Raw genomic sequence first — 57,671 nt, forward strand, 5'->3', positions numbered from 1 at the left:
CGCAACCGACATTCGTCGATCATTGCCTGGCGTAACGGGGTCATGATGATTCTCCGGTTCTGTTGGGAACATTCCCGGAGTAAGTGTGGTTCAATAATAGGTGGTTGCTAAGGCTCCGCGCAGCGGCTTAGTTCAACGCTTATTCGACGGAAAGATCCGTATTTAAACACGGACTTTTCCATATTTGTAAATTTGATGGCTTGTACATTAACCAGAAACCCTCTTGTCGACAATATCTTATAAAAATTAATTTTTTACACAACAAGACAAATACGGATACATCCGCCTAACAAAGGGAGCTTGACTTTTTCAAAATAGCTGTATACTTAAACAGTGCCTTTTATGAGGGTTATCTTATGCCAGAGTCATCACCTTTTATGCAGTTCATTGCTGAGGAGATGTACACCCGACGCTACGCAAAACGAACCGTAGAAACTTACCTGCATTGGATTAAATTTTTTATCTTGTTTCATAAAAAGCAACACCCCAAAGATTTACAGGAGGTGCATGTAGAGCTGTTTTTAACTCATCTTGCTGTTTCGAGAAATGTTGCGGTGCAAACCCAAGCACTTGCGCTGAATGCGCTAAGTTTTTTGTATAAAGAGATTCTTAAGCGACCGCTGGCGTTAAACCTTAACTTTAATCAGGCAGTTAAACCAAGAAAGTTACCCGTTGTACTCACTAAGCCTGAGGTTAAGCAGCTTTTTACATGCATGGATCCACAATATTTACTCTTGGCGCAGCTGCTGTACGGTAGCGGCTTACGGTTAATGGAGGCTGTCAGGTTAAGGGTTAATGCTATTGCTTTTGACTATTTATCTGTAATGGTGTGGCACGGCAAAGGCGGTAAACATCGCAGAGTAACTTTAGCCCCGGAATTGATTGAGCCGTTGCGCCGGCAAATTAGTCTGGTAAAGGCATTTTATCAGCTGGATATCCGCACAGCCGAATTTGCCGGGGTCTGGTTGCCTTTTGCGTTAGCACGTAAATACCCGGCTGCGCCAAAAGAGTTGGGATGGCAGTATTTGTTTCCTTCCAGCAAACTCAGTATCGATCCTGATGCTAAGGTGTTACGCCGCCACCACCTGGATGAGTCGGGCTTACAAAAAGCCGTGCGCAGTGCTGCCCGTAAAGCTGATATTGCCAAAAATGTTACCTGCCATACCTTACGGCACTCGTTTATAAAATACATCCATGTATTTTACCCTACGGGCCAGCCTGCAGCTGTTCAAATTCATTCCCAATGAATTTGTGCGACCCATTTACTAGAGGCGGGAATGGATATTCGCACGGTACAAGAACAGCTTGGCCACACCGATGTTAAAACTACCCAGATATACACCCATGTACTAAAACAAGGCGCCAGTGGCGTAAAAAGCCCGCTGTCGATGTTGTTGTGATGCTGACATCGCTGATCCAGAACCGTTAACGCATAACTGGTCAGGCTATTGGTCACGACGGATAGACCGGCAGCACCGGCTGGTTTATAAAGTGACTGACCATCAGATTGTTATTGTGCAGTGTCACTATTAGCTTTTGTTATTCTTAACCTGCTGCCACAGTGCTTCCATTTCATCCAGGTTACTTTGCTGCGGGCTTTTGCCCTGGTCGCTCAGGGCTTGTTCTACTGCCCGAAAGCGGCGTTCAAACTTATTATTGGCAGCGCGTAGCACGGCTTCCGGGTCGAGTTTATGTTTACGTACCACATTAACCAGCGCGAACATTAAATCGCCGAGCTCTTCTGCCAGCTCCGGGCTGCCGGCTGCGGTTTGCTCTACTTCCAGGATTTCTTCTTTTACTTTGTCCCAGCAGCCTTCTACTGTCGGCCAGTCGAAACCGACTGTGGCGCAGCGTTTCTGCAGTTTATTGGCGCGGCTAAGTGCCGGCATTGCCTGAGGGATATTATCCAGCACGCTGTGCTGGCCACTGGCTTTGCGCTCGTTGCTTTTCAGCGCTTCCCAGTTTTTAAGCACCGCTTCTGCGTCTTCGCCATCTGCTGTCTGTATATCGCCAAACACATGCGGGTGGCGCCGCTCCAGCTTATCGCAAATAGCGGCGACGCAATCATCAAAGCCAAAGCGGCCTTCTTCTTTGGCCAGCTGGGCATAAAACACCACCTGAAACAGCAAGTCGCCGAGCTCGTCTTTCAGTTCAGCAAAGTCTTCGCGGGCAATGGCATCGGCCACTTCATAGGCTTCTTCCAGCGTGTACGGCACGATAGTGGCGTAGCTTTGCTTTAAATCCCATGGGCAGCCGGTTTCTGGGTCGCGTAACCGGCTCATAATCGTTAAAAGGCGCTGAATATTATCTGCCACACTGCTCTCTTTTTAGTTGTACTGACGACGGTATCACTGGAATGCTAAAACATGCTAATGATGAAACCGCTTTGCTTCGATGACTTCGTCAATCTGGCTGACTTTACTTAATAACTTATTAAGCGAGTCGAGGTTATACAGTTCCAGCGTCATATTAATCACTGCAGTTTGCTCTTTAATGTCAGAACTGCTGCTCATTTTGGTGACGTTAGCTTTTTCATTGGCCAGAATACTGGTGATATCGCGCAGCAGGCCATTGCGATCGTGGGCAACGATGCGGATATCCACTTCATAACCCGAAGCATATTTATCACCCCAGGTCGCATCGACCACCCGCTGGGGATTGCTGTCCTGCAGGGTTTTAAACTGGTCGCAGTCATCGCGGTGGATGGCGATGCCGCGGCCCTGGGTAATGTAGCCAATAATGGCATCGCCCGGCAGCGGCTGACAACAGCCAGCCATATGCGTCAGTAAATTACCGACGCCCTGCACCACCACATCGCTTTTGCTTTTGACAGCCGGCAGCGGTTTGGTTTTAAGCCTGGGGTCAATTTCCGGCTGCTCCAGCTTGCCGCTCTGGCTCTGAATAAAATGCACCACCTGGGTGACTTTAATTTCACCACCACCAATGCCGACTAACAGCTCATCCATTGAATTGACATTAAAGCGGCTGAGTACCTTGGCCGGATACTCCATGACCAGATTAAGCCGGGTCAGTTCCGTATCGAGCAGTTCTTTGCCGGCAGCCAGATTTTTATCACGGTCCTGTAGCCGGAACCAGTACTGGACTTTAGAGCGGGCGCGGCTTGATTTTAAATAACCTAAATTCGGGTTTAACCAGTCGCGGCTGGGGTTAGGTTCGCGCCCGGTTAAAATTTCCACCTGATCGCCGGTTTTCAGCTGATAGGTAAACGGCACAATGCGGCCGGAAATTTTGGCGCCAATGCAGCGATGGCCAACGTTTGAATGCACATAGTAGGCAAAATCAAGCGGGGTTGAGCCAATAGGCAAGTCGACAATGTCGCCTTTGGGGGTAAACACATACACCCGGTCTTCAATAACCTGAGTACGCAGCTCTTCGGCTAAGTCGGTACCGGCCAGATCGGTGCCATCAACCACATCTTCCTGCCATTGCAGTAATTTGCGCAGCCAGCCGATTTTCTCATCATTGGCTACCACTTTATTGCCGCCCACCGCGCCCTCTTTATAACGCCAGTGTGCGGCGACACCTAATTCAGCGTCTTCATGCATTTGCCGGGTGCGAATTTGGATTTCGACGGCCCGGCCCTGCGGCCCCAGCACTACAGTATGAATAGACTGATAGCCATTTTGCTTTGGCGTGGCGATATAATCATCGAATTCTTTGGGTAGATGACGCCAGCCGGTATGGACGATACCCAGCGCGCCATAACAGTCCTGCACCCGCTCAGTAACAATCCGCACCGCCCGGATATCAAACAGCTGATCAAAGCTCAGGTGTTTTTTCTGCATTTTTTTCCAGATACTGAAAATATGCTTTGGCCGGCCATATACTTCTACATCAAGGGTGGCATCCTGCATTTTCTGACGCACAGCAGCGACAAAATCCTGCATATACTGTTCGCGGTCCAGCCGTTTTTCTTCCAGCAGGCTGGCCACTTGTTTGTATACGCCAGGGTGCAGATAGCGAAAGGCTAAGTCTTCCAGCTCCCATTTCAGCTGACCAATACCCAGCCGGTTAGCCAGTGGCGCAAAAATCGCGTTGGTTTCTTTGGCCGCCAGCACCCGGGTTTCTTCGTCAGCGTCTTTTACTTCGCGCAGGTAACAGATTTGTGCCGCCAGTTTCAGCACCACCGCCCGCACATCCTCTACCATTGCCAGCAGCATTTTGCGCAAATTGTCGGCTTGCTGCGGGTTTACACTTTGATTTGCCCCGGTAGGTATGGTGCGGATCGCGTCCATCTGTTGTACCGAATGCAGCAAGCCCACCACGGTGGCGGTAAATTCTGCAGCCAGCTTGTCTTCAGTGAGCAAATGGGCATCAAAGGCCGGAAATAACAAGGCCGCCAGCAGCGAGTCGTGGTCCATTTTCAGATCAGCCAGAATTTCAACCATTTCCCAGCCGGTTCTGATCTGAGTGACATCGTCATCCAGGCCCTGTTGCTTTAACCATACGTCACAGTTGAGTAAGGCGTTGATTTTCTTTTCAGTCAATCCCAGCGAACACAGCCATTCCAGCGTATCGCCGCCATGATAGCCACTACTGTGCGATTGACGAACCCTGACCATGACAACTCCTTATTTTTTAGCTGGCAAACTAAATAACGCCATCAGCTCCAGATGGCTGGTATGCGGAAACATATCGACACCCGCCAGCTTGTGTAACTGATAGCCCTGCTCCAGCAATACTTTGGCATCGCGGGCAAAGGTAGCCGCGTTGCACGACACGTACAATATCTGTGCCGCTTTAAGCGTGGCCACCTGCTCTATGGCGCCCTGCGCACCGGCCCGGGCCGGATCCAGTACCACTTTAGTGTAATGCTGCTGGCGCCATGGTGCAGCGGGCCAGGGTAAATGTAAATCGGCCCGGGCAAAGCTGGCATTGCTAAGACCATTAAGTTCAGCATTGGTTGCTGCCTGTTGCACCATTTTGGCCACGCCCTCTATCCCCTGCACTGTTTTGGCGTATCTGGCCAGTGCCAGGCTGAAATTGCCGATACCGGCATATAAATCCAGAATAGTATCGTCGGCATTAACCTGCAGCCATGCCAGTGCCTGACTGACCATCTGCTGGTTAACTGCTTCATTTACTTGAATAAAGTCGCCCGGCTGAAACTGCAGTTTAATATCCTGCTCTGTCAGGGTATAGGCCGGAACCGGGGTAGCGGCCTGCCAGGCTTGCAGCTGTTCAGTACCGTCGTCCCCCAAAAAATACGCCTGGGGCCAGCTGTCAATAAACGCCTGCTGCTGGGCGGCGGTTAACGGTTTAACATGGCGTACCACCACATAGGGCTGCCCGCCGGCAGTAAATAGCTCTAAATGGGTAATTATTGCCGGATCAGGCAACGCCTTGATCGCCGCTGGCAACAAGTTCAGCGCCGGGGTTAACAGCGGGCTTAACATGCTGCATTCATCAATCGCGGTAATGGTTTTACTACCCTCGGCCCGAAAGCCGACACTGAGCCTGCGTGTTTTTTTGTCATACCAGACACCCAACCGCGCTTTGCGCCGGTAATGGGTATCAGCGCCGGTCAGCATCGGCTGCCACGGTAAATTTGTCAGGCCCGTCTGATGCCGGATCAGCTGATCAATGCCCTGCTGCTTTAACCGGCGCTGCTGGTCGTTGTCCAGATACTGCAACTGACAACCACCACACTGGTTAAAATGCGGGCAAAACGGCGTTTGTCGCTCTGCTGCGGGCGTCAGCACCTTAGTAGTCCGGGCTTTCAGAAAACCGGCTTTATCTTCCAGCACCACCGCCTGTACTTTTTCACCTGGCAGCGCGCCGCTGACAAAAGCAATTTTCTGCTTGTAGCGACTAAGACCATTTACCTCATAGTCTGAGTTATCAATATCCAGGGTAACGGTGGATTTAACCAGGCTGGCTTTCGCTTTTGCTTTGTATAGTGTGACCATCTGCGCTCTGTGTTATAGGCAAGTAGAAATTGTTATGTCATTATGGGTGGGCCCGCAACTATTGTATCAAGCTCTGACCCTAATGACGAAAATTGCGTTACGTTACTGGATATTACTTTGCGCCCTGCTGCCGGCAGTGCTGGCCAGTGTTAGTCTGGGCGGCTACTTTACCCATAGTAAGGCAGAAGAGTTACACCGCAATCTGGCAACTCAGGCCAGAAATATAGCAGTGCCACTGGCGATTAGCAGCGAAAAGTTTCTGGCCACTAATAATATTGATGCGATAGAGCAGCTGCTTAATACCAGTCATCGTCTGAACTCGCCCGTCGTCAGCAATATTTTGCTGTTCGATAAAGACGGTCAGATTATTGCCAGCAGTAACCCGCAATACAACGCGGCTATCTATCCGCAGTTTAACCCGGACAACAACGGCGCATCCGGCGAGTTGCTGCCGTTTGACCATAGCCTGCTCAGTTATCAGTCGCTGCGGTTTAACCACAACTCACAGGCACAGGGGCCTTATATTCTGCTGCATTTGCAAAATGAGCAAATTCAGTTGCAACAACAGCGTTATAAGTTGCATGTTGCTATGCTGGTGGCAGCGGCGATTCTGCTATGTATTATTTTAAGTCAGTTGGTGCGGCGGAAAATTCAACCGGTACTGGGCCGGTTGCAATTACAACTGCAGCAGTTACAGGCCGGGAATTACCAGCAGCAACATCATAATATGTCCGGCATTACCGAGCTGGATCAGTTTCAGACCAGCATTAACCAGCTCAGTGGCCAACTTAGCTCACTGGAGCAGGAAATGCAGCAGAATATTGAACAGGTAACCAGCGATTTACAGCTCAGTATGGAGCAACTGGAAGTACAGAATATTCAGCTCGACTTTTCCAGACGCAAAGCCGTGGAAGAAAACCGCCAGAAATCTGAGTTTCTGGCAAAAATGAGTCATGAATTACGAACGCCGTTAAATGGGGTAATAGGCTTTACCCGCCAGTTACTGAAAACTCAGCTCAGTGCCAATCAGCACGACTACCTCAGCACCATTCAGAAATCCGCCAACAGCCTGCTGCATCTGGTCAATGATGTACTGGACTTCTCCAAACTCGAAGAAGGCCGGATGTCAATTAACCCAGAGCCATTTTCGCTGCGCGACCTGTTAAACGACGCGACCGAATTACTGGCCGCCAATGCCTTTGATAAGCACCTTGAGCTGGTGATGATGATTGACAACGGCTGCCCGGACGATTTAATTGCCGACCCTGGCCGGCTTATTCAGGTGCTGATGAATATTGCCGGCAATGCGATTAAGTTTACTGAACATGGCAGCATTGTGATCCGGGTCAGCGCTACCTTATTAAATGAAGATCAGCTTATTTTACACTGCTCGGTTCAGGATACCGGCCGTGGCATCAGTGAAGATAAGCAGCATCAGCTTTTCCAGGGCTTTAGCAGCAGCCAGCCAAACGATCAGCATAGCGGCTCTGGCCTCGGCCTTATGATTTCCCAGCGGCTGGTGCAGGCGATGGGCGGCAATATTGGCTTTGAAAGTAAAGCCGCTGAAGGCTCCACCTTCTGGTTTACCGTGAAATGCCAGCGTCATCATTTGTCGGTGGCCGAGCCACTGCCGATTGACGTGCTGGACGGCAAAACCCTGTTGTACTTTGAACCGCAGCAATACTCACGCGAAGCCACGCTGAGCCTGCTGCACAGCTGGGGGCTGCAGGTTACTGCCTGTGCCACCAAAGGCCAGCTGCAACAGGCGCTGAATCATGGTCAGCAGTACGATATTGGCTTAATAGGCCGGGCTATTGCCATTAATCAGGTTAATCTGATTATCAGCCTGGTGCAGCAAATTAAGCCCAGCTGTCAGTATACTTATTTACTGATTAATACCCTGTCACCCAATTTACGCGAAGCCATGTTGGCCTCGGGTGCCAATGGCTGTTTACCCAAACCTACCCATCAGCGCAAGCTGGCAATAGCGCTGGCTAAACCCTATCTGGACCAGGCAAAAAATCTGCCGCTGCCAATTGTCCAGCCCAAAGCAGCCTTAAAAGTGCTGACGGTTGATGACAATGAGGCCAACCTGAAGCTGATTAATGCCTTACTGACTGAACTGGTAGAGCATCTGGAATCAGCCAGCAATGGCGCAGATGCCTGGCAAAAAGCTACCCAGCATGTGTATGACATAATTTTTATGGATATCAACATGCCGGTAATGGATGGGATCAGTGCCTGCCAGCGGATCCGGCAAAGCTCACTAAATGAACATACCCCAATTATCGCGGTAACAGCCCATGCCGTGGCCGGTGAACGCGCCCGGTTACTGGCGCTTGGTTTTAGCGAGTTTTTAAGTAAACCACTGGATGACAAAATGCTGCATTATACCTTGCAGGAATTTTGCCCGCTGATAGCCCAGACCCATCAGGCCGCTGAAGCAGAGCAGGCGTCAGCGTATCTCAGTGCTGACAGCAACAGCCTGATAGACTGGCAAATGGGATTACAACGGGCCGGTGGCAAGCCGGAGCTGGCGAAGGATATGCTGAAAATGCTGTTGGCCAGCTTGCCGCAAACCCAGCAAATGCTAAGCGCTGCGATCAGCGCCAACGACAGTGACCAATTGTTGCAACTGGTGCACAAGCTGCATGGTGCCTGCTGTTATACCGGTGTGCCGGCGTTAAAAAATCTGGCAGAAACGCTGGAAACCCAGCTGAAAAGCGGCACCAGCCTGCAGCAGCTGGAGCCGGAACTGTTTGAACTGGATGATATTTTAACTGCCCTGGCGCAGCTGGATGAAAACTGGCTGGCCAGCGTTACGCTTCCAGAATAACGGTGGCCATCGCATAGGCCTGCTCATCGCTTAACGACAGCCAGCAATGATTGACCCCTAAACTTGTTGCCAGCTCTTTGGCATAACCGCTGAAACTAAGCGTTGGCCTGCCATGCTGATCATTGCTGATTTCAATATGCTGAAACGACACACCACGGCCAATACCGGTGCCCAGCGCTTTAGCCGCCGCTTCCTTGGCGGCAAAGCGTTTGGCAAAGTAGCGGCTGGCCAGGGAATGGCCGGCAAAATGCTGTTGCTCGGTTGTCGTCAGCACCCGCTTAACCAGCCCCGGCGAGCGCGCCAGGCTTTGCTCTATCCGGCTGATCTCCACAATATCGGTGCCTAAACCAATAATGGCCATTAGCGCCGGGCCTCAGTCATCAGCCGTTTCATTTCGGTTACGGCAGCAGCCAGGCCACTGAAAACAGCCCGGGCGACAATAGCATGGCCGATATTCAGCTCGTACATTTGCGGAATGGCCGCTATCGGCTGCACATTATGATAATGCAGACCATGACCGGCATTTACGGTAATCCCCAGTGACGCCGCATAGGCAGCGGCCTCGGTTATTCTGACAAGCTCTGCCTGCTGCAGCCTGGGATCGGTTGCTTCAGCATAGCGGCCGGTGTGGATCTCAATAAAAGGCGCGCCGGCAGCGGCGGCAGCATCAATCTGGGCTTTGTCAGCGTCAATAAATAACGACACCAGAATATTGTCAGCCGCCAGCTGACTGACCGCATCGGTCAGCCGTGACAGCTGGCCGGCGACATCGAGGCCGCCTTCGGTGGTCAGCTCCTGGCGTTTTTCCGGCACCAGACAGCAAAAATGTGGCTTCAGCTGGCCGGCAATGCCGAGCATCTCGTCGGTGACCGCCATTTCAAAATTAAGCCGGGTACTCAGGCTCTGCCGTAATAAAAAAACATCGCGGTCAATGATATGGCGCCGGTCTTCCCGCAGGTGCACCGTTATGCCATCAGCGCCGGCCTGCTCGGCTACCATTGCCGCATGCAGCGGCTCCGGGTAGCTGGTACCACGGGCCTGGCGCAGCGTTGCCACGTGATCAATATTAACACCAAGATAAATAGGGCTCATAACGGCTCCGGTATCAGATTAAAATTAAAAATACAGGTTAAACTGTGCCGGCTAAACCGGCGTCGAAAACAAAGCCCGGCTTTGCAGAGGCTTATCACCCAGTAACGGTTTTAACAACAGCCGGCTAAGCTGTTTGGCCACCTGTAAGCTGCCGGCTTGCTGCCAGTTTTGCTGACCGATAGCCAGCAGGGCGGCACCGGGCCAACCGCCGGGCGAAATCACAAAACCCTGCTCTGGCAGCCAGTAATACTGTAAATCAGCGTTTAATACGCTGCCACTGGCATCATGCTGCCAGTCGACCGGTAACCCCAGCTCATTGAGCAGTGAAAATTCGAATTCACGTAAACACGGCTCCAGCTGCTCAGGCGTCTGTTGTGCCCGTTCTAATGCCTGCAGGCTTTGCTGGTAATAATTAAATAATTGCTCGGCGGCCATATCATCCGGCCAGAGCCGGCAAATCAGCTCATTGAGATAAAGCGCACTGAATAAGAACTTGCCAGTAAAGCGGCTGGCCGGGGCCAGTTCATCCAGCGTTCTGATGGTTTTTAAGCTACTGCGGCCAGTCAGTGCCACAGTAAATAACTGAAAAGGTTGCATCGCAAACCGCTGTTTGCCCTGACGCTTGCGGATAACAGCTGACACCCTGCCCTGCTCTGGCATCAGCAGTTGCAACAGCAGCTTATCGTCCTGAAACGGCCGGCTATGCAGGATATAGGCTGGACATAGCGGCTGCATCTGGTTACACCTTACTGTTAAAACGGGTTAATCTTCGCCATAGCCCAGGCTGCGCAGCGCTCTTTCATCGTCCGCCCAGCCCGACTTCACCTTGACCCATACCTGTAAAAATACCGGTTGCTCCAGCATTGCCGCCATATCCAGCCGGGCCTCAGTGGCGATGGTTTTAATCCGCTCACCTTTATTACCAATCACCATCCGTTTCTGGCTTTCCCGCTCAACCAGCACTAAGGCGGCAATATGAAAATGTTTTTCTTCCCACTTAAAGCGCTCAATTTCAACGGTGACCGAATAGGGCAGCTCATCACCCAGAAAACGCATCAGCTTTTCCCGGACAATCTCGGCCGCCATAAAACGTTGTGAGCGGTCGGTAATATAATCGTCCGGAAAAAAGAACTCGCATAACGGCAAGTGCCGTTGCACCACTTTTTTAAGTGCCGCCACATTATCGCCGCTCTCTGCCGATAACGGCACCACGTCAACAAAATTAAGCTGACTGCCCAGCCATTGTAAATGCGGCAGTAATTCTGATTTATCTTTGTATAAGTCGACTTTATTAACCACCAGCACCACCGGTTTGCCAGAGGCGATCAGTTTGTTCAGCACCATCTGATCGTCATCATTCCAGCGGGTACCTTCAACGACAAACAGCACCAGCTCAACATCGCTGATTGAACTGCTGGCCGCTTTATTCATCAGCCGATTAATCGCCCGCTTTTCTTCGATATGCAGCCCCGGGGTATCAACATACACGGTTTGATAATTATCAACGGTATCAATGCCGAGGATCCGGTGCCGGGTTGTTTGCGGTTTCTTCGAGGTAATACTGACTTTCTGGCCAACCAGTTTATTCAACAAGGTAGATTTGCCGACATTGGGCCGGCCTACTATGGCCACTAAACCGGCATAAGTGGTTGGAGCCGCAGCAGAGGTTGGCACTGGTTTATCGTTCATTTTTAATCTGTTCCAAAGCCGCATTAGCAGCATCTTGTTCGGCTTTACGCCGTGAACTGCCACTGGCAGTAATAGGCCTGATACCCGGTACGGTGCAGCGCACCGTAAAGGTTTGCTGATGCGCTTCGCCCTCGGTGGCAATCACATCATATACCGGTAAGGGTAGGCGCAGGCCTTGTAAATATTCCTGTAAACGGGTTTTAGAGTCTTTTTGCTCGCCCGGAGCAATTTGCTTTAACCGCTCGCCAAACCAGCTTAGGATCCGTTCACGACAGGCTTCCATGCCACTGTCTAAAAAAATCGCGCCCAGAATGGCTTCCAGCGCATCAGCCAGAATTGATTCGCGCCGGTGCCCCCCACTTTTCAGCTCGCCCGGCCCCAAACGTAAATATTGGGCGATGGCCAGTTCCTGGGCTATTTCGGCCAGGGTTACCCCTTTAACCAGCGCTGAGCGCATTCTGGTTAAATCGCCTTCCCGGGTTTGCGGAAACTGTTCAAACAGGGTCTGGGCAATAATCAGCCCGAGCACTGCATCACCTAAAAACTCCAGCCGCTCATTGTGCCTGCCTTTGCAGCTGCGGTGAGTTAACGCCTGTTCCAGCAAGGCAGGATCGGCAAACTGATAGCCCAGCTTATTCATTAACGGTTTAACCGGTTGTAGCATTAAGGTACCTTACTCAATCTTGCCAAGACGTTCAAAGCGCACACCTACCGGCACCCAACCCGGCAACCAGCTGTCCGGGTCGTCGCTGAATTCAAAACTCATCCAGATAAATACCGCCTTACCTACCAGGTTGTCGGCCGGAACAAAGCCCCAGAACCGGCTGTCGCGGCTGTTATCCCGGTTGTCACCAATAGCAAAATAATGCCCGGCAGGTACCACAAACTCATCTATAGCGGTACCCGGCTGCTGATGATACTCCCGCACCCGCTCCTGGGCGCCCGGCGTCACCAGGATATTATGGCCCTGCTCGCCCAGCGCTTCATGATAACGACGCTGTTGGTAAGGCCCCTGAAAAAACTGGTTATCCGGCACATGAGTCAGGGTAATCCGCTCCAGGGTACCGCAGCCGGTCGTCTGCCCTGCACTGCAGGCTTTTTCGATATAAAGCTGTTTATCCCGGTAAATAATCCGGTCGCCCGGCAGGCCTATAATCCGCTTGATAAAATCAACGGTAGGCTGTTCAGGATACTTAAAGACCGCAACATCACCGCGCTCTGGCAGTTTGTTGTGATACAGGGTTTTGCGCCAGACCGGGTCTTTGACATCGTAAGAAAATTTTTCCACCAGAATAAAGTCACCCACCAGTAAGGTTGGCATCATTGAACCCGACGGGATCTGGAACGGTTCGAATAAAAACGAGCGAAATAAGGTAATAGCGGCAATCACCGGGAATATCGACTTTGCCGTTTCCACTACCGCCGGTTCTTTCAATAAGGTATCACTGGTTTCAGCGGTAAGCTGATTGCCGGCACCACTTTGTGCCAGCACCAGGCGTTCACGGCGTTTAGGTGCCAGCAGCAGTGCGTCCAGCAGCCAGATAAGGCCACTGGCTAATGTCAGTATCACTAAAAATATTGCAAAATAACCGGCCATGCGTTTCCCTTATGCTTACCTGTATTTACTTGCCAACTTTCAGAATGGCCAGGAAGGCCTCCTGCGGAACTTCAACATTACCTACCTGCTTCATCCGCTTTTTACCTTCTTTCTGCTTTTGCAGCAGTTTTTTCTTGCGGCTGACGTCACCACCGTAACATTTCGCCAATACGTTCTTGCGCATTTGCTTAATGGTGGTCCGGGCAATAACATGGTTACCAATTGCCGCCTGAATGGCGATATCGAACATCTGGCGTGGGATCAGCTCTTTCAGCTTTTCGGCCAGCTGCCGGCCCCGGCCCTGGGCAAAATCGATATGACTGATAATGGCCAGCGCATCAACCCGCTCGCCGTTAATCAGAATATCAACCCGTTGCATGTTTGAGGTCTGAAACCGTTTAAACGCATAATCCAGCGAGGCGTAACCGCGGCTGGTTGATTTTAACCGGTCGAAAAAGTCCATTACCACTTCAGCCATTGGCAGCTCGTAAGTTACTGCCACCTGCCGGCCATGGTACAGCATATTGGTCTGGGTACCGCGCTTCTCAATACACAGGGTAATCACGTTACCGAGGTATTCCTGTGGTACCAGAATATGTGCTTCGACTATTGGCTCACGAATTTCAGCTATGTCGTTAACCGCCGGCAAATCGCTGGGATTGTCGACCATCACCTTTTCGCCGTCTTTTTTGATCACTTCGTAAACCACAGTCGGCGCAGTGGTGATCAAATCTAAATCGTATTCCCGCTCCAGCCGTTCCTGAATAATTTCCATGTGTAACATGCCAAGGAAACCAATCCGGAAACCAAAACCCAGCGCGCCGGAATTTTCCGGTTCATAAAACAATGAAGAGTCATTCAGGCTAAGCTTAGCCAGCGCATCGCGGAAATCTTCATAGTCATCACTGGATACCGGGAATACCCCGGCATAAACCTGTGGTTTAATCCGCTTAAAGCCGGGCAACGGTTTTTCAGCACTGTTTTTGGCCAGGGTCAGGGTATCACCCACCGGTGCACCTTTAATTTCTTTAATGCCGGCAATCACAAAACCCACTTCACCGGTTTTCAGCTCGCCGGTATGGGTGGCTTTAGGGCTGAAAATCCCCACTTTATCCACTTCGTATACCTGGCCGGTCGACATCACTTTAATTTTGTCTTTGGTTTTAATAGCACCATGCTTTACCCGGACCAGTGACACCACGCCCTGGTAAGCGTCAAACCAGGAGTCGATAATCAGGGCCTGAGTGGGCAAGTCGGCTTCACCTTCCGGTGGCGGTATTTTTTTAACGATGGTTTCAAGCACATCTTTAATACCAAAGCCGGTTTTAGCAGAGCATTGCACCGCGCCGAGCGCTTCGATACCGATAATATCTTCAATTTCCTCGGCTACCCGCTCCGGCTCAGCCTGCGGTAAATCGATTTTGTTCAGAACCGGAATCACCTCCAGGTTCATATCCAGCGCGGTATAACAGTTCGCCACGGTCTGCGCTTCAACGCCCTGACCCGCATCAACTACCAGCAAGGCGCCCTCACAGGCGGCCAGTGAACGGCTGACTTCATAGGTAAAGTCAACGTGGCCAGGGGTATCGATAAAATTCAGCTGGTAAGTATTACCATCATCCGCGGTGTAATTGAGCGTCACGCTTTGTGCTTTAATGGTAATGCCGCGCTCACGCTCCAGATCCATTGAATCCAGTACCTGCTGCTGCATTTCCCGATCAGCCAGGCCGCCGCAATACTGAATAAGCCGGTCAGACAAGGTAGATTTACCATGGTCAATATGGGCGATGACGGAGAAATTTCTGATGTTATTAAGTTTTGCCATGTTATCCGCAAATGTCCGAAATATACTGAGGGTACTGACAATAAGCTCAGACGCACCGGTTAACGGTGCGGCTATTGTGAGACCGGTGCTGTAAAAAAATTAGCGGGAATTGTACTCTATCCGCGGGCAGCTTGCTATGTGTTCTTAGACAATGGTGTTCTTAGACAATGGTGTTCTTAGCCAATGCGGTTGTTCGACAATGCCTCAGCTAAGGTGTTGTACTTTAATCTCTGGCAACACGGCCAGAATGCTCAGGGGCTGCTGAGCCGTTATGCCAGCGCCATAGTAGCGGGCGAGTAACAAACCACTGCCGGCGCCCACCGCAGCGGCCAGCATCACCCAGCCTTCTGCAGGTTGCCAGTTCAGATGAACCAGTAAGGCACTCGCCATCATCAATAACAGTGGCAGCAGATACACCAGTAAGGCGGCATTGACCAGTTGCTGGCCGGCCATGGCAACCGTTACCTGCTCGCCGGGCAACAGCGACAGTTCAGTACTGACAAAGAAGCGATTCTGGCGGGGTGTCATGGTTTTGGCGACGATGCCGGTACCACAGTCATCACTGGCATGACAGGCATTGCATGTTGTTACCGGCGTAGTTGCCAGCCAGACTCCGTCTGGTTCTACTGCAACCACTGTCGCTATCTGCTCAATCATCTTGCTGTTACCTGCAACTTATTTTAGCTGCTAGCGCACTGCTGCAGCCAGCCGTTCGGCGATATCAATACTGACCGGGCCAATAACCGTAATGTCATGCTGCGGTGCGCTTAACATATAGATGGTGGTTGCACCATCACGATAAGCCTGGGTTGGCATCCGCTGACTGGGCTGCACAAACACCGAAACCTGATGCAGGCCATCTGTCAGCAGCCAGTAGTTTAACAGGCTTTGCTGCAATTGCGGCACGATATGTGGCTCCGTAACCAGCTGATACCCCTCAGGCAACCAGGTGAGCTGCAACTTATTCGCCGGTAACATAGCACCGGGGGAGCGGGCAGCCGGTTCAGGTAATTCCGTCTCCAGCAGGCGCTGCAGATTTTCAGGCAGTTCAGGACTGATTTGCATATGGGTCACTAACCAGCGCTCGAGCGGTGCCTGTTGCTCAGACATCACGTCAATCCGTAGCGGAAATCCTGATTCAGCTTCCACCCACAGCCAGTAGCTGTGGCGCGCCGGATCATTGGCACTCAGCCGCAGCAGCTGTGCTTTATGTCCCGACATGACCGAGCTACTGCCCAGCACGGCCGTATAAAGATTCCGAATTTGCTCTTTGTCACGAAACAGGATAGCAGGAAGTTCTTTGATGCTGTCACTGGTGGTTACCAGGGCAGGACGGTCGGTTAAAAAATAATAGACGACGCCGTCACGGCGCAAAATATCAACGCCTTCGGCATCAAGCGGCACCAGATGCTCTATTTCTTTATCGCCCTGGCGGCCATGTTGCCAGCGAAAGGTTTCCACCTGGCCACCTTTGAAAACGACGAATGAGCTGTCGAAATTGTACTGCTTTACACTTAACTGCACCCGGTCAAACAAGGCCCAGCCGGCCTCATTGGCCTGCAGCAAGCTGCTGCACAACAACATCAGGGTGCAACACAGACTTACTACTTTGTTCATATTACTGCTCGTTGTCTTGCTCAGTTTTAGCCTGTTGCTGCTCCATTACCCGAACCTGCTGCCGGTGTGCCTGCAATAAAGCCTGCAGTCTGCGCTGCTGCTCCTGCATAGCTTGTTGTTCCTGCTCGGCAAAACGGCTGTCAGCGGTGCTGGAACTTAAACTGACCGGCGTGGCAAAGCCACCTATCGGGTTTGTTTGCAGCACCGGACTTGGCAGCATTAAATCCTGGCCAGCCGGCTGCTGGTATTGTTGTACACCCAGTACAGCAAACAATGCTACGGACGCTGCTACCGCACCCTGCGCTACAGGTTTCAGCCAGCTGCCATTGGCCGCATAGCGGATACCCGCGCTGACTTTCTGCACTAAACTGCGGCTTTGTGTCAGCTGGTAGGTTGGCTCATCCTGCAGCAATGCAGCAATATCTGCACTGAAATCTGCCGGTAGCGGCACCGTGTTCTCACGCCGGAAAACAGCCGCAGCTAATTGATACCGTTCCAGCTTCTGCTGTAACTCAGGTTGCTGCAACAAAAGATCAAGCTCAGAGTCACTGATTTGTCTGTTGTCACTGGCCGCTGAGAGCCATTCCTGTTTTTCTGACGACATAATTTTTCCTGTCTGCTTGCTGTTCATTATCCGATTTAGCCTATCAATGGTTTTAGCTGAAGATCTATCGCTTCACGTGCCCGGAAAATCCTGCTGCGGACTGTGCCGATTGGACACGCCATCACTTCTGCTATTTCTTCGTAACTTAACCCTTCAAGCTCTCTGAGCGTAATTGCGGTGCGAAGTTCATCTGGTAATTTATCTATAGTGTTAAATACCACAGCACGAATTTCTTCCGACAATAACAACCGCTCTGGCGAATCCTGTTCTTTTAAAGCATCGCTGCCCTCAAAATATTCTGCATCTTCAGCATCAACATCGGTGGCTGGCGGTTTGCGGCCGCTCGCTACCAGATAATTTTTTGCACTGTTCACGGCAATCCGGTACAGCCAGGTGTAAAATGCACTTTCTCCCCGGAAGCCGGGCATGGCCCGGTACGCTTTAATAAACGCTTCCTGAGCAACGTCTGCCACGTCTCCGTGATTAGAGACATAACGGGAGATTAAGTTCGCAATCCTGTGCTGATATTTTTTTACCAACAGATTAAAAGCAGCTTTATCACCTTGCTGGACTCGCTGGACAATTTGCCAATCTAATTCTTGCTCGCTCATTCTGTGAGCCTGTCCCCTGTAATACTTATATAGGTTGTCGAGTTTATATGGCCCTTGTCTGGCGTTGAGGCTCTGACCATGACCACAATAAATAGTTCTGTTTATTATGACAAAACCGCTACAATAAGCTGATCCAACAGCCCGGCTGTCGGGTAATTGCAGCGGTAACCCCTAGGTTACCCTAACATTAAGGTTCAATTGGGATAAGTGTATCGCATGACACGACAAAATGAATATCATTGTGACGTTTTAATTATCGGCAGCGGCGCTGCTGGCTTATCTCTGGCGTTACAGTTAGCTGATCATGCGAAAGTACTGGTGCTTAGTAAAGGTCCGCTGCGCGAAGGGTCCACCCTGTATGCGCAGGGCGGCATTGCCGCCGTATTTGATGAAAATGACAGTATCGCGTCCCATGTTAACGATACCTTAATAGCCGGTGCAGGTTTATGTGATAAGACCGCCGTGCAATTTACCGCTGAACATGCCAAAGAGGCGATGCAATGGCTTATTGGCCAGGGTGTACCTTTTGATCAGTATCATGACGCCGATGGCAGTCTGAAATACCATCTTACCCGGGAAGGCGGTCATAGTCATCGTCGGATCCTGCACGCAGCCGATGCCACCGGTCAGGCCGTGCAGATAACTCTGGTCGATAAGGTAAAACAGCACCCGAATATTCAGTTGCTGGAAAACTACAACGCCATTGATTTAATTAACGGCAGCAAACTGGGCTTAGACAACAAACGTTGCTACGGCGCTTACGTGTTAAATAAAACCCGCGGCAAAGTTGAAACCATAAAAGCGCATTTTGTGGCACTGGCCACCGGCGGCGCCAGCAAAGTCTATTTGTATACCAGCAATCCGGATGTTGCCAGTGGCGATGGCATTGCCATGGCCTGGCGGGCCGGCTGCCGGGTAGCGAATATGGAATTTAATCAGTTTCACCCGACCAGCCTGTATCACCCGGACGCACCAAACTTTCTGATTTCTGAAGCGATGCGCGGCGAAGGTGCGTATTTATGCCGGCCGGACGGCAGCCGCTTTATGCCTGAATTTGACGAGCGCGCTGAGCTGGCGCCGCGGGATATCGTGGCCCGGGCCATTGACTACGAAATGAAACGCCTCGGTGCCAACTGCCTGTATCTGGATATCAGCCATCAACCGAAAGATTTTATTATTGAGCATTTCCCGACGATATATGCCAAGTGTTTAAGTGTCGGCATCGATATCAGCCGTCAGCCTATCCCGGTAGTACCGGCCGCGCATTACACCTGCGGCGGCGTACTGACCAACCTTAATGGTCAGACTGATCTGGAAAATCTGTATGCGATTGGCGAGGTGGCCTATACCGGCTTGCATGGCGCCAACCGGATGGCCAGCAATTCTTTGCTGGAATGCGTAGTGTTTGCACAGGCTGCGGCAAAACATATTATCAGTCAGCTGTCTGCCAGCGCCGGTTATCCGGAGATTGCAGCGTGGGATGAAAGCCGGGTCAGCGACTCAGACGAAGAAATTGTCATTACCCATAATTGGCATGAGCTGCGGTTATTTATGTGGGATTATGTTGGTATTGTCCGCACTAACAAACGGCTGGAGCGGGCGCTGCACCGGGTTGAACTGTTACAATCAGAAATTCATGATTACTACAGCCACTTCCGGTTAAGCCATAATTTACTGGAACTTCGCAATCTGGCGCAGGTTGCCGAGCTGATTATCCGCTGCGCCATGGCACGCAAAGAAAGCCGCGGATTGCATTATAATCTGGACTACCCGGACTTGCTCAGCAGCAGCACGCCCACGCTATTAACACCCCCCTTTTAGGCCGCCGGCTGCTGCCCGGTAGCCGCTAACTATCAGGCTGAACGCCTGTGCGCTGCCAGTTAAACTGATTAAGCTGACGGGCTAATGCCCGGTAATCAGCAACCGACAGTTGATCGGCCAGCAGCCATTGTAAATGCCTTTTATTGTTGTCGCTTCGCCAGCGCAGCAGCAACGCGAATTCGCTGACCAGACAACCAGCAATAAGCTGACCGGCAGGCTGTTCGCTTTGCCACCAGCGCAACCGGCCGTCGGCCTGTAAGCTCAGCCCCCGGGCCACCGCACCTTGCCTGTACAGCCTTACTCCATACCAATATAAAGCCAGGATGAATGGCGTAGCCAGCCAGAGAGTCAGCGGTTGCAATGGCTGAGCAACTATCAATATAAATAGCATTAGTGCCAGCAACAGCAGGCCATACCGACGCCAGGTTGACGTCACAATAGCAACGTTACACCCGGACACGGTCAAGAATAACGGCTATCAGCGCCTGCAACTGAGGGTCTGCTGATTTGGCATGGCCCATAAACCAGGCAAATAAATCCGGATCATCACATGCCAGCAAGCGCTCAAAATCCTTTTTTTGCGTTAGCGACAAGGCGTCGTAACCTTCTTCGACAAAAGGCGCCAGTAACACATCCAGCTCCAGCATGCCGCGGCGGCACGCCCAGCGCAGACGGGGTTTAATCATTAACTCGGTCATTCAAATTCCTTACTGCCAGCGACATAAATAAAGATAACGGCATTTCAACAATTCTGCCGCTCTGGGGTTGAGCTTTTCACTGCAGCCCCAATGTTACAACTATCTTAGCTTTGGTGATACTTCTGGTGATATAAACAATGCATACATCCTGGTTAACCGCAAACAGTTACGGCAAATTATCTAATCAGGTTCAGGGCGCCTTTATTGCCCCGCTGCCAGCCTTCGATATTGTCAGTGTCAGTGGCGCTGATAACCGCAAGTATTTACAAAGCCAGACTACCTGTGACATTGACCAGCTCAGTGACGATACGTTTTTGCGCGGCGCCCACTGTGATGCTAAGGGCAAAACCTGGTCAGTGTTTCACATGCTTGAACACGGTGACGAGTTGCTGATCGTCGCCTTTCGCGATGAGTTGACTGCGTCTGTTACCCAGTGGCGAAAATTTGGCGTATTTTCTAAAGTCAGCTTTAATACAGCGGATAATAATTTCGCTACGCTCGGCATCGGTGGCCGCGGTGCTGGCGAACTGGTCAGCCGGCTTGGCTTTAAATTGCCAGGCAGCAATGGTAGGCTTAGCCGCCATAATGGCGGGGCACTGTTACAGCTGGCTGATGAGCATTTTATGCTGATCCTGCCCAAAGCTGATGCGATAGCCCTGCTGGACAGCGATTATCCATTGGCCGCACCGACGCTCTGGTTAAAACAGCATATTCTGCATGGCCTCTGTTATCTGGAACAACCGCTGATTGGCGAATTGGTGCCACAAATGCTTAACTTACAGGCGGTGGAAGCCATCAGCTTTACCAAAGGCTGTTATCTTGGGCAAGAGACGGTGGCCCGGATGAAATATCTGGGTCGGAATAAACGCGCGTCCTGGATCCTGCAGGCAGAAACGGATGAAGCGCCAGCTGCAGGGTGCGATATTGAACAACAGTTTAACGAAAACTGGCGCCGGGTGGGCCAGGTTATTAACGCAGTAAATATCAATAACCAACTCTGGTTAATTGCGGTGCTGCCTAATGATATAACACCGGCAGACTCGTTGCGGTTAAAGTCCGACAGTGCACCGGCACTGCAGTTACTGCCGTTACCCTATCCTTTAAGTTAAAGAGGTTTTCATGACCATTTCACAAGACAAAGTCGTCGCCATGCATTACACCGTTACTGATCCGGAAGGTAACAAACTGGATTCATCTGTTGATGGCGAGCCTTTGGTATTTTTGTTTGGCCATGGCGCATTAATTCCCGGCCTGGAACAGGCGCTAGCCGGCAAAGCGGCTGGTGATACGTTTACCGCGACTATTGCGCCAGCAGACGCCTACGGCGAACGCCATGATCAGTTGGTGCAGTCTGTCCCTAAAAACATGTTTGAAGGCATGGATGTTGCTCCGGGCATGCGGTTTCGCGCAGCCGGACCAGATGGTCGCGAGCAGTCAGTTATCATTCTCGATGTTTCTGATGAAGAAGTGGTCGTCGATGGCAACCATCCGTTGTCAGGTATCGAACTGAGTTTCGATGTCGAAGTGCTGAAAGTACGCGATGCCACTGAGGAAGAATTAGCTCACGGCCATGTTCATGGTATTGACGGTGACGAAAGTCATTAATGTATTGACAGTATTGCAATAACTTTTAAAACCGCAGCATTTTGTTGCGGTTTTGTCATTTCTGGCTGCGACGAAAACCTTGACAGCAGCGACAAAGAGCCCTATTTTGGCCTCTTGTCTTGTATTTAACCATTGTAAAAGCTGTTATATCAGATGAAAGATAGAATTATTATCTCGGTATCGAGCATCAATGGTACCCGCCACTTTAGCGTCAGCAAACTGTTTAAACGCAATGCCGTGATCAGCTTATGGCTGATCCTGTTCACGGTAATTATTACCGCAGCTGTCATTGATTATTTGCTGAAAACCGTTGATGACACCAAAAACCAGCAATTGGTGCTGGCTGCACAAGCCGAACAACTCGTTTCTGAAATCACTGAACTGAGCCAGACCCGTGAGCAGTTACAACAGGAACTGGCCATTAAGCAGGATGAAATGCTACAGGTCAGTAACCGGCTCGGTGAAATTGAGCTAACGCTAGGCCTGGAGCAACAATTTCCGCAGGATTTAGAAGCGAGGTTGGATACCGCGACCGTTAACTCCAGCGCAAAAATGGCAATGCTGCAGCTGGTTCCTAATGGCTCACCACTGGAATTCCGCCGCCGCTCGTCCCGTTTTGGTGTCCGTACTCATCCGATTATGGGTAAACAGCAGCACCATAACGGGATAGATTTGTCCGCTAACCGCGGTACCCCTATTTATGCGCCGGCAGATGGCGTGGTTGAGGTCGTCCGGCCCAGTAAAAATGGTTACGGTAACTTACTTAAAATTCGCCATGCCTTTGGTTTTTCAACCCTGTACGCACACCTGGATGAATTTAAGGTTGGCAACGGTCTGTTTGTCCACAAAGGTCAGTTGATTGCAACGTCAGGCAATACCGGTAATTCAACGGCACCGCATTTGCATTATGAAATACACTTCTTAGACCGGTCACTCAATCCACAGAATTTTATGGATTGGGATGCCAACAATTTTGACCTGGTGTTCGAGAAAGAACGGAGTATTAAATGGGATTCTTTAGTAACGATGCTGCAAACCAAAGCAAGCACACAACTACAACTGTCATCGCTGCGGGATGCTCAATTATCGGAAGTCTCCGACTAAGCTGCGATATGCAGGTCGATGGCTATGTTGAAGGCGTAATAACCAGTGAGAAGACACTGATCATCAGCGCTGCTGGCCGGGTGAAAGCGCAGGTCACTGCAGATAAAGTGATCATTAATGGCTTATTTGACGGCGAATTATTTGCCAACACAGTAGAGATCTTACCTCAGGGTAAGGCGATGGGTATTATTCACAGCGATGATTTGTGTATTGAACGCGGTGGCAGCTTTATTGGTGAAACGCAACGCACCTCTCAGGATCAGGTGATTAGTCTTACCAAAGCTGAGCCGGACGACAGTGATACTGACAACCGGATTGAGAATAAAGCCTGAGCAAAAAAACGACAACACCCTGAGTTTACTTCTGCTATAATGCCGCCCCTTTGCAGGCGGCGTCCTGTTTTTAGTTACAGGATCTTATTGTGTCTGACCACTCTTTCAGCCAACTGGCACTGCCAGCAGCTTTACTGGACTGTTTAACCAGCCTTGAATACCATCAGATGACAGCGGTACAGGCTCAGAGCCTGCCTGACATCTTAAACGGTAAGGATGTTATCGCTCAGGCGAAAACCGGCTCGGGTAAAACGGCAGCTTTTGCGCTGGGTCTCCTGGCAAAGCTGGATGTAAAGTGGTATCGGGTTCAAAGCCTGGTATTGTGCCCGACCCGTGAACTGGCAGAGCAGGTAGCCGCTGAAATTCGCAAGCTGGCCCGTAATATTCACAATATTAAAGTGCTGACCCTCTGTGGTGGCGTGCCAAGCCGCAGTCAGATCGTCTCGCTGGAGCATGGTGCTCATATTGTGGTCGGTACGCCTGGCAGGATCCTTGACCACCTGCAACAGCAACGGCTTGATCTGACAAATTTAACCACTCTGGTGCTGGATGAAGCCGACCGGATGCTGGAAATGGGCTTTGCAGATGACCTGAACGCCATTCTGGCAGACGTACCGGCGGCACGCCAAACCCTGCTATTCAGTGCCACCTTTGATAAAGCTGTGCGGCAGATTGCTGACAGCATTATGCAGACGCCGGTTACCATAACTGTCCAGAGCAGCCATAGCCAGACAAGCATTGAACAGCATTTTTATCAACTGGACGGGGTAAACCGTGCCGATGCGGTAAAATTACTGTTACACCAGTTTCAGGCCGGCAGTTCCGTGGTATTTTGCAATACTAAACGGGAAACCCAGCAGCTGGCAGACACCCTGCAGCATGCGGGTGTCAGTGTGAGCGCCCTGCATGGCGATTTAGAGCAGCGCGAGCGCGAACATGCGCTGCTTAAATTCAGTAACAACAGCGTTAGCGTATTAGTCGCAACCGATGTTGCCGCCCGCGGTCTGGACATCGACAAACTGGATTTAGTCATCAATTATCAGCTGGCCCATGACGTTGCCACCCACACCCATCGCATTGGCCGCACCGGCCGCGCTGGTAACAGCGGGCTGGCCTGTTCACTGCTCACTCCGGATGATGGTCAGAAACTCAGCGCCCTGGCCAGCCAGCTGGAGCTTGAAATAACCGCCCGGGCGTTACCTGATAACGCCGTACTTAGCCAGAAACTGCCAGAGCCGGCGATGCAGACCCTGCAAATTGACGGCGGCAAAAAGCATAAACTGCGTCCTGGCGATATTGTTGGCGCTTTAACTGCCAGCCAGCAGATTGCTTTCGCTGATATTGGCAAAATTCAGATGCTGGATACCGTTGCTTTTGTGGCGGTCAGCCGCAAGGTGGCTAAGCAGGCCCTGGCGCTGTTAAATGATGGCAAGATGAAAGGCAAAAAATACCGGGTCTGGCGCCTGTAGCACGACAGGCCCTGCCGCCAGCGCTGAGTGCTAACACCAGTGCTGGCAGTAACCGGGTGAACAAACTGTCTTTAGTGCTACCTGGTTAGCGGCTCAGCCTGCAACAAGGTATTAATCCAGCGCTGCTCGGTAATAAAATTCCAGTGCCACTGTTGCCACTCTTCACCCAGTCCGGTTTCCACAATTTGCTCGTTACTCAAACCTTTCGCCTGCATAAGCTCTACTTGTGCCAGGGTTTTCACCATCATTTGATAAAAACGCTGTAAGCCGGCTTTGTCAGTTAATTCACCGTGCCCCGGGATCACCCTGGTTTCATCATCAATATTGGCGATAACGTAAGCCACATTAGCAATGTAGCCGCGAACCGAGCCGCCGTTATTTAAATCAATAAACGGGAAACGGCCCTCGAACAGCATATCGCCCATATGCACTACATTTTTATCTTCAAACCAGACAATAATATCGCCGTCAGTGTGGCTTGGCGGCAGGTATTCCAACCGGAGCTTCTGGCCATTGAGGTTTAAACGAAGTTGGCTTGTAAACGTTTCAGTGGGTAAACCGTTTCGTGGAAATGCTTTATCGGCAGTTAAGCGTTTTAATACGTTGGCATGGGCGATAATCCGCTTCGGCATTAAAGCACTGTTGCCATTTACATGGTCACCATGCATATGGGTATTGATCAGGGTACCAAGCGCTTTACCTGCGCTAAGTTCAGCAAGCTTAGCGTTAATTTTATCTGCCAGTTCTGCATACTGAGCATCAACTAAAATCACTTCGTTGTCACTGACCAGCGCCGCCATATTGCCACCTGAGCCAGTCAGCATATACAGGTTATCAGCCAGCGGTGTGGCGTTTATCTCGACGTTGGCAAAACGGTTAGCAAGTACAGGTAGACTTAAAAACAGCAACAGGAGCAGCGTGAGAGGTTGTAACCTTAACATTGTAGTTATCCTTAGCATGAAACGTTAAACAAACTACAGGCTATCAGCGGTCGCCATAGCCTGCTCTGTGTAATAGCTTAACCTATACGCTCAGATCCACAATTCAGATGATTTTATTCTGCTGCCAGAACTTTTCTTTATCCAGCCGCTTTTGACGTTTTTCACAGGGCTTATCACAATCGCAGGCTTTGTCTATATTCAGCTCACCTAATCCACCGCAACTACCGGCAATGGTTTTACGCTGGACTATAAAGCCGATTGCCATTGCTAATACCACCACCAGAAATAAACCAAAGGTAAAAATAAAGACCGCCATTGCTTACCTCACTTCGTCAGCTAAAAAAGGTTGAAACGCATCACTGACCAGCTCTGTGAAGCCGTCATCAGTTTTAACAATTAACAGGGCCGCCAGCTGATGCTGATTGGCAAACAGCAGCGCCTCTTCTGCATTCATAATATGCAGGGCTGTGGCATAGCCATCGGCCGTCATACTACTCGGGTGGATAACAGTACTGGACACTGTCCGATGCTGTATCGGTTCAGCGGTCCGCGGGTCGATAAGATGGGAGTAACGAACACCATCCTGCTCGAAGTAGTTACGGTAGTCACCCGAGGTGGCAATCGCCATATCACCTGGCGTAATAATCCGTTGCACTGCCCTGTCGCCAGCCACCGGTTTTTCAATAGCCACCCGCCAGGCACGATCAGGCTTACGGCCTTTTACCCGCATTTCACCACCGATATCTACCATATAATCTGTAATACCTGCGCCCTCCAGGATCTCCGCTAACCGGTCAACGCCGTAACCCTTGGCAATGGTTGATAAATCCAGTGCCAGTCGTGGCTCAGTTTTTTGCAGCTGGTTACCGGTTAAGCTGATTTTATCGATGCCAACGTAGTCGCTGATTTCATGCAGCTGCTCAGCCGCCGGGCGCTCGGTAATACGGCCACTGGCGCCAAAACCCCACAGCTCTACCAAGGGGCCGACGGTAATATCCAGCACCCCATTACTTTGCTTACCAATTCTTATGGCTTCGGCAATAACTTTGGCTGTTTGTTCACTAACAGTGAAAGGTTCTGTGGTTTGTTGCCGGTTAAACTGCATCAGTTCAGACTCTGGCCGGTAAGTCGACATTAAATCGTTTATCAGCTCCAGCTCCTGCTCAAACTGCTGCTGCAACGCCTGGCTATCGACTGGTTGCTGGCTGAAAAATTTTACGCTGTAAGTCGTCCCCATAGTGCGACCGTGCAGTTCCTGCTCCTGCGGCAGCTTAGCTGCTGGTGAGCAACCACTGAGCCATAAGCCTATGATAACCAGCCAGATACCCGGCAAATCGGAAAAGCGTTTCATTATTCGTCCTGCTAACATTGCTAATAACATAAAAGGGGCAACGCAGAACGTTACCCCTTTTGCTTAAACTACGGCTGCCGCCAGTTAACCGCCAAAATCATCCAGCAGTATATTGTCGTCTTCCACGCCTAAATCTTTCAGCATGTTAATTACCGCTTTGTTCATCATCGGCGGTCCACACATGTAAAACTCACAGTCTTCCGGTGCTTTGTGGTTTTTCAGGTAGTTTTCATAAATAACGTTATGAATAAACCCGGTGTAACCATCCCAGTTGTCTTCCGGCTGTGGGTCGGACAGCGCAACATGCCACTCGAAATTATCATTTTCAGCCGCCAGCATATCGAAATCTTCCACATAGAACATTTCACGCTTAGAGCGGGCACCATACCAGAAGCTGATTTTACGCTTCGATTTTAAGCGGCGTAGCTGGTCGAAAAGGTGCGAACGCATCGGGGCCATACCAGCACCACCACCGATAAATACCATTTCAGCATCAGTGTCTTTGGCAAAGAATTCACCAAAGGGTCCTGAAATAGTCACTTTATCGCCTTCTTTCAGGCTCCAGATGTACGATGACATCTTGCCGCAAGGCAGGCTCAGATTATTTGGCGGTGGCGTGGCAATCCGCACGTTCAGCATAATAATGCCTTCTTCATCCGGATAGTTAGCCATTGAATAAGCGCGAATGGTTTCTTCATCAACTTTCGACTCTAAGCTGAAGAAGTTGAAGCGCTCCCAGTCACCACGGAATTTTTCTGGAATATCAAAGTCTTTGTACTTAACATGGTGCGGCGGCGCTTCGATCTGAATATAACCACCGGCCCGGAACGGTACTGACTCACCATCCGGAATCGCCATTTTCAGCTCTTTAATAAAGGTTGCCTTGCTATCATTAGAGATAACTTCGCAATCCCATTTTTTGATACCGAAGATTTCTTCTTCAACTTCAATTTCCATATCAGATTTAACGGCAACCTGACAGGATAAACGACAGCCTTCGCGGGCTTCACCTTTGGTAATATGGCCCATTTCAGTGGGCAGTATTTCGCCGCCACCTGATTTGACATGTACCCGGCACTGACCACAAGAGCCACCGCCGCCGCAAGCTGACGACAGGAAAATACCATTGTCTGCCAGGGCACCCAGTAGTTTACCGCCTGCTTTGGTTTTAATGGCTTTGTCAGGATCGTGATTAATACTAATCGTAATGTCGCCGCTTGCCACCAGTTTGGATTTTGCCGCCAGGATAATAAACACCAGCATTAAAACCACTATGGTAAACATGCCAACGCCAAGATATATCTCTTGCATTATATATTCCCTCTACTGCCTTACAGTGAAACGCCAGAGAAAGACATAAAGCCTAGCCCCATTAAACCTACTACCAGAAAGGTAGACCCTAAGCCGCGTAAGCCAGCTGGTATATCGGCATATTTTAATTTTTCACGCACGCCAGCCAGCAGAGTAATGGCAAGGGCCCAGCCAACGCCGCTACCCAAACCAAATACCACACTCTCGCCGAAGTTATAATCACGCTCTACCATAAAGGCTACCGCACCAAAAATTGCGCAGTTCACGGTAATTAATGGCAGGAATATCCCCAGAGCGTTATACAGTGCAGGGAAAAACTTATCCAGGGTCATTTCCAGAATTTGTACCAGCGCGGCAATAACCCCAATGTAGGTTAAAAAGCCCAGAAAGCTTAAATCAGCCTCCGGAAAACCCGCCCAGGCCAATGCACCCGGCGCCAGCAACAAGTGAAATACCAGGTTATTAACCGGCACTGAAATGCCCAGTACCACTATTACGGCTACGCCCAGACCAAAGGCTGTTTTGATCTTCTGCGATACGGCAATAAAAGTACACATACCCAGGAAGAAAGACAGCGCCAGGTTTTCAATAAAGACGGCACGGATAAACAAGCTTATATAATGTTCCATTTGTCGCTCCTATGCCTTCTCTACCTGTTCCGGACGGTAAGTCCGCAACACCCAGATAAATAATCCGATAATAATAAAAGCACTGGGTGCAATCAGCAGGAAGCCCATCGGCTGATACCAGCCGCCTTCAGCAATCAGTGGCAGCACTTGTACACCAAACAATGAGCCTGAACCGCCTAATTCACGGATAAAAGCCACTATCAGCAATACCACACTGTAGCCAAGACCATTACCAATACCATCTAAAAAGCTCATACCCGGTGAGCTTTTCATGGCGTAGGCTTCTGCCCGGCCCATTACAATACAGTTAGTAATGATCAGGCCAACAAATACTGATAACTCTTTTGCGACATCATATGCAAAAGCTTTCAGGAACTGATCAACCACTATTACCAACGAGGCGATAATTGTCATCTGGACAATTATCCGCACACTGGAGGGGATATGGTTGCGGATTGTCGAAATAAATAAATTTGAAAACGCCGTTACGAAAGTAAGTGCAATACACATTACCAGCGCTTTATCCATTTTCGTGGTAACCGCCAACGCTGAACAAATGCCCAGCACCTGCAATGCGATAGGGTTATTGGCGAAAACCGGCCCAAACAGAACCGTTTTAATTTCTTTTACATTAGCCATTGTTTAAAGCTCCTTGACGCACTTTTTGTAAGAACGGTCCGAAACCCGTCTCACCAAGCCAGAAGGTAAAGGTATTTTGCACACCATTGGCAGTTAAGGTAGCACCTGACAGACCATCAACCTCATAGTCAGAATCAGGGTCAGCGTTGCCTGGCTTTTTCACTTCCAGCGCTACACCGCCTGCGTCATCCGTTATCTTCTTACCTTTGAACTGCGCCTTGAAACGGGTGCTTTCAATTTCTGCACCCAATCCTGGTGTCTCGCCCTGTTCATAGTAGTTTAAGCCAATAATGGTATTTGCATCAGGCTCCAGCGCCAGAAACGCGTGCATGGTCGACCACAAACCATAGCCATGAACCGGCAACACGACCGCAATCAGATTGCGGCTGTCATCATAGGTCAGGTAAACCGGGGCCAGTTCAGCAATGCGGCGGATTGACGCGATGTCAGCAGGGCCTTCCAGCGCAGTGCTTAACTCCGGGTCTTTCATTGCGCCACGATAATCATAGGTCTCGGCACAGGCTTTGTCACAATCGGCAACTATTTCACCCGTTTCCAGATTTACTAAACGCGATTCAATGTGCTTTTCAAACTTGTCAGCAATTTCCTGTGGCGTGGCTTTGCCCTCAATCAGGCCAACGCTGCGTAAAATGTTTACCTGAGAATCCAGTAATTTATTCTGGTTCTGCTTAGGACGTAGTTGCACAGCGGCAGTAGACACCACAATAGCGCAAACTAAACATAACGAAATTACTACGATCAGCGTTTTGCTGATGGAGTCATTATTACTAGACATTACGTGCCAGCCTCCGCTTAATATTTGCCTGAGCTACAAAGAAATCGAACAAGGGAGCGAACAGGTTGGCAAACAGAATAGCCAGCATCATGCCTTCCGGATAGGCCGGATTAGCAACGCGGATCATGATCACCATAAAGCCAATTAAAATACCGTAAGCCCACTTGCCCTGATTGGTAAAGGATGCTGACACCGGATCGGTTGCCATAAAGAACATACCAATAGCAAAACCACCCAGCACCAGATGCCAGTGCCATGGCATGGCAAACAGCGGATTAGTGTTTGAACCAATAGCATTAAACAGGTAGCTGGTTAAGATCATACCGATCATGACACCCAGCACGATGCGCCAGGATGCAATCCGGAAATAAATCAGCGCTAAGCCACCTACTAACAAGGCCAGCACTGACGTTTCACCTACTGAACCCGGAATAAAGCCAAGGAACGCATCCCACCATAATTCGGTATTGGCAGCATAATCCAGCTCACCCATTTGCGCTTTACTTAACCAGGTAGCACCCGAATAACCATCAGCCACGGTCCAGACTGCATCACCTGATATCTGAGCCGGGTAGGCAAAAAACAGGAAAGCGCGACCAGCCAGAGCCGGGTTAAGGAAATTACGACCGGTGCCGCCAAACACTTCTTTGGCGACGACCACACCAAAAGTGATACCTAACGCAACCTGCCACAACGGAATAGTAGCCGGTAGAATTAATGCAAACAGAATAGAACTGACAAAGAAACCTTCATTCACTTCATGCTTACGCACTGAAGCAAATAAAACTTCCCAGAAACCACCCACCACAAATGTTACGGCATAAATCGGCAGAAACCAGACTGCACCATAAAACATCTTGCCAGCCCAACCGGAGGCTTCGGTCAGATTGCCACCGAGCATCTGGAAAATAGCCACCTGCCAGGTGTCTGGCGTGCCATAACCGGCAACCAGTGCTTCAACAGCCTGATGACCAATATTGTACATACCAAAAAATAACGCCGGAAACAGTGCCAGCCAAACGAAAATCATGATTCGTTTTAAGTCGATACTATCACGGACATGGGTACCGTTTTTGGTTACAAGGCCGGGTGTATAGAAAATAGTCGCCGCAGCTTCATACAATGCGTACCATTTTTCGTATTTACCGCCCTTCTCAAATTGCGGTTCAATGCGCTCTAAAAAATGCTTTAAACTCATGATTAGCCTTCCTTCTGGATGGTCGTCAAGCAGCTGCGCAGAATCGTACCGTAGTCGTATTTGCCAGGGCATACAAAAGTACACAATGACAAATCTTCTTCGTCTAACTCCAGGCAACCCAGGGTTTGGGCGCTGTCGGTATCACCGGAGATTAAGTCTCTTAACAACAGAGTCGGTAATACATCCAGCGGCATTACCCGCTCATAATTACCGATTGGCACCATGGCCCGCGATGAACCATTGGTGGTCGTTGTCATATTGAACAGGCGTTTCGGGCTCAGATGCCCCAGATAAGCGCGCGTTACCGAAAATTTAGTGGCGCCAGGGGTAATCCAGCCTAAGAACTCTTTCTCATAGCCTTCAGCCAGCACCGACACCTGATTGTGATAACGGCCTAAGTAGCCATGCACACCATGGGCGCTGCTACCGGCCAGCACTGAGCCGGAGATAATACGGTTTTTACCGTCATTAAGTTCATCAGCAGTAAGTTCTGCTAATGACGCACCAAGCACTGTTTTTACCAAACGTGGTGATTTCACTACAGGACCGCACAATGCCACTACCCGGTTTGCATCCAGTTCACCGGTTAAAAACAGCTTTGCCATGGCAATAACGTCCTGATAACCGATATGCCATACCACTTTTTTCATGCTTACCGGTTCTAAAAAGTGAATGTGGGTACCGACTAACCCTGCTGGATGCGGGCCGTCGAACTCAGCGACTTCAACCGCAGAGCTGGCTGGCAGCTGCGTGCCGGCTTTTTTAGTCAGAAACACTTTACCGTCGGTCAGCTTACTTAACAGCGTCAGACCCTGGGTAAAGGCTTCGGCCTCAGCATTAATAATAACGGTCGGATCGGCAGCCAATGGGTTGGTATCCATTGCATTGACAAAAATGGCGCGTGGCGTGCTGTCAATTGCCGGCACCTGACTGAAAGGCCGGGTACGTAACGCTGCCCATAAGCCTGAATCAACCAGGTTTTCAGTGACTTGCTCCCGGCTTAAACCGGCTAGCTGATCGCTGCTGTAACGCTTGAATTGCTCTGCATCATTACCGTTGACGGCAATAACGACTGATTGCAATACCCGCTTGGCACCACGGTTAATCTCTTTAACAGTACCGGCAAGTGGTGCAGTAAATTTCACGCCAGGGTTTTTCTTATCTTCGAAAAGCACCTGACCTTTTTTTACGGTATCACCTACTTCGACTGACATTGTCGGACGCATGCCCACATACTCTTCGCCCAAAACGGCGACGGTAGTAATGGCGTTACCCGTACTTATCTCTTGTTTAGGACTGCCTGCGAGGGGAATGTCCAAGCCTTTTTTGAGTTTTATCATACGTACTTGCACTACTATTTTGGGAAGAAACCGGGTCTAGTTTTTCAGCTGCAGCGAGCGCAGCACACCTGATTATACTAATGCGGCCAGCATGGCGATTAATTTTTAACCAGATACACGTATTAAAGTCGCGAATTCTAACATTAAAGCCAGCGGCTATCCATGGTGCAGCATAAAATTATCAGCAAAATCATTACCGGCCAGGCCCGGTAAAATACCGCTAACAACATGTTCGTTGTCTGGCCGCAACCATTACCGAACAAGGATTATCGCACTGTTGCATCAATCGATAGCAAAATAAAAGCCGCCAGCAGGCGGCTTGTCAATACGACTAATTGGCCAGGTTAGCCAACGGCACCAAAGGTGTGACATCGGCATCGTAATCGACACCGGCAAAGCCAAAACCAAATAAGTGCAGAAACTCAGTATGATAGCCCTGGTAATCAGTCAGACTGTCAATGGTTTCAGTGGTGACCTGATCCCATAACGATGCCACCTTATTCTGTACCTCATCGGCCAGTTCCTTACCATCCATCCGCAGTCTGCCGGCATCATCCATTATCGGTGTATCGCTGTATAAGCCCTGCCGAAACAACCCATTAATTTGTTCGATACAGCCTTCGTGACTGCCCTGCTGTTTCATCACCCGGTACAACAGCGAGATATACAACGGCATAATCGGAATAGCAGAACTGGCCTGGGTTACCAGTGCTTTTAACGAGGCGACGTAGGCCTTTGCTTTAACATCACTCAGTTTGTTGCGAATAGCACCAGCTGCCCGATCTAAATCTTCTTTCGCCCGACCAATCGTTGCTTTGCCGTATATTGGCCAGGTTAGTTTTTTGCCAATATATGTGTACGCCACCGTCTGGCAATTCTCAGCCAGAACACCGGCGGCATGTAGCTGGTCTAACCAACGCTCCCAGTCTTCGCCGCCCATGACTTTAACCGTGTTGAAAATTTCGTCGTCATTCGCCGGTTCAACAGAGACTTCCTCGATTTCCCGCTTAGTAGTATTAAGGTTTTTCGCGGTATAGGCCTGACCAATCGGTTTTAACACAGAACTGTATACTTCGCCGCTGACCGGATCTTTGCGCCTTGGCGCGGCCAGGCTGTAGACCACTAAATCAATCTTACCCATTTCACTGCGGATCAGATTTATTGCTTCGGCTTTTAATTCATCGGTAAATGCGTCGCCATTGAGGTGCTTATTCCACAAGCCCTCCGCTTTCGCAGCCTGTTCAAAGGCAGCGGTATTATACCAGCCAGCCGAACCTGTTTTGTTTTCAGTGGGTGCTTTTTCAAAAAAGATGCCTAAGGTGTTGGCACCTGAGCCAAAGGCCGCAGTAATTCTTGAGGCCAGGCCATAACCAGTAGAGGCGCCGATAACCAACACATTTTTCGGCCCATCTGCGACAGGGCCCAGCTGTTTTACATAGCTGATTTGCTGTCTTACATTCTCAGCACAGCCCACCGGATGAGCATTAGTACAAATAAAACCACGAATTTTCGGTTGAATAACCATAAGAAGTCCTGCTGTTAGCTCGCTAAAAAATTACGCTAGTGTAAAACTTTAACGCAGAAAACAGGTCTGATCAGCCTGTTTATTTTATTTTAGGCTGAATTTACGACCTGATATTACTGATTTGGCTTACAGCGAAGCTTTGTCGGCTTTACCGCCGCCTAAGCATTTGGGCGATACCGGCGGGGTTTCGGCGTAGTACTCGTACCACTCTGACGGCGTATAAGTATGCAGCGCCAGCGCATGAATTTTTTCTGCCAGTTCCTCGGCCACCACCGCATTTACTGCGCGATGGCGCGCTAATAGCCGCATGCCATCAAACGCTGGCGTAACGATCACGACCTTAAAATGTGATTCGGCCCCCGCGGGTACATTATGATTGCTGCTTTCATTAATCACTTCCAGAAACACCGGCTCGAAAGCATTCAGTAACTTTTGTTCTATCGCGGTATGAATTAGCATTAGTCTCTTTCCCTGAACAGGTTGTTATGCTGATCTTAGTAAAGCAGCTTGCCGTTGTCGCCCACTATTTTTTCGGGCTTCGCAGATATCAGGCTAACGAACTGGCCAGGCTGCTAAAAATAATTTTATCTAAGCCGGCGGCTTAATATATCGAAAAGTAAGATTAAGCCGGGCTGCAGCCACCCGGCTTTGTTTGGGTAAACGGTGTTGCCAGTACTGCTGACATTGCCCGGCCATCGTTAATAAACTGCCATTTTCAAGTTGTAACTGCAGTTGATGCCCGCTTGTCCTGTGCTTAAGGTCAAAGCGGCGGGTTGCTCCTAAACTCAGTGAGGCGATAACAGGTGTTTCACCCAGCTCAGGCTCATTATCAGCGTGCCAGCCCATATGGTCCTGACCATTGGCATACAGATTGAGCAGCACACAATTAAAAGGGCAGCCTGCAAGCTCACTTATTTTAACGGCCAGTGGTTGCAGCGCCGGATGCCACGGTTCAGGGGCAAAGCGCACACCGGAATACTGATAGCTGCAATGCGGCTCCCCCATCCAGACCTGGCGGCGCGGTATCTTAACAGTTTTTCCATAAATACGGATTTGCTCCTGGCGCCAATTCAACTCCGCAGTCAGCTTCGTCTGCAATAACATGGTCTCGCTGGCTGATAGCCAGGCCGGCCAGAGGGTAATGGCAGCATCGGGTAATAAAAAGTGTTGTGGATCTGCTTTGCAGTTGTCGCTCTGCGCCTGGCGTGTCAAAATGCGGTTCTCTCTGCTAAAACGTTGTCGTTATGAATACCCAATTTCAGTTTGGTCAGATCAACCTGACGCTTCATCGCTGGCCGTTAAATCAGCCTAATCATAGTCTACAGGCCTGGGACGCAGCTGATGAACTACTTCTTGATGCGGCGCACTCAGCGATTGCCGACTTAGCGGCAACAGGCACTGGCAGGCCACATTTGTTGTTAATCAACGACAGCTTTGGGGCCTTGTCCTGTGGTCTGGCTGATTGGCCTCAAACCAGCAGCACTGACTCTTACCTGTCCCGGCAGGCCGTTGCTTACAACCGGTCGGCAAACGGGCTTAATAGCGGCCAATTTACCAGCATTGACAGCCTGGCTGCGTTGCCGGACGATATTGACATTGTGCTGTTGAAGCTGCCCAATAACCACAGTTATCTGCGTTTTATTTTAAGCCAGCTGGCATCTGTGGTCCGTCCGGGAACGGTTGTGCTGGCGGCAGCTAAAGCTAAAGACATTAACCGCAACGTGCTTGATATATTCGCTAAACAACTGGGCCCGGCCGAGGCATCGCTTAGCGTTAAAAAATGCCGGTTAATTCGCTGTCAGCCAGAGCCCGGCAAACTGCAACCGCAGTTTCCGCTGCAATGGCCATTGGAAGATACTGATTTTACAGTTATCAATCACGCTAATGTTTTCGCCCGCGAGAAGCTGGATTTAGGTGCCCGGTTTTTTTTGCAGCACTTACCTCAAGGCACAGCCGGCCAGCGGGTTATTGATTTAGGTTGCGGCAACGGCGTGCTCGGCCTGATGCTGTTGGCTGATGAGCCCGACAGCAAACTGGTCTTTACTGATGAATCTTTTATGGCCGTCGCCTCTGCCAAAGCGACCATCGAGTTGAATCTGCCTCAGTGTCTGGGCCAAAGCGAGTTTGTCGTCGATGATTGCCTGGCCAGCCAGCAGGACCAGAGTGCTGATCAGATTATCTGCAATCCGCCCTTTCATCAGCAGCACACGGTAACCACCCATATCGCCAGTCAGATGTTCGCTGAAGCGAAACGGGTATTGAAACAGGGTGGCCGCTTGCGTATTGTGGCTAACCGTCATCTCAATTATCAGCAGCAACTGCAGCGGCTATTCGGTCACTGTCAGCAACTGGCTGCAAATCCAAAATTTGTGATACTCGAAGCCATAAAAAGGAGCTAACCAGATGCGTACCCTGTTACTGTGTTTACTTTTGCTCGCCGGCTGTGCCAGCAAGCCACCGCGCTTGATTGTCAGCCCTCAGGTATTCTGGCCGCAAGCACCGTCGTTGCAGCAAAGCTCTTTCAGCTTTTATCTGCTGGATCAGCGTTCAACCCTGAATACCCTGGTGATTCAGCGCGGAGACAATACTAATGGCTATGCTACGGCCAATGATCTGCGGGCAGAACTGGAACAAACCGTTGCCGATGCATTACGAGCAAGAGGCGCCAGCTTAACCAATCAGACAGAGCGCTCGCTGACCATCCAGATTAATCAGTTGCAGGCCCGGGTAAATCAGCGCCCGCTTGATCATGAAGTGGTAAACCGGGTAACAATGACAGTGCTGGTGCAGCATAACGGCAACAGTTTTTCAAAGGCTTACAGCGGCGACAGCCGGCAGATTGCCCCCTTTAACGCTGATATAGCGGTTATTGAACGCGAACTCAGAGTGCTGACCGAGCAGGTGCTGACTGATCTGCTGCGTGATGAAAGCTGGCAAACTCATCTGCGAGGATAAAAAATGCGAATTTGGTTAATTATTATAACGTTGCTGTGGGCCATGCCGTTACAAGCGGGTAAATTTATGCAACCTGACAATCTTTACCCCCGGGTAAAACTGGAAACCTCGCAGGGTGATATTGTGCTTGAGCTTGACCGCAGCCGGGCGCCAATCACCGTCAATAATTTTTTAAGCTATGTCAAAGCCAATGCCTACAATAATACTGTTTTTCATCGTCTTATAGCCGATTTCGTGGTACAGGGTGGCGGCTACGATATGCAGTTCAGGGAAATTGAACAAGGTAAAACTATCTTTAATGAATCTGGCAATGGTTTAAAAAATCAGTATGGCACTATTGCCATGGCGCGACTGTCTGATCCGCACAGTGCCAGCAGTCAGTTTTATATTAACCTTGCCGACAATGACAGCCTTGACCCGGGTTCCCGCTGGGGTTATGCGGTGTTTGGCCGGGTGGTGACCGGTTTCGACGTGCTGGATAAAATCAATGCTCTGGAAACGGAAACCAGCGAAAAACTGGGCTGGCCTGATGTTCCCGGCGAGCCTTTACTGCTAAAAACGGTGCGCTTACTGCCAACCGAATAAAACCGGCTATACTTGCCTTAATTGTTGTATTTTTGACAACAGTTGAGGCTAGCGATGTCAGAGCGGTTTATTGAACTTAAATCAGAGCAGCTGGTGTACTATGTGTCCCGCTTTTTACGCGGCCGGCTGGCTCACAGAGAGCTGCATATTTTTATCTGGGACACGCTTGAAGAGTGGTCACAGTTTGATCTGCTGGCAGGCACCCCCGGCAGCCCGCGGGAACGGGTATTCTGGCACCTGATGCATCAGCTGGAATATTGGCCAGCTGATTGCCTGCAGCATAACCGCCAGCTACGTCGAAGTATCCAGGATTGTCTGAGCTTCCTGCGCGGCAAAGGCCATTGCCCGTTAGATTGTATCGGCGTCCGACCGTAACCTCTTGACCAGAATTATCAGCAGGGTAAGCTAATCACACTTTTTTTGTCCGGATGTGTGCCTTGACCTCTTATTTTGCCTGGCTGTCAGGTCTGCGTATTTATTGCCAACGCCAGGTATTAGTTATTTTCGTGCTGGGCTTTTCCAGTGGCCTGCCATTAATGCTGGTGTTCGGTGTGTTGTCATTCTGGCTGCGTGAAGCAGAAGTATCACGGGCTGACATCGGCTATTTCAGCTGGGTAGCAATGGCCTATGCTATAAAATGGCTATGGTCTCCGCTGGCTGATAATCTGAAAATCCCTCTGTTGCACCGCTGGCTGGGCCGACGTCGAAGCTGGCTGCTCACCTCACAAATTTTGGTGGCCATGGCTATTTGCTGTATGGCATTTACCGATCCGCAGCATAATTTAGCGTTGATGGCCGCGCTGGCCGTTTTGCTGGCATTTTCATCTGCTACCCAGGATATTAATGTTGACGCCTTCCGGATAGAAAGTGCCGTGGTTGAAATGCAGGCGGCACTGGCTGCAGCCTATTTGACCGGCTACCGGCTGGCAATGATTCTGGCATCAGCAGGAACGCTATGGTTAGCCGCGTTATTTTCAGACGGCAGTGACTACGATCTATCTGGCTGGCAACAAGCGTATATGGTCATGGCGCTTTGCATGGTACCGGGCATACTGACCACTCTGCTTAGTACTGAGCCGGTCAGCGGTCTCAAACAGCAGCAGTCTGCCAATGGCAGCAGGTTACACCGTTTCGCAGCCTGGCTGAAACAAGCCGTGGTTGCCCCCTTCACTGATTTTTTTTCGCGCTACAAATGGCATGCCCTGCTGATCCTGGCACTGATTGCCAGCTACCGGCTGACAGATGTGGTTATGGGAGTTATGGCAAATGCTTTTTATGTCGATATGGGCTACAGCAAGGAGGAAGTTGCCAGTGTGTCGAAAGTTTTTGGCGTGATCATGACGTTAATTGGCGCCGCACTTGGCGGTGTGCTGATTAATAAGTTCGGCATTATGAAGGTATTGTTTGCCGGGGCAATTCTGAGCGCGGCAACGAACCTGCTATTTTCTGCCCTGAGCCAGATTGGCTACGATTTAATGTGGTTGACGCTGGTTATTTCTGCCGACAATTTAAGTGCCGGCATCGCTACCAGCGCCTTTATTGCTTACTTATCGTCGTTAGTTAATTTAGCTTTTACTGCCACCCAGTATGCGATGTTCAGTTCTTTAATGTTATTGCTACCCAAGTTTACCGGCGGCTTTTCCGGCCAGTGGGTTGATCAATTCGGCTACAGTAATTTCTTTATGATGACCGCGGCGATGGGCTTGCCGGTGTTAGTACTGATTGTTTTACTGGCAACAACAAATAAGCTGGGCCAGAATAAAAAAGCCGCTGAATAGCGGCTTCCTTTATTATCACTGCTTAAGTTTCACCTTAAACTTATAGTATTATCTTATCAGGCGCTGAGCACCTGTTTTAAACCTTCAGTTGGATCGACTTCCAGCGCCTGACAATAACGGACGTACTCAATGACATCCAGCCGGCGCTCCTGATTTTCAACTTTTCCGATAAACGAATGAGGTGTCCCTAAAATTTCTGACAAACTACGCATGGTATGACCTTTGTCCTGACGCTGTCGCTTCAGCCAGACACAAAGACGCTTATTTTCGTCTGAAATTACACTTTTAGTACCTTTCATATTTTTTCTTCTCCCAGCGTGTTACGCTTTTATTATGATCAACCAGCCTTCCTGCGAAATAAAATCCAAACCTTATTGCCAGTGCAATAAGCAATGTAAAGCAATTAATTAAACCATAGGATGCGACGAGCGTATAGCTACATGCGTTAAAAAATGTACATCGACTTTACATTGGTAGAAATCAGCGGCAAAGATAAACGCATGAGCAGCAAGGATTTGCCAGCAATTGTCGAAACTCAGAGGTTAAAAAAATGGTTAAACTATTGTTTATAATACCTTTATTAATGTGTGTAATTTGGTATCTGTATCTTCAGCAAAATAACTGGACTCTGGCGCAGGGCAAGAAAGGTTTTTTGTATATTATCAGCTTTAACCTTGTTATAGCGCTGGTTCTGACCCTGCTGGTGTTTGCCACCCGGCCATAAAGTAAAACAGTGATTTTTAAACAAGTTTGCCGGATAACCCGGCAAAATTGTCTATAAAAATTTACAAAATGTCTACTTTTGCTAAACAGAAAATGATGATCCACAACCACAGGTCGTGGTGGCATTAGGATTCTGGACAATAAAACGGCTGCCTTGCAGGCCTTCTGTATAATCGACAATGCCACCCATCAGATACTGCAGGCTCATCGGATCGACCACCATCGACACACCTTGCTTTTCCACAGTCAAATCGCCGTCGTTTATTTTTTCGTCAAAAATAAAACCGTACTGAAAGCCTGAACAGCCACCGCCAGTAATATACACCCGTAGTTTCAGGTTCGGATTGTCTTCTTCACTTACCAGCATCGCCACCTTGCGTGCTGCGGCATCAGTAAATTCTAATGGTATTTGCATATCAGACATGGGTGCTCCAACAGGGGTTACAACAATGCGGATTATCTAATACCTGACTAATTTATTCAAGTATTAAGCCGCGACCAGCCAAACATAAATCAGCTATCAGCTGATACCTGCAATTATTATCTGCGTTCTCAGGTGCTTATGTTAGACTTAAGCCATCGTTAAATACTCCTGTTTTTTTATGCGACAATGGCGAGACTGGCTGCCCGGATTGCAGCGCCGATTAGCATTACCTCAGACCTCTTTACAGTTGTGTCTGCTGGGTATGCTTGGCGGTTTAATAGCCGCCCTGCTGATTATTATTTTCCGGCTGGCAATTGTAGCGCTGCAACAACTGTTTTTAACTGAATCTGATGATTTTTCCAGCGCCGATCCGGAGATTGTCTGGTTGCTGCCACTCGGTGGAGCACTGCTGATTGGCCTGATTGCCCTGATTACCGGCTATCGCCATTACCGGATGGGGATCCCTTTTGTTATTCACCGGATAAAAACCCGCTATGGCATTATGCCATTTCGCAATACCCTGAATCAGTTTTTCGGCGGTATTATTGCGCTGGTCAGTGGTTTTTCAGTGGGTCGGGAAGGACCATCAGTGCATCTGGGCGCTTACGGCGCCAGCACCGTAGGGCGCTACCTGCAGCTGCCGTATAACAGCGTCCGCATTCTTGCCGGTTGTGGCATAGCGGCTGGCATTTCAGCCTCTTTTAATACACCGCTGGCGGCAGTGATTTTTGTGATGGAAGTCGTACTGCGGGAATACCGTATTCATGTTTTTATCCCGATAATGCTGGCCTCAGTGGTGGGAGCGCTGGCGACTCAGTTGGTATTTGGTCATGATCGGGAACTGGCCTCACTGAATATCGTGGCGATTAATATCTGGCATTTTCCGTACCTGATTATTTGCGGCATTGTGTTTGGCGCAGTGGCATTTTTGTTTAACCAGAATCTGATGCGGCTGATCAGGCTGGTTAAAAACTGGCCGCTGCCGTTGCGTCTGGCGCTGGCGGGTACCGTAACGGCAGCGGTGGGGTATCTGATCCCGCATGCAATGGGCGCAGAAACCGGAGCGATATTTAATGCTGTAAATCACCCGACTGATGTGCAGCTACTGCTGGTTATCTTTATTGGCAAACTGATCCTGACTATTTTCGCACTGGGACTGGGCGTGCCTGGCGGGGTGATAGGCCCGGTCTTCGGTATGGGGATAGTGCTTGGCACGCTACTGGCCATCGTGCCGGCGATTTTTATCGGCGACAGCAGTACTGCCGGGACCTATGCGGTGCTGGGAATGGCCGGCTTAATGGCCGCGACCTTGCACGCGCCATTAGCCGCGCTGCTGGCGGTGATTGAGCTGGCATCGAATCAGCAGATTATTTTACCGGCGATGGTGGTGATCATTACCGCCTATGTCACAACGGTACAGTTTTTTAATAACAAGTCGATCTTTATGATGCAGCTCGATTTTATGCAAATGCCCTATAAGCTTGCCCCAGCCGATGACATTTTACAAAAAGTGGGGGTACTGGCGTTGCTCAGTAAAGAATATGTGTTGCTGCATAATCCGGATGAAGCTGCCGTGCGCCAGCAACTGGCACAGCTGCAGCTGCCGGTACAACTATTACTAAAACGAACCGAAGGCGATAGCACCGAATTTGTCGCCGCCAGTTATGATGTCAGTTTATCACTAAGTGGTGACAGTGCTATTCATTATCAGGATGTTGCCGGGTTATCGCATCAGGCGACCATGGCTGAGGTATTTGCTCTGTTGGAAGATGAGCGTGATGGGCTGGTTTACATCTATCAGGATTCACCAACCGACCCCATTGGCGTTATTCGCTGGGACCAGGTTCGCAGCCTGCTAATCAAACAGAATAATTTACTATGACTTTAATTCTGCTATACAAAGCGTTACACCTGTTTTTTATGGTTGCCTGGTTTGCCGGCATCTTTTATCTGCCCAGGCTGTTTGTCTATCATGCACAAACCCGCAGCACTGAATGCTCGGACACCTTTAAAACAATGGAGCGGCGGCTGCTTTTTTTTGTAACACCTTTTGCAATACTGACCCTGATTTTCGGTGTACTACTTATTGCCGCTTATGGTAAAGCCTGGTTTGCTGCCAGTGGCTGGCTGCATATCAAGTTAGTACTGGTACTGCTGCTTTATGGCTACCACGGCTGGTGCTTTAAACTACTGGCCGATTTTAAACATGATCGCAACCGGCACAGCCCGCGTTTTTACCGGATATTTAATGAATTGCCGGTGCTGGTACTACTGGCGATTATTTTGCTGGCGACCCTGAAACCGCTGCTGCACTAAACTCGCTTTTAACCGCCGCTTTTGCGTATAATAGCCCTCACTTTGCGCCCGCTGCGGCGCCTCATGGCAAATGTTAAGTGAGTACTGACAATGAGCTTCAAAGGCCAGCATATCCTCTCTGTTAAGCAATTCGACCGCGCCAGTATTACCCGGATTTTTGATATTGCCCGCCAGATGGCGCCTTATGCCAGTCGCAAAAAAAGAACCCGGGTACTTGACGGTGCCATCCTCGGCAATCTGTTTTTCGAGCCCAGCACCCGAACCCGGGTCAGTTTTGGTTGTGCCTTTAACCTGCTGGGCGGTGAAGTACGCGAAACCACAGGAATGGAGTCGTCAGCGTTATCCAAGGGCGAATCGCTGTTTGATACCGCGAGGGTGATCAGCAGTTACAGCGATGTGATTGCCATGCGCCACCCGCAAGCTGGCTCGGTGGCAGAGTTTGCAGAGGGCAGCCGGGTACCGGTACTGAACGGTGGTGATGGCGCCAATGAACACCCGACCCAGGCATTGCTGGACCTGTTCACGATAGAACGCGAACTTGCGGCCTCTGGCTTGCAAATAGACGGCATGCACATTGCGATGGTCGGCGATCTGAAATTTGGCCGTACCGTCCATTCACTGTCTAAACTGTTATGTTTATATCGCAATATTAAGCTTACCCTGGTGTCGCCTGCTGAGCTGGCAATGCCGGATGATATTATCAGCAGCCTGACCAATGCCGGCCATCAGCTGGTGATTAGTGATAAACTGGAAGGCCATTTAAACGCCGATATTGTTTATCAGACCCGAATTCAGGAAGAGCGCTTCCCTTCGAAAGCCGATGCTGATCAATATCGTGGTAAGTTTCGGTTAAATCAGGAAATTTATACCCGATACTGTAAATCGAATACCGTTATTATGCATCCGTTGCCGCGTGATTCACGTATTGAAGCCAACGAACTGGACAACGATTTAAACCTGAACCCAAACCTTGCTATCTTTCGTCAGGCCGATAACGGTGTGCTGGTAAGAATGGCACTGTTTGCCCTGACTCTTGGCGTGGAAAACATCGTCAAAGACTACGAATGTGCAGTCCCCTGGTACAGCAATAAGTAGACTATTGAATTAGTCAGGCACCTTTACACCATAACTGCGAACGGAATTTACTATGTCATTATCTGAAACCCTGTTTCAACGGGCCCAACTTACAATTCCTGGCGGTGTTAACTCGCCAGTCCGGGCATTTAAAAGTGTCGGTGGCACCCCGGTATTTATTGAACGCGCTGATGGCGCCTATTTATTTGATGTTGATGGAAATCGCTATATTGATTATATCGGCTCCTGGGGCCCGATGTTGCTGGGCCATAACCATCCGGCTATCCGCAATGCCGTGATAGAAGCCGCTGCAAATGGCCTCAGCTTCGGCGCCCCTTGCCCGGCAGAAATTGATATGGCGGAAAAAATTGCTCAGCTGGTACCGTCAATGGAAATGGTCCGGATGGTCAGTTCAGGTACTGAAGCCACTATGAGCGCTATTCGTCTGGCCCGCGGTTACACCCGCCGTGATACCATTCTAAAATTCGAAGGTTGCTATCATGGCCATGCCGATTCGCTGCTGGTAAAAGCCGGTTCTGGTGCCCTGACCCTCGGTGTACCAAACTCGCCGGGCGTTCCGGCAGACTTTGCTAAATATACCCTGACCTGTGAATTTAATAATCTGGAGCAGGTAGAGCAGATTTTTGCCGAAAAAGGTGCTGATATTGCCTGTATTATTGTCGAGCCTGTTGCTGGCAATATGAACTGTATCCCACCTGAGCCGGGGTTTCTGGAGGGTCTGCGCCGGATCTGCGATCAATATCAGAGTGTGCTTATTTTTGATGAAGTGATGACCGGCTTTCGGGTCGCGCTTGGCGGCGCTCAGGCGGTTTACCAGGTCACACCGGATCTGACAACGCTTGGCAAAATAATCGGCGGCGGTATGCCGGTCGGGGCTTTTGGTGGCAAGCGCGCAATAATGGAACATATTGCGCCGTTAGGCCCGGTATATCAGGCAGGCACTCTGTCAGGCAATCCTATCGCGATGGCGGCAGGTCTGGCCGCGCTGAATGAAATCAGCAAGCCTGAGGTGTTTGCAAAACTCAGCGCAAAAACCAGCCAGTTAATCAGCGGTATCAGTGCTGCGGCTTTGCAGCACGGGGTGCCGATGACCTTTAATCAGGTTGGCGGTATGTTTGGCTTTTTCTTCAGTAACGAAGCCAGGGTAAGCAATTATCAGCAGGCAACCCAGTGCGATGCTGCTGCCTTTAAACATTTCTTCCATTCAATGCTGCAGCGGGGCATTTATCTGGCGCCATCCGCGTTTGAAGCGGGCTTTTTATCACTGGCGCACAGTGATGATGATCTGGCTGCTACGGTAGATGCCGCAGCCAGGAGTTTTGCTGCGCTTTAATTGCGGTTTTGCAGCCAGACAATGTCGGTGTCATAGTGTCGTGGCTGCACACTGAACAGATCACCGGTATTGTCGCTGTGAATTTCCAGCGGCAATGCCGATGCCGGCCACCGATAACTCCTTATTTCGCCACTGTTCCAGTCATAAACATTAAGTTGCCACTGCTGACGGTCAATCCAGAGTAATTGCTGCTGATTACTGGTCCATTGGTCGGGCAATATATGATGCCAATTCAGACTTATTGGTAAAGGTGTTAACTGCTGCGGCTCAGTGGCCGACCATAATGCCAGCATGTTATCGTTGTACCGTTGCACAACCAAACCTGCTACCGCACATTTCAGATTAACCACCCCCGACAGCAGTATTTCAGGTTTTTGCAAATCCGACATTAACTGCCAGCCTTCACTGGTTTGCTCAGTCCAGTACAAAGTATCATGGCAACTCACATAGCGGCCAGAAACCGGCCTGCTGCTCACGGCTGACAAACTGCCATCATCCAGCGCTATCTGGTACAACTGGTTATCGATAACAGATAGCAGGGTATGCTGATGCCAGAACAACTGCTGAATATGCTGACCACTGGCTAAGCGCGACAGCTGCCGACTTTCACCCGCCGCTGACAACCAAACCTGATTATCACCTGCCCGCTCGGAAACAAAAGCAAGCTGCTGGCCATTGGCGGCAAACAGCCGTTCATTGCGGTTACTGGTTTGCCAGCTTTGCTCGCTGTTAAGCCGGCCGTCTTTTAACGTCAATGACACAATGTCTGTTGTATAATCGAGGTGCTGAGTGGCCAGAATACGCTGCTGATACCGCTGCGGCTGGGTCAACCCCCAGGTCATTGGTCCCAGACTAAGTTGCTTGCGGGTTTTCAGATTGTATAGCTGTAACTCGCTGTTCTGCAGTGTCAGCAGCGCATGTTGCCGATCCCAACTACTGCTGGCAATCATCTGATTATCAAAGCTATCGATGTTCTGCAGTTGCTGCTGCGCTAAATCCACCCGATATAACCGGCTATGATAAAAATCCTGCTGCGCCACCAGATATAACGAGGAGCCGACGACTAACAGTTGCTCTGCTTTGTACCAGGCTTCCGGCAGTGCCATCAGTCGTGTTGTGCTGCCATCTTCAGCGCGGCGCCATAACTCATAACGGCGCACGTCTTTTGCATAATCAAGCCAGTACCATTGCTGCTGCAGGATCGCCAAACCCTGCACCAACACCTGCTGACACGGTATAACTTTGGCCGCCGGCAAAAACTCAGGCATAACCTGCTGCTGATAAAAATAGCATTGCTGCCCGCTGTCGCGGGCCCGGAATAACAACGTGGTGTCATCCAGCCACAGGGGTTGGCTTGCTTCGGTGTATAATGCGTCGCTGTAACTGACTTTGAAGCTGGTCAGGTCCTGCCGCGCCAGCTGCTGCGGCGCGGCTTCAGATTTGCGATGCATATAAAACGCGAACTTCTGTCCCGGCTCCAGAGTCGCCCAGAATTCCTGTCCGGTTAATGCACTCAGCGGTTTAACGGTATCAGGCAGCTGTGTCAGCGGCGTTACGGTAACACTGGCCAGCATATAGGCTATGGCTGCGCCGCCAATTAACAATGCCGCACATACGCTGCTGATAAACCGCCACGGCAGGCCTTTTTCCGGATTATCAGCGGCTTCTGGCAACTCAGCGCCAGCTATTGCCCTGGCACTTATTAACGGCTCGCGCTGATTGCTGGTTAACGGTTCAATATGACAGAGCCATTGATAGCCTTTCCTGGCGATAGTGGCAATATAGGTCGGCGACTTAACGTTGTCGCCCAGCACCTTACGCAGCGCGCCGACAGCGCGCATCACAGCGGCATCGGTTCCTTCAGCAGGGGGCCAGACATTATTAATCAACCTGTCTTTATCCAGGACCTGATTCGGATGCAGCAAAAAGTAATTTAGCAGACTGTGCAACCGGGGTTCTAACACCACTGGCACGGCAGCACTGATTTCAGGCTCGGCAGGCAATAACTGCCCGTAAGCCGCCTGATAATACCAGTCGCCAATTTTTACCAGTGGTTCTAAATTTGACATTAAGGTCCGCCTGACTAAAGTGTCAGGACGGATTATACCTTAATTGACTGAAAAGTAGAGTGTATCTGCTTTTGAAACTGCTTCAAGCCGGCTCAGGCCAGCCGGGTTTCATCTTTTTTATCTTTAGTGGTGTCTTTATCGCCTGTTGGTTTAGGCACAGAACTATCAGTTGGAACAGGCTTAGGTGATAGGTCTTCCGGATCTTTGCAAGCAGGCCACCACGGACAGGCATATAAGTTATCCAGCAATACCGGCTCATTAATTTTCACGCTATTGCTACTATTGCTGGAAATTATAGTTAAGCTAGTAGCAATAAGTAATACTTTAAAAGTGTTATTCATGATCCAATCTCCGAGTGATATTCAGTTGTTGGGGTCACACTGTTGTGCTCAACAATATTGACCCTACTCCTGAATCCGGGATTAAACTCGATGATCTTTCAATAAAAACCTTATAAAACGTCGATCTAAAAACTGATCTCGGCAATATCAAAATCGGCTCTGACCGCTTCCAGCATGTACACTTCAGTCTCATCAACAGAGATGCTATACCGATTGTGATACAGATAATCGTCAATTACCTCTTCAGTGACAGTGCCACTTTTTAAGTCATAGTAGCGCAGCTGGTATTGGGTATCCTCTAGTAGATAAGTGAAATAAAAGCCATGCCGGCGCAAATCAAATTTAAATAACATCTGGTCAGCTTTTGTGCCTAATTTCAACTCTCTGGTATCACCATTGCTGTATTCAATAACAAAATTCTTCGAATTCGCGTCGCGCCAGATATTATAATCTGCGTTATAACTTTGAATATATAACTCCCGATCAGTTGCCAGCACACGTTTTTCGATCTCGGTATCAACAGCGGCCACCATAATATCCCAGCGTCCTTGTCGCGACTGCGCATAAAATACTTCGCTGCCATCCCGGCTCCAGGCGGGGTTAGCTACAACCTCTCCGTCTTTGCCGACTATCTGGATTAATTCACCGGCCATTGTTAACTGCCAGATACCACTATTTAAATGCAGTAATAAGTTGCTACCATCTGGTGAAAAAACCAGACTACGGATCCTTTCATTAGACGTAAAATCCGTGAGTTGCTGCTGGCGGCCATCAGGATAGAACAGCCAGACCTGAGATAAACCAGAACGACGTGACACAACGGCTGCTGGCCCTTCGGATTTCGGGTTAATTTCAATATAAATTTCATTCCGATTTGAGCTGAATACCAGGTTTTTTGTTTGTAAGTCTGATACTAATTTGTTTGCCACTTTTTTAATGTTTGTATGCGAGAAAAACCCTACTGACGCATAAATTTTACCGCTTACGGCCCCCACCTGAATTTCACTTGCCTGATTATCGGTATAGGCCAGCTCCCGACTCTCTCCTGTCAAAACGTCCACTATTCCCAACGACGAAATACCGGATGGAAAAATAATACTACGATCATCCAGGGTCCAGTCTATGTTGCCGGGATAGGCATCATCTATCTGCACCAATAACCGGGTTGCCCTGTTGGTTAAATCCAGCAGCCAAATCTGCGCTGTTCCTGCAGCATCACGAATAAAGGCAATTTTATCACCTGAGCGTGAGTAGCGCCCGGCGTAATCACCAAAACTGCTGGCCGGCGGCACAGTCAGCTGCTCAGCGGTACCGCCAGCTACCGGATACATCATCAGAACCATCTGGCGCTGCTCAGGGTCGAGACTGGGATAAACAATGTAACGGCCATCAGCTGACCAACTGACTCGTGCAGATACTGATTCAGGCGTACAGACAGTAAGCAACGTATCAGATTTAACGACCATCTGACCGGGCTCAAGCTCAATCAACCGGATTTCACAACGTCGATCCGGTAACATTTTATGATAAGCAATGTAACGGCCACTGGGACTGAAGGCAGCACCAAGGCTGCTGGCGTTGTCAGCGGTAATTTGCACCCGTTTATGGCTTTGCAAATCCTGTAAATTAAGCACCGCTATTTGTTCGCTGCCTTCGTTCGCGTAGCTAAATACCAGATAACGCTCATCGGGCGACACATTATGATAAAACTCCAGGCCGTCCAGCGAGGTAATGGGTTTATAGCGCCATAGTGGAATAGTGTTAAGGTCTGCTGTTGCAGGTTCCGCCATTGGTTTAAACCATAGTAGCCAGCTTAACAGCACCAGCAATGGTACTGCTGCCAACGCTGCCCAGAACAACGCCTGCTTAGCAGGCCTGATGGTCGGATTACCTGGCGGCGCTGCAGCCGCATTGTTCTCTGCCAGCGGTATTTCAGGAATTTCTGCAACATCAGCAATAAAGCGGTAACCCCTTTTCGGGATCGTTTCAATATAAGTTGGTTGCCGGCTATCGTCGTCAAGGGCAATTCTGATTGCCCGGATCACCCGCATTACCCGACCATCTGAAACATCCCGGATCCCCCAGACATCAGCCAGCAACTGGTCTTTTGTCACCAGATTACCGGCATGAACAATAAAGTAATTTACGACTTTCTGGCCCAGGTTGTCCAAATCAGCTGTAGCAGTAATCTGGCTCTGCGAGTCAAGCTTTACCAGCTTGTCTTCTTTTGCCAGATAGTGCCATTCGCCAACCAGTAATGATCGTTCGGGTTTAATTTCCATAATAATGAGATTGCCGCACCCTATAAATTAATCGTTAAAGTGAATTCTCGCAGCTTAATTCTTGCTGCATTTCAACCGATATAGCAGGTAATAACAATATGTTAGCGCAAGTTTCTGCTACCGGCTCACCACTACTGGCTGAAAACGCCTGGATCCTTACCTGTTCAGGCAGATATCGTATAATAGATTGCGCGCCCTGATTTTTAAAATAATCAATGAACAATGGCAGAGCACCGGAGCTGCCGGTCAGGCCGATCGGTTTATTGTCATCCCGTCCCAGCCAGATGGTGACCAGGGTTTGCTGATCAAAGCCGCTGAACCAACTGTCCCGGTAATCACTGGAAGTACCGGTTTTCCCGGCAAACACCGTCATTGGCAACGCGTAATGCAATGCTTTTGCTGTGCCCGTTTGGGTGGCCGCGATTAATGCATGCTGCAGCAGATAGATACTCTGAGTGGAATAACGGCTGTAGCGTTGGCCAGGCCGGTGATATAAGCGGTGACCGTCCTGGTCCGTTACCGCCTGCACAGTTGCCAGCTCTTGATACACGCCATCATTTGCAATGGTCTGATACAGTTGGCTGACCTCCAGTGGACTGAGTTCAATGGCGCCCAGTAGCGCAGCGGGAAGTAAATTAACCCGCCGGTTTAACCCCAGCTTGCGTAAGCCATCACTGACCGCCGGCATCCCCAGCTGCAGACCGAGCCTTACCGTTGGCACATTTAACGAGTCTGCCAGAGCCGTCAGCAGGTTGACCCGGCCCCGGTATGTTTTATCGAAGTTCTGTGGTTGCCATTCCTGGTTGTTAGAGCGCAGACTGAGCGGTTGATCGTCCAACATCGATGCCAGGGAAAATCTGCCTGGCTGACTCAGCGCCTCCAGATAAATAACCGGCTTAATGATACTGCCAATTTGCCGTTTGGCATCCAGCGCCCGGTTAAACCCGGCAAAGCCACTTTCCCTGCCACCTACCAGAGCCTGAATTTCAGCAGTCTGGTAATTCACAACCATCATCGCCGCCTGCAGTTGCTCATCCTTATCCTGCAATTGCTGGCGTACGGTCAGCTCAGCCTGGTGCTGGGCACCGGGGTCTAAAAAGGTAAATACCTTAATGCCGCTGCTTAACAGCTGCTGGTCAAAATTAATTTGCCGCAGCTCCTTTTTAACCGCATCCAGATAAGCGGGAAAGCGGGCATTCAGATACTGCCCCCGGCCTACCAGCTGCAGCGGCTGTGCCAGCGCCTGCTGATATTGTTCACCATTTAGCAGATGATGTTCAAACATCAGCCGCAGCACCAGATCCCGTCGGGTAAGTGCGCGTTCCGGGTAACGCCTCGGGTCGTAATACGAGGGTCCTTTCAGTAAACCAATCAGTAACGCCACTTCATCTGGACGCAGCTCAGTAATTGGCTTGGCAAAATAAAAGCGACTACCCAGGCCAAAGCCATGCACGGCCGTGGCATGGTTCTGACCAAGAAAAATTTCATTCAGATAGGCTTCGAGGATATGATCTTTACTAAAGCGATAATCGAGAATTAACGCGATCATGGCTTCATTGACTTTACGCAGTAATGTCCGATCACTGGACAAATACATATTTTTGGCCAGCTGCTGGGTTAAGGTAGAGCCGCCCTGCACCGTTCGCCCGGCACTGATATTAGCCCATAACGCCCGCAATACTGATAGCGGGGAGACGCCCCGATGGTGATAGAAGTCACGATCTTCCACCAGCAGCAGGCTTTCCTTGAGCAGGCCGGGCACCTGCTCTAACCTTACCAGCTCACGGTCTTCCTGATGCGGCGATAGCATATGCTCAATTAACTGCGGCTCCAGCCGGGCAAAATTGACTTCCTGCTGTTGCCGGTAGCGGATGCGGTTAATACCACTGCTGTTAAATTCGACACTGAACAGGGCTTCAGGCTCAATACCGTCTATATAGGTAAAGGCGCGCCGGTAAATGGTAATATGGTTACGAGATACGCTGTATTGGCCGGCAGCAGTCATTGCCGGATTGCGCTGATACTGTAATTGTTCGAGCTCGGCCTGCAGCTGAACTGACGTTAGTGCTTTTCCCGGAAAAAGCTCCAGGCTGCGACCATAAATTTGAGCCGGCACCTGCCATTTCTGGCCGGCGAAAGCCCGGGTGACTTTACTGTCGAGGTAAATCAGATAGGTTGCCAGCAAAAACAATAATGCCAGCGCCACTTTACCTAGCGTAAATAACAGCTTTTGCCACCATGGCTGCACTCTTACCTTCGGCGCACGGGCGCCTTTACTTCGGGTTGACATCGCGTAACATCGCCTTTTTGGTTTTAGTTGTTGGCTGCGCTTCGGCCGGATTATCAGGCCAGTAGTGTTTGGGGTAACGACCCTTCATTTCTTTTTTAACATCCTGCCAGCTGTTTTGCCAGAAGCTGGCTAAATCGCGGGTTACCTGTAATGGTTGTCGGCCCGGTGCCAGCAACGCTATCGTCAGGGCAATAGCGCCATTTAACACCACCGGCGTGGTGAGTTGACCATACATTTCCTGAACTCTGACTGAAAGCTGGGGCCCGCCGGGATGCAGATAGTCAATTTTCAGCCGGCTGCCAGTCGGGGTTTGCCAATGCACCGGCACTAGCTGTTGCAGCAGTTGCTGTTGCTGATAGGTAAGTCTGGCCAGCAGCAGCGGCTCCAGTTCCAGCTGGCTTAACTGGTTCTTTTTACTGATATTGCCAAGGTAAGGGCCCAGCCAGCTGGCCAGCTCTGCCAGTAATGCCGCCGGACTGAAATCAGGCAGGGCATCAGCGCCCTGGTACTGTCGGACCAGCTCAACTCTGGCAGATAAACTCTGCGCCGCCTCTGACCAGGTTAATTCGCTAAGCCCCTGCTTGGTAAGATAGCCAAGCCAGGCTTGCTGACGCTCGGCGGGTGTTATGCCATTCTGAACCGGCTGGCGTTGCAGCACCAGCTGGCCAAAACAGCGCTGTCGCTCACTGCTGAAGCCGCCGGTTTTGTCATTCCAGCCGGTTTTTAACCGCCAGGGCAGCTGCGCCTGCCAGTCTGCGATAATCTCGTCCAGTGTAATGGCCAGCGCATGCCGGATCCGGTTTTGCTGTTGCCACTGCTGAATATCCAGCACTACCAGATAATCTGTGTCCTGTAGCGGATGATCGGGCGCCAGAGCCGCGCCGGCACCGTTAGCCAGTAAATATCCCTGGCCGCGGCGCTGTGCCAGTTGATCCGGAAATGCTCTGAGCAATAAAAGCGGCAGCCACTGTAACGGCAACGGTGCGCTACTATTGCAACCGATACGCCGGACGAAGTGTTTTGCTTGCTGATATTGAGGCAGATGCTTGCTGTGCGCCAGGGTTTGTAACTGCTGCGCCAGATTTTGCTGTAAATTGCGGCTGTCTTCCATCAACGCCGCCACCAGCGCGGCCAGCCACGCTACCCCAGGTACCTGCCCTTCGTGTTCAGCCGCGTATAATAACATATTAGCCAGCCGCACTGAGCTACCGGTTTGGTACAAACGCCGGCCAAACGGCGTAATACAGCCGCTTTCATCTAATGCAGTAAACTGCTGCAACAACGCGCTGGCAGCGGCAAGATGCGCCGGCGGTGGTGGGGTTAACCAGTTAATATCAGCCGGCTGGCAACCCCATACCGCCACTTCCAGCCGCAACTGCGTCAGCTCTGCCAGCTCTATTTCTGCCGGCTCAAACGCCGGCCGTCTTTGCCATAACTCCGCGGTATCCAGCCGGTAGCATTGGCCCGGCGCCTGACGGCCGGCACGGCCGGCGCGCTGAATGGCGGCTGCCTGGCTGATTGCCACCGTCTCCAGCTTGCTGATGCCATGGCGCGGATGAAAGCTGGCACGCCGGCACAGCCCGGTGTCGACCACCTGATTAACGCCCTCAATGGTTAAACTGGTTTCAGCCAGATTGGTCGCCAGCACAATTTTGAAGTGTCCTGCTGCTGGCGCCGCAATGGCAGCCTGTTGCTCGGCCAGACTCAGCGCGCCCAGCAGAGAATACACCGTCAGGTTGGCTGGCAGCGACTGGCCTGCTAAATAGTCGCGCGCCTGGTTTATCTCTGCCTGACCCGGCAGAAAAACCAGAATATTACCGGGCGCATGGTTAAATGCATGTAATGCCTGACGGGCAGCCTGTAACGCAGCTGGCTCAGTACCGGGTTTAATATAGTGTATGTCTACCGGATAGCTGCGGCCAGTGCTGCTTAGCACCGGCGCCTGCATGTAACGTTCGAGCGCCGCAACATCCAAAGTAGCAGACATGACCAGGATTTTCAGATCATCCCGGATTTGCTGCACTTCTAAACTTAGTGCCAGAGCCAGATCGGCGTGCAGGGAGCGTTCATGAAACTCATCAAAAATCAGCAGGCTGACCCCGGCAAGCTCCGGGTCCTGCTGCAGTTTACGGGTAAGGATACCTTCGGTAACAATTAACAGCCGGGTAGCAGCAGACTGACAACTGTCATGCCGGATTTGATAACCCACCGTCTGGCCCACTGGCTCATTTATTTGTTGGGCCAGATAGCTGGCAATGGTTTTCGCTGCCAGCCGGCGCGGCTCCAGCATAATGATCTGGCCGGCAGCGAAGGCCTGCTGTTTAAGCAATTGCAATGGCAGCCAGGTTGATTTACCAGCACCGGGCGGTGCCGATAAAACCAGCCTGTTACCGCTTGCCAGTAACTGGCAAAGCTCCGGCAGCACTGCTGCTACCGGTAAGCCCGGATTAACCTCGAGTGTTGCCACTGTAGTATTACTTAGCTGCTGTTTCGGTCAGTAAGGTAGTAGCAATAGTGCGGATGCCATGGCCGGTGGCCCCCGCCGCCCAGTAACCATTAGCGGAATTATTAAAAGCTGCCGCTAAATCAAAATGCAACCAGCCTTTCCCATCTGCCGGTACAAAGCGGCTTAAAAACCCGGCTGCATTACTGGCACCGCCTGCGCCACCGCCTTTAACCGGCCGGCTGTTAGCGGTATCGGCATAAGGTGACGGGCACTGCTGCTGATGCCATTTTTCCAGTGGCAACTGCCAGGTTGCTTCCTGCTCGTTGGCCGCATATTGCAGGGCGCGGGCCGCCAGTGGCTGGTCCAGCGCAAACAACGCATTGTATTCACCGCCAACAGCAACCATGGCAGCGCCGGTTAACGTTGCTGCATCAATAATTAACGGTGCTTTGGTTTCGCCGGCACACATCAGGCCATCGGCCAGCACTAAGCGCCCTTCTGCATCGGTATTTACAATTTCAACGGTCGTGCCGTTTTTGTAGGTAATAATATCGCCCAGTTTGTAGGCGTGGCCACTAATCAGGTTTTCGGCGCAACACAAAATCAGTTTTACCCGTTGCTTCAGGCCCTGCATTATCGCCAGCGCCAGTGCCGCCGTTACCGTGGCTGCACCGCCCATATCACATTTCATCGTCGCCATGCCTTCAGTAGGCTTAATTGAATAACCGCCACTATCAAAGGTGATGCCTTTACCCACCAGTGCGGCTGATACCGGGGTATCAGCCGTTTGCGCCGGGTTAAAGTCCAGCACCAGCAATGCCGGCGGCCGGGTGCTGCCCCGCCCGACCTGATAGATACCATGCCAACCTGCTTCAACCAGATCAGTACCAGCGATAAGTTGACTGCTTACCGAACCTGTCGGGGCAATGCTTCGGATAAATGCTTCGGCCTGCTCTGCTAATGCCACTGGCGACAACATTTCCGGCGTGTCGTTAATGATTTTTTTGGCAAAGCTGAAGCATTGCGCAAGTTGAGCCAGTTGCTCCGCTTCACCCTGTTCATTGTTAAAGCTTATCCCGCCATGTTTTCTGGCATTACAAAAGCCCTGATAAAATGCCCATTGCAAGTCTTTGCTCCAACCGCTACCAGTTAACTGCAGCTCAGTAATGCCAAGATTATCCAGACTGCGACCGGCTTTTTGCATACTGCGAAGTGGATCATTGCCGGGTAAGTGAATCTGATAACCCTGGGCTGTAGGGCTAAGTAACGCATTATTACCCCACTTTGCTGCCGCTCTTTCTGCAGCAATACTGATTTGTAATAGTTCTGGTGTTGAATTAGACATAGTAATCCCCATTTAATCGAGCTTATTGGTGATGATGGCTAGCTGTAGTGGTCTGAAGTGTACCATAGCGTGCAGGCGGACAACGAGCGCAACGCGTTAAATGGGGGCTGTTATCAGCTGTGCAGAAATGCATTACCACATAAAATTAATCACTTATACTACAAACCGGGCGTTGTCGTTAAAACAGGTGACGGTTACAGTCACAATCTGTATACTTCGCCGGCTTTTTTATTAGTGATTGCGGTGGTGGCAATATTCTGCTATCTATAGCCGCCACTTTTTTTTGCTTGGCAGTATTGTACAGGAGATGATCATGCCAGAAGGCAAGAATGTTAAGACATTAGGGTTACTGGCACTGGCCGGTGTGACACCTTATCAGGAAGCGGTCGGGGAAGAGTATATGAACCCGAAGCAGCTCGAACATTTTCGCAAAATTCTTGACGCCTGGCGCCAACAACTGCGTGAAGAAGTTGACCGCACTAAAACCCATATGGCCGATGAAGCAGCTAATTTCCCTGATCCGGTAGACCGGGCGGCGCAGGAAGAAGAGTTCAGCCTGGAATTGCGGGCACGTGACCGTGAACGTAAGCTATTGAAAAAAATTGAAAAAACCTTACAGAAAATTGAAAACGACGATTTCGGTTTCTGTGATACCTGCGGTATTGAAATTGGCATCAAGCGGCTGGAAGCAAGGCCAACAGCGGATCAATGTATTGATTGTAAAACGCTGGCTGAGATTAAAGAAAAGCAGTTAGGCGGCTAGTCGCAGCCACTGTGACAACATTAAGCACCCTGAGTACGCCAACAGCCGTTGCTGTTGGCCGATTCGCTCCCTCCCCTTCCGGCCCCCTGCATTTTGGCTCTTTGCTGGCTGCGGTTGGCAGTTATCTGTACAGCAAACAGCACGCCGGTAAATGGCTGCTGCGGATTGAAGATATCGACACGCCAAGAGTCAGTCCGGGCGCCGACAGCAGCATAATGCATACGCTGGAGCAGCATGGCCTGCTGTGGGATGGTGAGGTTATTTATCAGAGCCAGCGCACTGCCCGCTACCAGGAAGTCTTTAACCGGTTTCAGCAGCAAGGCTTGCTGTATGGTTGTCAGTGCAGTCGCAAACAAATTAACGCCG

Annotated in this window: 55 protein-coding genes and 1 pseudogene (1 of these 56 running past the window's edge); 20 read left to right on the forward strand and 36 right to left on the reverse strand. The window is 50.3% G+C overall.

Annotation, left to right across the window (positions count from 1 at the left end):
- Positions 1 to 377: 377 nt before the first annotated feature.
- Both R3187_RS03100 and R3187_RS03105 read left to right on the forward strand, forming a co-directional pair.
- A pseudogene (locus tag R3187_RS03100) lies at positions 378 to 1,400 on the forward strand (integron integrase).
- A 7-nt stretch (positions 1,401 to 1,407) separates the two neighbouring features.
- Complete coding sequence (locus tag R3187_RS03105) at positions 1,408 to 1,533, forward strand: Txe/YoeB family addiction module toxin (protein ID WP_413229013.1); 126 nt, start codon at positions 1,408 to 1,410, stop codon at positions 1,531 to 1,533.
- On the opposite strand, the gene mazG is transcribed toward R3187_RS03105, so the two are convergent.
- The 3 genes from mazG to rlmD are packed head-to-tail and all read right to left on the reverse strand — an operon-like array spanning position 1,530 to position 5,930.
- A complete protein-coding gene (gene mazG, locus R3187_RS03110) occupies positions 1,530 to 2,315 on the reverse strand; it encodes a nucleoside triphosphate pyrophosphohydrolase (RefSeq protein ID WP_318965246.1) in 786 nt (261 codons plus the stop codon). The two genes, R3187_RS03105 and mazG, sit on opposite strands and share 4 nt — an antisense overlap.
- Before the next feature lie 54 nt (positions 2,316 to 2,369).
- Positions 2,370 to 4,583 (reverse strand): GTP diphosphokinase, encoded by a 2,214-nt coding sequence (gene relA / locus R3187_RS03115; RefSeq protein ID WP_318965247.1) that lies wholly within the window; start codon positions 4,581 to 4,583, stop codon positions 2,370 to 2,372.
- Positions 4,584 to 4,592: 9 nt separating this feature from the next.
- Positions 4,593 to 5,930 (reverse strand): 23S rRNA (uracil(1939)-C(5))-methyltransferase RlmD, encoded by a 1,338-nt coding sequence (gene rlmD / locus R3187_RS03120; RefSeq protein ID WP_318965248.1) that lies wholly within the window; start codon positions 5,928 to 5,930, stop codon positions 4,593 to 4,595.
- 34 nt (positions 5,931 to 5,964) lie between these two features.
- Between rlmD and barA the strand changes: the two genes are divergently transcribed.
- A complete protein-coding gene (gene barA, locus R3187_RS03125; protein WP_318965249.1) occupies positions 5,965 to 8,766 on the forward strand; it encodes a two-component sensor histidine kinase BarA in 2,802 nt (933 codons plus the stop codon).
- Here barA and acpS read toward each other — a convergent pair.
- The 11 genes from acpS to rpoE form a co-directional block, all read right to left on the reverse strand.
- Positions 8,750 to 9,127 (reverse strand): holo-ACP synthase, encoded by a 378-nt coding sequence (acpS, locus tag R3187_RS03130; protein ID WP_318965250.1) that lies wholly within the window; start codon positions 9,125 to 9,127, stop codon positions 8,750 to 8,752. The genes barA and acpS overlap by 17 nt on opposite strands.
- Positions 9,127 to 9,858, reverse strand: coding sequence for a pyridoxine 5'-phosphate synthase (gene pdxJ / locus R3187_RS03135; RefSeq protein WP_318965251.1), 732 nt, complete (start codon positions 9,856 to 9,858; stop codon positions 9,127 to 9,129). The genes acpS and pdxJ overlap by 1 nt, the downstream gene beginning before the upstream one ends.
- Before the next feature lie 51 nt (positions 9,859 to 9,909).
- Entirely contained in the window at positions 9,910 to 10,593 is a 684-nt protein-coding gene (gene recO, locus R3187_RS03140; protein ID WP_318965252.1) for a DNA repair protein RecO, read from the reverse strand.
- Between the two features lie 27 nt (positions 10,594 to 10,620).
- Positions 10,621 to 11,547, reverse strand: a complete 927-nt coding sequence (gene era / locus R3187_RS03145; RefSeq protein ID WP_318965253.1) for a GTPase Era — start codon at positions 11,545 to 11,547, stop codon at positions 10,621 to 10,623.
- Positions 11,537 to 12,211, reverse strand: coding sequence for a ribonuclease III (gene rnc / locus R3187_RS03150; protein ID WP_318965254.1), 675 nt, complete (start codon positions 12,209 to 12,211; stop codon positions 11,537 to 11,539). The genes era and rnc overlap by 11 nt, the downstream gene beginning before the upstream one ends.
- Before the next feature lie 9 nt (positions 12,212 to 12,220).
- A complete protein-coding gene (gene lepB / locus R3187_RS03155) occupies positions 12,221 to 13,144 on the reverse strand; it encodes a signal peptidase I (protein ID WP_318965255.1) in 924 nt (307 codons plus the stop codon).
- Between the two features lie 25 nt (positions 13,145 to 13,169).
- Complete coding sequence (lepA, locus tag R3187_RS03160) at positions 13,170 to 14,969, reverse strand: translation elongation factor 4 (protein ID WP_318965256.1); 1,800 nt, start codon at positions 14,967 to 14,969, stop codon at positions 13,170 to 13,172.
- A gap of 204 nt (positions 14,970 to 15,173) precedes the next feature.
- A complete protein-coding gene (locus R3187_RS03165) occupies positions 15,174 to 15,626 on the reverse strand; it encodes a SoxR reducing system RseC family protein (RefSeq protein ID WP_318965257.1) in 453 nt (150 codons plus the stop codon).
- Positions 15,627 to 15,656: 30 nt separating this feature from the next.
- Positions 15,657 to 16,586 (reverse strand): MucB/RseB C-terminal domain-containing protein, encoded by a 930-nt coding sequence (locus tag R3187_RS03170; protein ID WP_318965258.1) that lies wholly within the window; start codon positions 16,584 to 16,586, stop codon positions 15,657 to 15,659.
- Between the two features lies 1 nt (position 16,587).
- On the reverse strand, positions 16,588 to 17,190 hold the full coding sequence (locus R3187_RS03175) for a sigma-E factor negative regulatory protein (protein WP_318965259.1): 603 nt from the start codon (positions 17,188 to 17,190) through the stop codon (positions 16,588 to 16,590).
- A gap of 35 nt (positions 17,191 to 17,225) precedes the next feature.
- Complete coding sequence (gene rpoE / locus R3187_RS03180; RefSeq protein WP_318965260.1) at positions 17,226 to 17,801, reverse strand: RNA polymerase sigma factor RpoE; 576 nt, start codon at positions 17,799 to 17,801, stop codon at positions 17,226 to 17,228.
- 216 nt (positions 17,802 to 18,017) lie between these two features.
- On the opposite strand from rpoE, the gene nadB reads away from it, so the two are divergent.
- On the forward strand, positions 18,018 to 19,622 hold the full coding sequence (gene nadB, locus R3187_RS03185) for an L-aspartate oxidase (protein ID WP_318965261.1): 1,605 nt from the start codon (positions 18,018 to 18,020) through the stop codon (positions 19,620 to 19,622).
- A gap of 25 nt (positions 19,623 to 19,647) precedes the next feature.
- Here the strand turns inward: nadB and R3187_RS03190 are convergent, their stop codons facing one another.
- Together R3187_RS03190 and R3187_RS03195 are read right to left on the reverse strand one after the other, a co-directional pair.
- The gene (locus tag R3187_RS03190) at positions 19,648 to 20,058 is read right to left on the reverse strand and encodes a protein YgfX (RefSeq protein WP_318965262.1); all 411 of its coding nucleotides are present in this window, start codon (positions 20,056 to 20,058) and stop codon (positions 19,648 to 19,650) included.
- Between the two features lie 10 nt (positions 20,059 to 20,068).
- A complete protein-coding gene (locus R3187_RS03195; RefSeq protein WP_318965263.1) occupies positions 20,069 to 20,320 on the reverse strand; it encodes a succinate dehydrogenase assembly factor 2 in 252 nt (83 codons plus the stop codon).
- 137 nt (positions 20,321 to 20,457) lie between these two features.
- Here R3187_RS03195 and ygfZ point away from each other — a divergent pair, with 137 nt between their 5' ends.
- The 5 genes from ygfZ (at position 20,458) to dbpA (ending at position 24,830) form a co-directional block, all read left to right on the forward strand.
- A complete protein-coding gene (gene ygfZ, locus R3187_RS03200; protein WP_318965264.1) occupies positions 20,458 to 21,429 on the forward strand; it encodes a tRNA-modifying protein YgfZ in 972 nt (323 codons plus the stop codon).
- Between the two features lie 10 nt (positions 21,430 to 21,439).
- Complete coding sequence (locus R3187_RS03205) at positions 21,440 to 21,925, forward strand: peptidylprolyl isomerase (protein ID WP_318965265.1); 486 nt, start codon at positions 21,440 to 21,442, stop codon at positions 21,923 to 21,925.
- Between the two features lie 153 nt (positions 21,926 to 22,078).
- Positions 22,079 to 23,029: a M23 family metallopeptidase gene (locus tag R3187_RS03210; RefSeq protein WP_318965266.1), complete on the forward strand. Its 951-nt coding sequence runs from the start codon at positions 22,079 to 22,081 to the stop codon at positions 23,027 to 23,029.
- Between the two features lie 8 nt (positions 23,030 to 23,037).
- On the forward strand, positions 23,038 to 23,361 hold the full coding sequence (locus R3187_RS03215; RefSeq protein ID WP_318965267.1) for a polymer-forming cytoskeletal protein: 324 nt from the start codon (positions 23,038 to 23,040) through the stop codon (positions 23,359 to 23,361).
- Between the two features lie 89 nt (positions 23,362 to 23,450).
- Complete coding sequence (gene dbpA, locus R3187_RS03220; protein ID WP_318965268.1) at positions 23,451 to 24,830, forward strand: ATP-dependent RNA helicase DbpA; 1,380 nt, start codon at positions 23,451 to 23,453, stop codon at positions 24,828 to 24,830.
- Positions 24,831 to 24,907: 77 nt separating this feature from the next.
- Here the strand turns inward: dbpA and R3187_RS03225 are convergent, their stop codons facing one another.
- The 12 genes from R3187_RS03225 to R3187_RS03280 form a co-directional block, all read right to left on the reverse strand.
- On the reverse strand, positions 24,908 to 25,771 hold the full coding sequence (locus tag R3187_RS03225; RefSeq protein ID WP_318965269.1) for an MBL fold metallo-hydrolase: 864 nt from the start codon (positions 25,769 to 25,771) through the stop codon (positions 24,908 to 24,910).
- A gap of 103 nt (positions 25,772 to 25,874) precedes the next feature.
- Positions 25,875 to 26,087 (reverse strand): (Na+)-NQR maturation NqrM, encoded by a 213-nt coding sequence (gene nqrM / locus R3187_RS03230; RefSeq protein ID WP_318965270.1) that lies wholly within the window; start codon positions 26,085 to 26,087, stop codon positions 25,875 to 25,877.
- A gap of 3 nt (positions 26,088 to 26,090) precedes the next feature.
- Positions 26,091 to 27,122 carry an FAD:protein FMN transferase gene (locus R3187_RS03235; protein WP_318965271.1) on the reverse strand — a complete coding sequence of 344 codons (1,032 nt, stop codon included), beginning with the start codon at positions 27,120 to 27,122 and terminating at the stop codon, positions 26,091 to 26,093.
- 84 nt (positions 27,123 to 27,206) lie between these two features.
- Positions 27,207 to 28,433: an NADH:ubiquinone reductase (Na(+)-transporting) subunit F gene (gene nqrF / locus R3187_RS03240; protein ID WP_318965272.1), complete on the reverse strand. Its 1,227-nt coding sequence runs from the start codon at positions 28,431 to 28,433 to the stop codon at positions 27,207 to 27,209.
- Between the two features lie 20 nt (positions 28,434 to 28,453).
- Positions 28,454 to 29,062 carry an NADH:ubiquinone reductase (Na(+)-transporting) subunit E gene (gene nqrE, locus R3187_RS03245; RefSeq protein ID WP_318965273.1) on the reverse strand — a complete coding sequence of 203 codons (609 nt, stop codon included), beginning with the start codon at positions 29,060 to 29,062 and terminating at the stop codon, positions 28,454 to 28,456.
- A 9-nt stretch (positions 29,063 to 29,071) separates the two neighbouring features.
- Positions 29,072 to 29,701, reverse strand: a complete 630-nt coding sequence (locus tag R3187_RS03250; protein ID WP_318965274.1) for an NADH:ubiquinone reductase (Na(+)-transporting) subunit D — start codon at positions 29,699 to 29,701, stop codon at positions 29,072 to 29,074.
- The gene (locus tag R3187_RS03255; RefSeq protein WP_318965275.1) at positions 29,694 to 30,497 is read right to left on the reverse strand and encodes a Na(+)-translocating NADH-quinone reductase subunit C; all 804 of its coding nucleotides are present in this window, start codon (positions 30,495 to 30,497) and stop codon (positions 29,694 to 29,696) included. Before R3187_RS03255 ends, R3187_RS03250 begins: the two co-directional genes overlap by 8 nt.
- A complete protein-coding gene (locus R3187_RS03260; RefSeq protein WP_318965276.1) occupies positions 30,490 to 31,695 on the reverse strand; it encodes an NADH:ubiquinone reductase (Na(+)-transporting) subunit B in 1,206 nt (401 codons plus the stop codon). Before R3187_RS03260 ends, R3187_RS03255 begins: the two co-directional genes overlap by 8 nt.
- 2 nt (positions 31,696 to 31,697) lie before the next feature.
- Entirely contained in the window at positions 31,698 to 33,035 is a 1,338-nt protein-coding gene (locus R3187_RS03265) for a Na(+)-translocating NADH-quinone reductase subunit A (RefSeq protein WP_318965277.1), read from the reverse strand.
- Positions 33,036 to 33,366: 331 nt separating this feature from the next.
- A complete protein-coding gene (gene fabV / locus R3187_RS03270; protein ID WP_318965278.1) occupies positions 33,367 to 34,560 on the reverse strand; it encodes an enoyl-ACP reductase FabV in 1,194 nt (397 codons plus the stop codon).
- Positions 34,561 to 34,686: 126 nt separating this feature from the next.
- A complete protein-coding gene (locus R3187_RS03275; protein WP_318965279.1) occupies positions 34,687 to 35,019 on the reverse strand; it encodes a BolA family protein in 333 nt (110 codons plus the stop codon).
- A gap of 129 nt (positions 35,020 to 35,148) precedes the next feature.
- Entirely contained in the window at positions 35,149 to 35,772 is a 624-nt protein-coding gene (locus R3187_RS03280) for an alpha-ketoglutarate-dependent dioxygenase AlkB family protein (protein WP_318965280.1), read from the reverse strand.
- A gap of 32 nt (positions 35,773 to 35,804) precedes the next feature.
- On the opposite strand from R3187_RS03280, the gene R3187_RS03285 reads away from it, so the two are divergent.
- Genes R3187_RS03285 through R3187_RS03305 form a run of 5 tightly spaced genes read left to right on the forward strand, consistent with a single transcriptional unit; the run spans position 35,805 to position 39,878 of the window.
- Positions 35,805 to 36,959, forward strand: coding sequence for a methyltransferase (locus tag R3187_RS03285; protein WP_318965281.1), 1,155 nt, complete (start codon positions 35,805 to 35,807; stop codon positions 36,957 to 36,959).
- A 4-nt stretch (positions 36,960 to 36,963) separates the two neighbouring features.
- On the forward strand, positions 36,964 to 37,515 hold the full coding sequence (locus R3187_RS03290) for a YajG family lipoprotein (protein WP_318965282.1): 552 nt from the start codon (positions 36,964 to 36,966) through the stop codon (positions 37,513 to 37,515).
- A gap of 3 nt (positions 37,516 to 37,518) precedes the next feature.
- The gene (locus tag R3187_RS03295) at positions 37,519 to 38,100 is read left to right on the forward strand and encodes a peptidylprolyl isomerase (protein ID WP_318965283.1); all 582 of its coding nucleotides are present in this window, start codon (positions 37,519 to 37,521) and stop codon (positions 38,098 to 38,100) included.
- Between the two features lie 54 nt (positions 38,101 to 38,154).
- Positions 38,155 to 38,475 carry a hypothetical protein gene (locus R3187_RS03300; protein ID WP_318965284.1) on the forward strand — a complete coding sequence of 107 codons (321 nt, stop codon included), beginning with the start codon at positions 38,155 to 38,157 and terminating at the stop codon, positions 38,473 to 38,475.
- Between the two features lie 53 nt (positions 38,476 to 38,528).
- Positions 38,529 to 39,878 (forward strand): AmpG family muropeptide MFS transporter, encoded by a 1,350-nt coding sequence (locus tag R3187_RS03305; protein WP_318965285.1) that lies wholly within the window; start codon positions 38,529 to 38,531, stop codon positions 39,876 to 39,878.
- A gap of 56 nt (positions 39,879 to 39,934) precedes the next feature.
- Here the strand turns inward: R3187_RS03305 and R3187_RS03310 are convergent, their stop codons facing one another.
- Together R3187_RS03310 and erpA are read right to left on the reverse strand one after the other, a co-directional pair.
- Entirely contained in the window at positions 39,935 to 40,177 is a 243-nt protein-coding gene (locus R3187_RS03310; protein ID WP_019675992.1) for a helix-turn-helix domain-containing protein, read from the reverse strand.
- A gap of 506 nt (positions 40,178 to 40,683) precedes the next feature.
- Entirely contained in the window at positions 40,684 to 41,025 is a 342-nt protein-coding gene (gene erpA / locus R3187_RS03315) for an iron-sulfur cluster insertion protein ErpA (protein ID WP_318965286.1), read from the reverse strand.
- 178 nt (positions 41,026 to 41,203) lie between these two features.
- Here erpA and R3187_RS03320 point away from each other — a divergent pair, with 178 nt between their 5' ends.
- From R3187_RS03320 to hemL, 4 genes are all read left to right on the forward strand, one after another.
- A complete protein-coding gene (locus tag R3187_RS03320) occupies positions 41,204 to 42,907 on the forward strand; it encodes a chloride channel protein (RefSeq protein ID WP_318965287.1) in 1,704 nt (567 codons plus the stop codon).
- Complete coding sequence (locus R3187_RS03325) at positions 42,904 to 43,341, forward strand: CopD family protein (protein ID WP_318965288.1); 438 nt, start codon at positions 42,904 to 42,906, stop codon at positions 43,339 to 43,341. Before R3187_RS03320 ends, R3187_RS03325 begins: the two co-directional genes overlap by 4 nt.
- A 90-nt stretch (positions 43,342 to 43,431) precedes the next feature.
- Positions 43,432 to 44,436 (forward strand): aspartate carbamoyltransferase, encoded by a 1,005-nt coding sequence (locus R3187_RS03330; protein ID WP_318965289.1) that lies wholly within the window; start codon positions 43,432 to 43,434, stop codon positions 44,434 to 44,436.
- Positions 44,437 to 44,488: 52 nt separating this feature from the next.
- Entirely contained in the window at positions 44,489 to 45,769 is a 1,281-nt protein-coding gene (gene hemL / locus R3187_RS03335) for a glutamate-1-semialdehyde 2,1-aminomutase (protein WP_318965290.1), read from the forward strand.
- Here the strand turns inward: hemL and R3187_RS03340 are convergent.
- The 6 genes from R3187_RS03340 to pepB all read right to left on the reverse strand — a co-directional run bounded on the left by R3187_RS03340 (position 45,766) and on the right by pepB (position 56,542).
- Positions 45,766 to 47,838, reverse strand: a complete 2,073-nt coding sequence (locus R3187_RS03340) for a winged helix-turn-helix domain-containing protein (protein ID WP_318965291.1) — start codon at positions 47,836 to 47,838, stop codon at positions 45,766 to 45,768. The genes hemL and R3187_RS03340 overlap by 4 nt on opposite strands.
- A 92-nt stretch (positions 47,839 to 47,930) precedes the next feature.
- Positions 47,931 to 48,179 carry a hypothetical protein gene (locus R3187_RS03345; protein ID WP_318965292.1) on the reverse strand — a complete coding sequence of 83 codons (249 nt, stop codon included), beginning with the start codon at positions 48,177 to 48,179 and terminating at the stop codon, positions 47,931 to 47,933.
- A gap of 125 nt (positions 48,180 to 48,304) precedes the next feature.
- The gene (locus tag R3187_RS03350; protein ID WP_318965293.1) at positions 48,305 to 50,461 is read right to left on the reverse strand and encodes a winged helix-turn-helix domain-containing protein; all 2,157 of its coding nucleotides are present in this window, start codon (positions 50,459 to 50,461) and stop codon (positions 48,305 to 48,307) included.
- A 34-nt stretch (positions 50,462 to 50,495) separates the two neighbouring features.
- On the reverse strand, positions 50,496 to 52,751 hold the full coding sequence (mrcB, locus tag R3187_RS03355) for a penicillin-binding protein 1B (RefSeq protein ID WP_318965294.1): 2,256 nt from the start codon (positions 52,749 to 52,751) through the stop codon (positions 50,496 to 50,498).
- On the reverse strand, positions 52,735 to 55,218 hold the full coding sequence (hrpB, locus tag R3187_RS03360; RefSeq protein WP_318965295.1) for an ATP-dependent helicase HrpB: 2,484 nt from the start codon (positions 55,216 to 55,218) through the stop codon (positions 52,735 to 52,737). Before hrpB ends, mrcB begins: the two co-directional genes overlap by 17 nt.
- Before the next feature lie 7 nt (positions 55,219 to 55,225).
- Positions 55,226 to 56,542 (reverse strand): aminopeptidase PepB, encoded by a 1,317-nt coding sequence (gene pepB, locus R3187_RS03365; RefSeq protein ID WP_318965296.1) that lies wholly within the window; start codon positions 56,540 to 56,542, stop codon positions 55,226 to 55,228.
- 313 nt (positions 56,543 to 56,855) lie between these two features.
- Here pepB and dksA point away from each other — a divergent pair, with 313 nt between their 5' ends.
- Both dksA and gluQRS read left to right on the forward strand, forming a co-directional pair.
- Complete coding sequence (dksA, locus tag R3187_RS03370; RefSeq protein WP_019675979.1) at positions 56,856 to 57,305, forward strand: RNA polymerase-binding protein DksA; 450 nt, start codon at positions 56,856 to 56,858, stop codon at positions 57,303 to 57,305.
- 11 nt (positions 57,306 to 57,316) lie between these two features.
- Positions 57,317 to 57,671: the start of a tRNA glutamyl-Q(34) synthetase GluQRS gene (gene gluQRS / locus R3187_RS03375; protein WP_318965297.1), read on the forward strand. The gene runs 572 nt beyond the window's last position; 355 of the gene's 927 nt are visible here — the first part of the coding sequence; the start codon lies at positions 57,317 to 57,319; its stop codon lies off the right edge, out of view.

The organism is Arsukibacterium sp. (assembly GCF_033721375.1).
GTDB lineage: Bacteria > Pseudomonadota > Gammaproteobacteria > Enterobacterales > Alteromonadaceae > Alishewanella.

Bases quoted from the DNA above. Each gene is read 5' to 3' on its own strand.
- relA (WP_318965247.1), bottom strand. From the start codon at position 4,583: ATGGTCAGGGTTCGTCAATCGCACAGTAGTGGCTATCATGGCGGCGAT.
- rlmD (WP_318965248.1), bottom strand. From the start codon at position 5,930: ATGGTCACACTATACAAAGCAAAAGCGAAAGCCAGCCTGGTTAAATCC.
- barA (WP_318965249.1), top strand. From the start codon at position 5,965: ATGTCATTATGGGTGGGCCCGCAACTATTGTATCAAGCTCTGACCCTA.
- acpS (WP_318965250.1), bottom strand. From the start codon at position 9,127: ATGGCCATTATTGGTTTAGGCACCGATATTGTGGAGATCAGCCGGATA.
- pdxJ (WP_318965251.1), bottom strand. From the start codon at position 9,858: ATGAGCCCTATTTATCTTGGTGTTAATATTGATCACGTGGCAACGCTG.
- recO (WP_318965252.1), bottom strand. From the start codon at position 10,593: ATGCAGCCGCTATGTCCAGCCTATATCCTGCATAGCCGGCCGTTTCAG.
- era (WP_318965253.1), bottom strand. From the start codon at position 11,547: ATGAACGATAAACCAGTGCCAACCTCTGCTGCGGCTCCAACCACTTAT.
- rnc (WP_318965254.1), bottom strand. From the start codon at position 12,211: ATGCTACAACCGGTTAAACCGTTAATGAATAAGCTGGGCTATCAGTTT.
- lepB (WP_318965255.1), bottom strand. From the start codon at position 13,144: ATGGCCGGTTATTTTGCAATATTTTTAGTGATACTGACATTAGCCAGT.
- lepA (WP_318965256.1), bottom strand. From the start codon at position 14,969: ATGGCAAAACTTAATAACATCAGAAATTTCTCCGTCATCGCCCATATT.
- R3187_RS03165 (WP_318965257.1), bottom strand. From the start codon at position 15,626: ATGATTGAGCAGATAGCGACAGTGGTTGCAGTAGAACCAGACGGAGTC.
- R3187_RS03170 (WP_318965258.1), bottom strand. From the start codon at position 16,586: ATGAACAAAGTAGTAAGTCTGTGTTGCACCCTGATGTTGTTGTGCAGC.
- R3187_RS03175 (WP_318965259.1), bottom strand. From the start codon at position 17,190: ATGTCGTCAGAAAAACAGGAATGGCTCTCAGCGGCCAGTGACAACAGA.
- rpoE (WP_318965260.1), bottom strand. From the start codon at position 17,801: ATGAGCGAGCAAGAATTAGATTGGCAAATTGTCCAGCGAGTCCAGCAA.
- nadB (WP_318965261.1), top strand. From the start codon at position 18,018: ATGACACGACAAAATGAATATCATTGTGACGTTTTAATTATCGGCAGC.
- R3187_RS03195 (WP_318965263.1), bottom strand. From the start codon at position 20,320: ATGACCGAGTTAATGATTAAACCCCGTCTGCGCTGGGCGTGCCGCCGC.
- ygfZ (WP_318965264.1), top strand. From the start codon at position 20,458: ATGCATACATCCTGGTTAACCGCAAACAGTTACGGCAAATTATCTAAT.
- R3187_RS03205 (WP_318965265.1), top strand. From the start codon at position 21,440: ATGACCATTTCACAAGACAAAGTCGTCGCCATGCATTACACCGTTACT.
- R3187_RS03210 (WP_318965266.1), top strand. From the start codon at position 22,079: ATGAAAGATAGAATTATTATCTCGGTATCGAGCATCAATGGTACCCGC.
- R3187_RS03215 (WP_318965267.1), top strand. From the start codon at position 23,038: ATGCAGGTCGATGGCTATGTTGAAGGCGTAATAACCAGTGAGAAGACA.
- R3187_RS03225 (WP_318965269.1), bottom strand. From the start codon at position 25,771: ATGTTAAGGTTACAACCTCTCACGCTGCTCCTGTTGCTGTTTTTAAGT.
- nqrM (WP_318965270.1), bottom strand. From the start codon at position 26,087: ATGGCGGTCTTTATTTTTACCTTTGGTTTATTTCTGGTGGTGGTATTA.
- R3187_RS03235 (WP_318965271.1), bottom strand. From the start codon at position 27,122: ATGAAACGCTTTTCCGATTTGCCGGGTATCTGGCTGGTTATCATAGGC.
- nqrF (WP_318965272.1), bottom strand. From the start codon at position 28,433: ATGCAAGAGATATATCTTGGCGTTGGCATGTTTACCATAGTGGTTTTA.
- nqrE (WP_318965273.1), bottom strand. From the start codon at position 29,062: ATGGAACATTATATAAGCTTGTTTATCCGTGCCGTCTTTATTGAAAAC.
- R3187_RS03250 (WP_318965274.1), bottom strand. From the start codon at position 29,701: ATGGCTAATGTAAAAGAAATTAAAACGGTTCTGTTTGGGCCGGTTTTC.
- R3187_RS03255 (WP_318965275.1), bottom strand. From the start codon at position 30,497: ATGTCTAGTAATAATGACTCCATCAGCAAAACGCTGATCGTAGTAATT.
- R3187_RS03260 (WP_318965276.1), bottom strand. From the start codon at position 31,695: ATGAGTTTAAAGCATTTTTTAGAGCGCATTGAACCGCAATTTGAGAAG.
- R3187_RS03265 (WP_318965277.1), bottom strand. From the start codon at position 33,035: ATGATAAAACTCAAAAAAGGCTTGGACATTCCCCTCGCAGGCAGTCCT.
- fabV (WP_318965278.1), bottom strand. From the start codon at position 34,560: ATGGTTATTCAACCGAAAATTCGTGGTTTTATTTGTACTAATGCTCAT.
- R3187_RS03275 (WP_318965279.1), bottom strand. From the start codon at position 35,019: ATGCTAATTCATACCGCGATAGAACAAAAGTTACTGAATGCTTTCGAG.
- R3187_RS03285 (WP_318965281.1), top strand. From the start codon at position 35,805: ATGAATACCCAATTTCAGTTTGGTCAGATCAACCTGACGCTTCATCGC.
- R3187_RS03290 (WP_318965282.1), top strand. From the start codon at position 36,964: ATGCGTACCCTGTTACTGTGTTTACTTTTGCTCGCCGGCTGTGCCAGC.
- R3187_RS03295 (WP_318965283.1), top strand. From the start codon at position 37,519: ATGCGAATTTGGTTAATTATTATAACGTTGCTGTGGGCCATGCCGTTA.
- R3187_RS03300 (WP_318965284.1), top strand. From the start codon at position 38,155: ATGTCAGAGCGGTTTATTGAACTTAAATCAGAGCAGCTGGTGTACTAT.
- R3187_RS03305 (WP_318965285.1), top strand. From the start codon at position 38,529: ATGTGTGCCTTGACCTCTTATTTTGCCTGGCTGTCAGGTCTGCGTATT.
- R3187_RS03310 (WP_019675992.1), bottom strand. From the start codon at position 40,177: ATGAAAGGTACTAAAAGTGTAATTTCAGACGAAAATAAGCGTCTTTGT.
- erpA (WP_318965286.1), bottom strand. From the start codon at position 41,025: ATGTCTGATATGCAAATACCATTAGAATTTACTGATGCCGCAGCACGC.
- R3187_RS03320 (WP_318965287.1), top strand. From the start codon at position 41,204: ATGCGACAATGGCGAGACTGGCTGCCCGGATTGCAGCGCCGATTAGCA.
- R3187_RS03325 (WP_318965288.1), top strand. From the start codon at position 42,904: ATGACTTTAATTCTGCTATACAAAGCGTTACACCTGTTTTTTATGGTT.
- R3187_RS03330 (WP_318965289.1), top strand. From the start codon at position 43,432: ATGAGCTTCAAAGGCCAGCATATCCTCTCTGTTAAGCAATTCGACCGC.
- hemL (WP_318965290.1), top strand. From the start codon at position 44,489: ATGTCATTATCTGAAACCCTGTTTCAACGGGCCCAACTTACAATTCCT.
- R3187_RS03340 (WP_318965291.1), bottom strand. From the start codon at position 47,838: ATGTCAAATTTAGAACCACTGGTAAAAATTGGCGACTGGTATTATCAG.
- R3187_RS03345 (WP_318965292.1), bottom strand. From the start codon at position 48,179: ATGAATAACACTTTTAAAGTATTACTTATTGCTACTAGCTTAACTATA.
- R3187_RS03350 (WP_318965293.1), bottom strand. From the start codon at position 50,461: ATGGAAATTAAACCCGAACGATCATTACTGGTTGGCGAATGGCACTAT.
- mrcB (WP_318965294.1), bottom strand. From the start codon at position 52,751: ATGTCAACCCGAAGTAAAGGCGCCCGTGCGCCGAAGGTAAGAGTGCAG.
- pepB (WP_318965296.1), bottom strand. From the start codon at position 56,542: ATGTCTAATTCAACACCAGAACTATTACAAATCAGTATTGCTGCAGAA.
- dksA (WP_019675979.1), top strand. From the start codon at position 56,856: ATGCCAGAAGGCAAGAATGTTAAGACATTAGGGTTACTGGCACTGGCC.